The sequence below is a fragment of the Tenacibaculum xiamenense genome, from assembly GCF_964513065.1.
Classification (GTDB): domain Bacteria; phylum Bacteroidota; class Bacteroidia; order Flavobacteriales; family Flavobacteriaceae; genus Polaribacter; species Polaribacter xiamenense.
Map to the genome: position 1 here is coordinate 1 of NZ_CAZEQU010000022.1, position 57,671 is coordinate 57,671.

The 57,671-nt window shown below is 31.6% G+C and carries 57 protein-coding genes and 1 riboswitch (1 of these 58 running past the window's edge); of the genes, 19 read left to right on the forward strand and 38 right to left on the reverse strand.

The features are described from left to right. Window positions 1–127: 127 nt before the first annotated feature. Genes ACKTTV_RS09195 through ACKTTV_RS09215 form a run of 5 tightly spaced genes read right to left on the reverse strand, consistent with a single transcriptional unit; the run spans window position 128 to window position 4,081 of the window. Window positions 128–1,237 (reverse strand): ABC transporter substrate-binding protein, encoded by a 1,110-nt coding sequence (locus ACKTTV_RS09195; RefSeq protein ID WP_408030544.1) that lies wholly within the window; start codon window positions 1,235–1,237, stop codon window positions 128–130. 11 nt (window positions 1,238–1,248) lie between these two features. Next, on the reverse strand, window positions 1,249–1,776 hold the full coding sequence (cobC, locus tag ACKTTV_RS09200; protein ID WP_408030545.1) for an alpha-ribazole phosphatase: 528 nt from the start codon (window positions 1,774–1,776) through the stop codon (window positions 1,249–1,251). Beyond that, complete coding sequence (locus tag ACKTTV_RS09205) at window positions 1,761–2,531, reverse strand: adenosylcobinamide-GDP ribazoletransferase (RefSeq protein WP_408030546.1); 771 nt, start codon at window positions 2,529–2,531, stop codon at window positions 1,761–1,763. The genes cobC and ACKTTV_RS09205 overlap by 16 nt, the downstream gene beginning before the upstream one ends. A gap of 3 nt (window positions 2,532–2,534) precedes the next feature. Continuing rightward, window positions 2,535–3,572 (reverse strand): nicotinate-nucleotide--dimethylbenzimidazole phosphoribosyltransferase, encoded by a 1,038-nt coding sequence (gene cobT / locus ACKTTV_RS09210; protein ID WP_408030547.1) that lies wholly within the window; start codon window positions 3,570–3,572, stop codon window positions 2,535–2,537. A 5-nt stretch (window positions 3,573–3,577) separates the two neighbouring features. Continuing rightward, window positions 3,578–4,081 carry a bifunctional adenosylcobinamide kinase/adenosylcobinamide-phosphate guanylyltransferase gene (locus ACKTTV_RS09215; protein WP_408030548.1) on the reverse strand — a complete coding sequence of 168 codons (504 nt, stop codon included), beginning with the start codon at window positions 4,079–4,081 and terminating at the stop codon, window positions 3,578–3,580. Window positions 4,082–4,235: 154 nt separating this feature from the next. Further along, a riboswitch (cobalamin riboswitch) is annotated at window positions 4,236–4,430 on the forward strand. Window positions 4,431–4,511: 81 nt separating this feature from the next. Here ACKTTV_RS09215 and ACKTTV_RS09220 point away from each other — a divergent pair. The 6 genes from ACKTTV_RS09220 (at window position 4,512) to ACKTTV_RS09245 (ending at window position 11,675) form a co-directional block, all read left to right on the forward strand. Beyond that, window positions 4,512–6,410: a TonB-dependent receptor plug domain-containing protein gene (locus tag ACKTTV_RS09220; RefSeq protein WP_408030549.1), complete on the forward strand. Its 1,899-nt coding sequence runs from the start codon at window positions 4,512–4,514 to the stop codon at window positions 6,408–6,410. Window positions 6,411–6,675: 265 nt separating this feature from the next. Beyond that, a complete protein-coding gene (locus ACKTTV_RS09225) occupies window positions 6,676–7,383 on the forward strand; it encodes an ABC transporter ATP-binding protein (RefSeq protein WP_408030550.1) in 708 nt (235 codons plus the stop codon). Further along, entirely contained in the window at window positions 7,376–8,605 is a 1,230-nt protein-coding gene (locus tag ACKTTV_RS09230) for an ABC transporter permease (protein ID WP_408030551.1), read from the forward strand. Before ACKTTV_RS09225 ends, ACKTTV_RS09230 begins: the two co-directional genes overlap by 8 nt. A gap of 2 nt (window positions 8,606–8,607) precedes the next feature. Beyond that, window positions 8,608–9,852: an ABC transporter permease gene (locus tag ACKTTV_RS09235; protein ID WP_408030552.1), complete on the forward strand. Its 1,245-nt coding sequence runs from the start codon at window positions 8,608–8,610 to the stop codon at window positions 9,850–9,852. Between the two features lie 15 nt (window positions 9,853–9,867). Next, on the forward strand, window positions 9,868–10,995 hold the full coding sequence (locus tag ACKTTV_RS09240) for an efflux RND transporter periplasmic adaptor subunit (RefSeq protein ID WP_408030553.1): 1,128 nt from the start codon (window positions 9,868–9,870) through the stop codon (window positions 10,993–10,995). A gap of 206 nt (window positions 10,996–11,201) precedes the next feature. Then, the gene (locus tag ACKTTV_RS09245; protein ID WP_408030554.1) at window positions 11,202–11,675 is read left to right on the forward strand and encodes a hypothetical protein; all 474 of its coding nucleotides are present in this window, start codon (window positions 11,202–11,204) and stop codon (window positions 11,673–11,675) included. Window positions 11,676–11,777: 102 nt separating this feature from the next. Here the strand turns inward: ACKTTV_RS09245 and ACKTTV_RS09250 are convergent, their stop codons facing one another. Continuing rightward, the gene (locus ACKTTV_RS09250; RefSeq protein ID WP_408030555.1) at window positions 11,778–12,188 is read right to left on the reverse strand and encodes a DUF1573 domain-containing protein; all 411 of its coding nucleotides are present in this window, start codon (window positions 12,186–12,188) and stop codon (window positions 11,778–11,780) included. A gap of 175 nt (window positions 12,189–12,363) precedes the next feature. On the opposite strand from ACKTTV_RS09250, the gene ACKTTV_RS09255 reads away from it, so the two are divergent. The 6 genes from ACKTTV_RS09255 (at window position 12,364) to ACKTTV_RS09280 (ending at window position 19,754) form a co-directional block, all read left to right on the forward strand. Continuing rightward, complete coding sequence (locus tag ACKTTV_RS09255) at window positions 12,364–15,003, forward strand: valine--tRNA ligase (RefSeq protein WP_408030556.1); 2,640 nt, start codon at window positions 12,364–12,366, stop codon at window positions 15,001–15,003. Window positions 15,004–15,156: 153 nt separating this feature from the next. Next, a complete protein-coding gene (locus ACKTTV_RS09260) occupies window positions 15,157–15,591 on the forward strand; it encodes a hypothetical protein (RefSeq protein WP_408030557.1) in 435 nt (144 codons plus the stop codon). Between the two features lie 84 nt (window positions 15,592–15,675). After that, complete coding sequence (locus tag ACKTTV_RS09265; protein ID WP_408030558.1) at window positions 15,676–16,098, forward strand: cupin domain-containing protein; 423 nt, start codon at window positions 15,676–15,678, stop codon at window positions 16,096–16,098. A gap of 126 nt (window positions 16,099–16,224) precedes the next feature. Continuing rightward, window positions 16,225–16,995, forward strand: coding sequence for an alpha/beta fold hydrolase (locus tag ACKTTV_RS09270; protein WP_408030699.1), 771 nt, complete (start codon window positions 16,225–16,227; stop codon window positions 16,993–16,995). A gap of 161 nt (window positions 16,996–17,156) precedes the next feature. After that, on the forward strand, window positions 17,157–17,624 hold the full coding sequence (locus tag ACKTTV_RS09275; RefSeq protein WP_408030559.1) for a hypothetical protein: 468 nt from the start codon (window positions 17,157–17,159) through the stop codon (window positions 17,622–17,624). Between the two features lie 3 nt (window positions 17,625–17,627). After that, window positions 17,628–19,754, forward strand: a complete 2,127-nt coding sequence (locus ACKTTV_RS09280) for a hypothetical protein (protein WP_408030560.1) — start codon at window positions 17,628–17,630, stop codon at window positions 19,752–19,754. A 59-nt stretch (window positions 19,755–19,813) separates the two neighbouring features. On the opposite strand, the gene folD is transcribed toward ACKTTV_RS09280, so the two are convergent. Then, on the reverse strand, window positions 19,814–20,692 hold the full coding sequence (gene folD / locus ACKTTV_RS09285; RefSeq protein WP_408030561.1) for a bifunctional methylenetetrahydrofolate dehydrogenase/methenyltetrahydrofolate cyclohydrolase FolD: 879 nt from the start codon (window positions 20,690–20,692) through the stop codon (window positions 19,814–19,816). 88 nt (window positions 20,693–20,780) lie between these two features. Beyond that, complete coding sequence (gene ffh / locus ACKTTV_RS09290) at window positions 20,781–22,109, reverse strand: signal recognition particle protein (RefSeq protein WP_408030562.1); 1,329 nt, start codon at window positions 22,107–22,109, stop codon at window positions 20,781–20,783. A 307-nt stretch (window positions 22,110–22,416) separates the two neighbouring features. Here ffh and ACKTTV_RS09295 point away from each other — a divergent pair, with 307 nt between their 5' ends. Beyond that, window positions 22,417–22,998 (forward strand): DUF3575 domain-containing protein, encoded by a 582-nt coding sequence (locus ACKTTV_RS09295; protein ID WP_408030563.1) that lies wholly within the window; start codon window positions 22,417–22,419, stop codon window positions 22,996–22,998. 25 nt (window positions 22,999–23,023) lie between these two features. Here ACKTTV_RS09295 and ACKTTV_RS09300 read toward each other — a convergent pair whose 3' ends face one another. From ACKTTV_RS09300 to ACKTTV_RS09310, 3 genes are read right to left on the reverse strand one after another with little or no spacing between them, the layout of a single operon-like run. Next, window positions 23,024–23,578: a DUF1572 family protein gene (locus ACKTTV_RS09300; protein WP_408030564.1), complete on the reverse strand. Its 555-nt coding sequence runs from the start codon at window positions 23,576–23,578 to the stop codon at window positions 23,024–23,026. Window positions 23,579–23,622: 44 nt separating this feature from the next. Beyond that, the gene (msrB, locus tag ACKTTV_RS09305) at window positions 23,623–24,087 is read right to left on the reverse strand and encodes a peptide-methionine (R)-S-oxide reductase MsrB (protein WP_408030565.1); all 465 of its coding nucleotides are present in this window, start codon (window positions 24,085–24,087) and stop codon (window positions 23,623–23,625) included. A gap of 29 nt (window positions 24,088–24,116) precedes the next feature. Continuing rightward, a complete protein-coding gene (locus tag ACKTTV_RS09310) occupies window positions 24,117–24,983 on the reverse strand; it encodes an alpha/beta hydrolase family protein (RefSeq protein ID WP_408030566.1) in 867 nt (288 codons plus the stop codon). 127 nt (window positions 24,984–25,110) lie between these two features. On the opposite strand from ACKTTV_RS09310, the gene ACKTTV_RS09315 reads away from it, so the two are divergent. After that, window positions 25,111–25,920: a M48 family metallopeptidase gene (locus ACKTTV_RS09315; protein WP_408030567.1), complete on the forward strand. Its 810-nt coding sequence runs from the start codon at window positions 25,111–25,113 to the stop codon at window positions 25,918–25,920. Between the two features lie 70 nt (window positions 25,921–25,990). Further along, window positions 25,991–27,283, forward strand: coding sequence for an MFS transporter (locus ACKTTV_RS09320; protein ID WP_408030568.1), 1,293 nt, complete (start codon window positions 25,991–25,993; stop codon window positions 27,281–27,283). 8 nt (window positions 27,284–27,291) lie between these two features. Here ACKTTV_RS09320 and ACKTTV_RS09325 read toward each other — a convergent pair whose 3' ends face one another. The 19 genes from ACKTTV_RS09325 to ACKTTV_RS09415 all read right to left on the reverse strand — a co-directional run bounded on the left by ACKTTV_RS09325 (window position 27,292) and on the right by ACKTTV_RS09415 (window position 45,970). Then, the gene (locus ACKTTV_RS09325) at window positions 27,292–28,149 is read right to left on the reverse strand and encodes an AraC family transcriptional regulator (RefSeq protein WP_408030569.1); all 858 of its coding nucleotides are present in this window, start codon (window positions 28,147–28,149) and stop codon (window positions 27,292–27,294) included. 210 nt (window positions 28,150–28,359) lie between these two features. Then, window positions 28,360–29,325 carry a terpene synthase family protein gene (locus ACKTTV_RS09330; RefSeq protein WP_408030570.1) on the reverse strand — a complete coding sequence of 322 codons (966 nt, stop codon included), beginning with the start codon at window positions 29,323–29,325 and terminating at the stop codon, window positions 28,360–28,362. A gap of 619 nt (window positions 29,326–29,944) precedes the next feature. Continuing rightward, window positions 29,945–30,814 carry a nuclear transport factor 2 family protein gene (locus tag ACKTTV_RS09335; protein WP_408030571.1) on the reverse strand — a complete coding sequence of 290 codons (870 nt, stop codon included), beginning with the start codon at window positions 30,812–30,814 and terminating at the stop codon, window positions 29,945–29,947. Between the two features lie 107 nt (window positions 30,815–30,921). Beyond that, window positions 30,922–31,497, reverse strand: coding sequence for a Crp/Fnr family transcriptional regulator (locus ACKTTV_RS09340; RefSeq protein WP_408030572.1), 576 nt, complete (start codon window positions 31,495–31,497; stop codon window positions 30,922–30,924). Between the two features lie 3 nt (window positions 31,498–31,500). Beyond that, the gene (locus ACKTTV_RS09345; RefSeq protein WP_408030573.1) at window positions 31,501–32,133 is read right to left on the reverse strand and encodes a CatA-like O-acetyltransferase; all 633 of its coding nucleotides are present in this window, start codon (window positions 32,131–32,133) and stop codon (window positions 31,501–31,503) included. Window positions 32,134–32,239: 106 nt separating this feature from the next. Further along, window positions 32,240–32,605 carry a hypothetical protein gene (locus ACKTTV_RS09350; RefSeq protein ID WP_408030574.1) on the reverse strand — a complete coding sequence of 122 codons (366 nt, stop codon included), beginning with the start codon at window positions 32,603–32,605 and terminating at the stop codon, window positions 32,240–32,242. A 209-nt stretch (window positions 32,606–32,814) separates the two neighbouring features. Further along, window positions 32,815–33,270, reverse strand: a complete 456-nt coding sequence (locus ACKTTV_RS09355) for an SRPBCC family protein (RefSeq protein ID WP_408030575.1) — start codon at window positions 33,268–33,270, stop codon at window positions 32,815–32,817. 79 nt (window positions 33,271–33,349) lie between these two features. Then, complete coding sequence (locus ACKTTV_RS09360; RefSeq protein ID WP_408030576.1) at window positions 33,350–33,946, reverse strand: Crp/Fnr family transcriptional regulator; 597 nt, start codon at window positions 33,944–33,946, stop codon at window positions 33,350–33,352. Next, window positions 33,947–34,609, reverse strand: coding sequence for a 3,4-dihydroxy-2-butanone-4-phosphate synthase (gene ribB, locus ACKTTV_RS09365; RefSeq protein WP_408030577.1), 663 nt, complete (start codon window positions 34,607–34,609; stop codon window positions 33,947–33,949). It lies immediately after the preceding gene. Between the two features lie 364 nt (window positions 34,610–34,973). Next, on the reverse strand, window positions 34,974–35,549 hold the full coding sequence (locus ACKTTV_RS09370; protein WP_408030578.1) for a TlpA family protein disulfide reductase: 576 nt from the start codon (window positions 35,547–35,549) through the stop codon (window positions 34,974–34,976). A gap of 39 nt (window positions 35,550–35,588) precedes the next feature. After that, the gene (locus ACKTTV_RS09375) at window positions 35,589–36,257 is read right to left on the reverse strand and encodes an HAD family hydrolase (RefSeq protein WP_408030579.1); all 669 of its coding nucleotides are present in this window, start codon (window positions 36,255–36,257) and stop codon (window positions 35,589–35,591) included. 110 nt (window positions 36,258–36,367) lie between these two features. Next, window positions 36,368–37,273 (reverse strand): hypothetical protein, encoded by a 906-nt coding sequence (locus ACKTTV_RS09380; RefSeq protein WP_408030580.1) that lies wholly within the window; start codon window positions 37,271–37,273, stop codon window positions 36,368–36,370. A gap of 387 nt (window positions 37,274–37,660) precedes the next feature. Further along, window positions 37,661–38,164: a cysteine peptidase family C39 domain-containing protein gene (locus ACKTTV_RS09385; RefSeq protein ID WP_408030581.1), complete on the reverse strand. Its 504-nt coding sequence runs from the start codon at window positions 38,162–38,164 to the stop codon at window positions 37,661–37,663. A 52-nt stretch (window positions 38,165–38,216) separates the two neighbouring features. Further along, window positions 38,217–38,675 (reverse strand): hypothetical protein, encoded by a 459-nt coding sequence (locus ACKTTV_RS09390; protein ID WP_408030582.1) that lies wholly within the window; start codon window positions 38,673–38,675, stop codon window positions 38,217–38,219. Window positions 38,676–38,756: 81 nt separating this feature from the next. After that, on the reverse strand, window positions 38,757–38,909 hold the full coding sequence (locus ACKTTV_RS09395; protein WP_408030583.1) for a hypothetical protein: 153 nt from the start codon (window positions 38,907–38,909) through the stop codon (window positions 38,757–38,759). Between the two features lie 277 nt (window positions 38,910–39,186). Continuing rightward, window positions 39,187–39,645: a hypothetical protein gene (locus tag ACKTTV_RS09400; RefSeq protein WP_408030584.1), complete on the reverse strand. Its 459-nt coding sequence runs from the start codon at window positions 39,643–39,645 to the stop codon at window positions 39,187–39,189. Window positions 39,646–39,797: 152 nt separating this feature from the next. Beyond that, window positions 39,798–43,052, reverse strand: coding sequence for a T9SS type A sorting domain-containing protein (locus tag ACKTTV_RS09405; RefSeq protein ID WP_408030585.1), 3,255 nt, complete (start codon window positions 43,050–43,052; stop codon window positions 39,798–39,800). A gap of 167 nt (window positions 43,053–43,219) precedes the next feature. Continuing rightward, on the reverse strand, window positions 43,220–43,552 hold the full coding sequence (locus tag ACKTTV_RS09410) for a hypothetical protein (protein ID WP_408030586.1): 333 nt from the start codon (window positions 43,550–43,552) through the stop codon (window positions 43,220–43,222). 213 nt (window positions 43,553–43,765) lie between these two features. Next, window positions 43,766–45,970 carry an endonuclease MutS2 gene (locus ACKTTV_RS09415; RefSeq protein WP_408030587.1) on the reverse strand — a complete coding sequence of 735 codons (2,205 nt, stop codon included), beginning with the start codon at window positions 45,968–45,970 and terminating at the stop codon, window positions 43,766–43,768. Between the two features lie 152 nt (window positions 45,971–46,122). On the opposite strand from ACKTTV_RS09415, the gene ung reads away from it, so the two are divergent. Next, entirely contained in the window at window positions 46,123–46,788 is a 666-nt protein-coding gene (gene ung, locus ACKTTV_RS09420; protein WP_408030588.1) for a uracil-DNA glycosylase, read from the forward strand. On the opposite strand, the gene ACKTTV_RS09425 is transcribed toward ung, so the two are convergent. The 6 genes from ACKTTV_RS09425 to ACKTTV_RS09450 form a co-directional block, all read right to left on the reverse strand. Further along, window positions 46,775–47,785 (reverse strand): glycosyltransferase family protein, encoded by a 1,011-nt coding sequence (locus ACKTTV_RS09425; RefSeq protein ID WP_408030589.1) that lies wholly within the window; start codon window positions 47,783–47,785, stop codon window positions 46,775–46,777. The two genes, ung and ACKTTV_RS09425, sit on opposite strands and share 14 nt — an antisense overlap. Window positions 47,786–47,793: 8 nt before the next feature. Further along, complete coding sequence (locus ACKTTV_RS09430) at window positions 47,794–48,669, reverse strand: UDP-2,3-diacylglucosamine diphosphatase (protein WP_408030590.1); 876 nt, start codon at window positions 48,667–48,669, stop codon at window positions 47,794–47,796. Between the two features lie 193 nt (window positions 48,670–48,862). Next, window positions 48,863–52,216 (reverse strand): preprotein translocase subunit SecA, encoded by a 3,354-nt coding sequence (gene secA, locus ACKTTV_RS09435; protein WP_408030591.1) that lies wholly within the window; start codon window positions 52,214–52,216, stop codon window positions 48,863–48,865. Between the two features lie 126 nt (window positions 52,217–52,342). After that, on the reverse strand, window positions 52,343–52,564 hold the full coding sequence (locus ACKTTV_RS09440) for a DUF2795 domain-containing protein (RefSeq protein WP_093668347.1): 222 nt from the start codon (window positions 52,562–52,564) through the stop codon (window positions 52,343–52,345). Between the two features lie 98 nt (window positions 52,565–52,662). Then, window positions 52,663–53,235: a cob(I)yrinic acid a,c-diamide adenosyltransferase gene (locus ACKTTV_RS09445; protein ID WP_408030592.1), complete on the reverse strand. Its 573-nt coding sequence runs from the start codon at window positions 53,233–53,235 to the stop codon at window positions 52,663–52,665. Window positions 53,236–53,326: 91 nt separating this feature from the next. Then, entirely contained in the window at window positions 53,327–53,740 is a 414-nt protein-coding gene (locus tag ACKTTV_RS09450) for an acyl-CoA thioesterase (RefSeq protein WP_408030593.1), read from the reverse strand. Window positions 53,741–53,918: 178 nt separating this feature from the next. Between ACKTTV_RS09450 and dnaA the strand changes: the two genes are divergently transcribed. From dnaA to ACKTTV_RS09465, 3 genes are all read left to right on the forward strand, one after another. Then, window positions 53,919–55,343 carry a chromosomal replication initiator protein DnaA gene (gene dnaA / locus ACKTTV_RS09455; RefSeq protein ID WP_408030594.1) on the forward strand — a complete coding sequence of 475 codons (1,425 nt, stop codon included), beginning with the start codon at window positions 53,919–53,921 and terminating at the stop codon, window positions 55,341–55,343. Between the two features lie 78 nt (window positions 55,344–55,421). Continuing rightward, on the forward strand, window positions 55,422–55,868 hold the full coding sequence (locus ACKTTV_RS09460) for a low molecular weight protein-tyrosine-phosphatase (protein ID WP_408030595.1): 447 nt from the start codon (window positions 55,422–55,424) through the stop codon (window positions 55,866–55,868). Between the two features lie 91 nt (window positions 55,869–55,959). Next, window positions 55,960–56,664 carry an SAM-dependent methyltransferase gene (locus ACKTTV_RS09465; protein ID WP_408030596.1) on the forward strand — a complete coding sequence of 235 codons (705 nt, stop codon included), beginning with the start codon at window positions 55,960–55,962 and terminating at the stop codon, window positions 56,662–56,664. A gap of 33 nt (window positions 56,665–56,697) precedes the next feature. On the opposite strand, the gene ACKTTV_RS09470 is transcribed toward ACKTTV_RS09465, so the two are convergent. Both ACKTTV_RS09470 and mltG read right to left on the reverse strand, forming a co-directional pair. Beyond that, entirely contained in the window at window positions 56,698–57,330 is a 633-nt protein-coding gene (locus ACKTTV_RS09470) for a peptidoglycan-binding protein LysM (protein ID WP_408030597.1), read from the reverse strand. Window positions 57,331–57,502: 172 nt separating this feature from the next. Beyond that, window positions 57,503–57,671 carry the end of an endolytic transglycosylase MltG gene (gene mltG / locus ACKTTV_RS09475; RefSeq protein WP_408030598.1) on the reverse strand. It continues 860 nt past the right edge of the window, so only the last 169 of its 1,029 coding nucleotides appear in the window; its start codon lies off the right edge, out of view; its stop codon occupies window positions 57,503–57,505.

Genomic DNA, 57,671 nt, shown 5'->3' on the forward strand with positions numbered 1-57,671 from the left:
TCAAGGGAGCTGATAATATAAAATCGAGTAATCAATAATACTCGTATTTAGTCTTATCTTAATTCATAAAACCATGTTAGTTATAACATGGTTTTTCATTTTTAATATAATGAATGTATAAAAAGTATTATTTTAATTTACCAAAAAAAGTAAGGCTATAATTAGGTAGGAGTGTAGGGTTAGTAATTTTAATAAAATCCTTCAAAACTAAATCAGGTCTCATGGGAGATAGTTCAAAATACATTAAACCACCTGTTTCACCTTTCTTGTGAGCAATTGTATAAACATTATCGTTGCTAAAAGATAGAAATTCTTTAAAATGAGGATTTGACGAACTTAGTTGTTCCTTTGTTTCGTATAAACCACAGTTTAACCAGTAATTAGCACTTTTTCCTTTTTCAAGAACATTTTCAAAATTTAATTGTAAGCTACCCGTACCTTTACTTTCTTTCCAAGCATAATTTAAATTTGCATCCTTCAAGAAATTTGCAAAATAACTTTCACCAGCGGGAACATTCCATATGTCTTTAAACATACTTCCAGAGATCACGGTAGAAATGTTTTTGTTACTTTTAGCAAGAGCCTTTACTCTTAAATATTCATTTTCTATTCTTGAAAAGATACTATCAGCTTCTTCTTCTTTGTTATATAAAATACCAAAAAACTTAATCCATTCGGCTCTGCCTAAAGGAGTTTCTTCTAACCAATCACCGTTAAAAATCACAGGAATCCCTGTCTTTTTAATGTTATTGTATAATTTACTATTTGGATGTAATGAAAAACCAATAACAAGTTGTGGCTCTAAATCAAGGAGTTTTTCGGTATTCATGTCTTGTTCTAACCCTAGCTCGACGACTTTTCCATTTTTTATCCTATTTCTAGTTTTTTGAGACGAAATATATTTTGTGTGAGGAAATCCAACCAATGATGTTTCAACATTTAAAGATTCAAGCATTGGAATGTGAGTTGTGCTTGTTACAACTACAGATTCAACAGGCACTTTAATCTTATTTTGTTTTATATCAGACTCATCAGATAGAGTATAGGTGAATTGCTGATCGGAATTCTGAAAAACCTTTTTTATAATTAGTTTCCTCTCCCCATTTTCATGAAGAATATCAAACCCTTTTGCATATTTTATTGTAGAATTTGAAGAGGTTTGCGTATTGTTTTTAGTTTTCTGTTTGCACTGAAAAAAAGAACATGAAAGTATAAATAGAAGTAAATAATGTTTCATGGTTTAGTTTATTAAACGTTTAGAGTTATAATTGCTCCATAAGGTACTTTCAAATTGAATGAATCTTTTAATGGAATATCATTAACAAATGCATGCATGCTTCGAATAACTCCAGCATGCGTAATTATAAATGCTTTTTTGATTCCTTTTTCTTTTAATTCCTCTAGGAATTCAGAGGTACGACCAAACATCTTGATATAAGATTCACCATTTGTAGGCGCAATATTCACAAAGTCATTCATCCAAATATCTAATGTCTTCTTATCTATATCATCCCATTTTTTCAATTCCCAATCTCCAAAATTGAGTTCTTTCAAGCGATCATCAAAACTGATATTATTAGATAACTTTTTTGCTAGAATTGCACATCTTTTTAACGGACTACTGTAGAAGGCTATTGTATCGTCAATATTTTTAAGTTGCTTTTGAATTGTTAAAAATTCTTCTTCAAAACTATCTTCAATCTCTATGTCTGATTGACCATAACAAATACCCTTTTCAATTTTAGGTGTAGTATGCCTAATTAAAATAACTTCCATACAATTAATAAGCTTAGATAAAAAACAACTTCCGCTACTTGCTGTAATGCCCCTGCACAATCTCCAGTTTGACCTCCTATCCATTTTTTAAAAAAACGAGCTAAATATAGGTAAGTAAACAATAACGGAATCAATACGAGAAATACATAATAATTTTTAAAAAAGAATAAAGGAATAATACCAAAAATAATTGAAATTGTTAGAGATTTGGCACTCATTTGTTTTGTGGTGGGCTTCACTTTAGAACTCTCATTATCCCGAACATATTCATGTGTAAAAAGCAAAACTGTGGCTATAGCTCTACTAATACTATGTCCAGAAATAATAGTAATAATTATATTTACAGAATTACTATTCAATTCATTGAGAGATAAATACTTCAGCCCTAAAATAGAAATAAGACCAATAACACCGAAAGTACCCAATCGGGAATCTTTCATAATTGTTAAAATTCTTTCTTTAGTCCATCCACCACCAAAACCATCACAAACATCGGCAAAGCCATCTTCATGAAAAGCACCTGTAACCCATATTGAACTAATCATACTTAATAGAATAGCTATGTTTTCTGGAAAAATGAAAGAGGTTCCGTAAAAAATGAGCGCAGCGATTGCACCAACCACAATTCCCACTAATGAAAAATAGCGACTACTTTTATTTAGAATGTCAGCAGAATGATCTACCCATTTTGGGCATGGGATTCGAGTAAAAAAAAGAACTGCAGTTAATAAATAATGGATTTGCCTTTTAATCATAATTTAAGCCTCACTTACGTTGGCGCTTTTAAAGGTAGCCATATTATTTAAAAAATTAACACTAGCTTCAATTAGAGGAAAGGCAAGAGCACAACCAGTACCTTCACCTAAACGCATACCAATATTTAAAAGAGGTTTAGCGTTTAAAAATTGTAACATTTTTTTATGACCTTGCTCTCCTGAAGTATGGCAAAAAATGCAATAATCAAGAATGTTAGGAGCTATAGAATTAGCTGCTAATAGTGCGGAAGTAACTATAAAACCATCGATAAGTAATGTCATTTTTAATGATGCTGCTTCTAGCATAGCTCCACACATCATAACAATTTCAAAACCACCAAAAGCGATTAAAGCATCTATTGGAGTTTTAATATCATTAGTATGAAAATTATAAACTTCTTTTAATGTTTTTATTTTAGTATTTAAACCTTCATCATTCAACCCTGTTCCTCTACCAACACAGTTCTCTATTGGTGTTTTTGTAAAATAGCTCATTAATAAAGAGGCAGCGGAAGTATTTCCGATACCCATTTCTCCAAAACCGATAACATTACAACCACCATTAAAAATTTCTCGTGCTAATTGTCTCCCTTTTCCCAAAGCCAATTCACATTGTTCTTTCGTCATAGCTTTGCTTAGGCTATAGTCCTGTGTTCCTTTTGAAATTTTCACCTTACTTAGTAAGGGGTGGTCTTCAAAATCTGCATTTACACCTGCATCAATAACCTTTAAATCAATGTTGTTTTGTTTACAGAAAACATTAATAGCTGCACCACCATTTAAAAAGTTAAGTACCATTTGTTGGGTAACTTCTTGCGGGTAAGGACTTACTTTATTGGTTTTAGCAATACCATGATCGCCAGCAAAAACTAAAATAGTTGGCTGTTTTATTTGAGGGGTCAAAGTATTTTGAATTAATCCAATTTGCAAAGCGATATTTTCAAGAGAACCTAAAGCCCCAATAGGTTTTGTTTTAAAGTTAATTTCCTCCTGAATTTGAGATTCTAATTCTTTCGAAACTGAAGTTATGTTAGTTTGCATGAGTTCTATTTTAATTTTAAGGGTAAACCAGAAACCATAAAGTAAGCTTTGTGAGCATGTCTTGCGATAAATTGATTTGTCCAGCCTTGTAGCTCGGTAAACTTCCTTCCTGATTCTGTTGTGGCATGTAGTCCCATACCTATTTCATTTGAGATAATTATAATATTAGCATTGATAGTTAAAAGCTTTTTAAATTCACTTTTCGCGAGTTCTAAAGACTTTTTAACATCATATTCGGTATCCATAAAAAAGTTTGTAAGCCATAAGGTAACACAATCAATTACCACCGTTTGGTTATCTGAAATTACGGTGCTAATCCATTTTTCTTCTTCTACTGTTGTCCATCGATCATCACGATCAGATATATGGCGATCTACTCTTTTTTGAAAATCTTCATCCCAAATACGTGAAGTAGCTAAATAAATGGGTGATTCAGATAAAGATTCAGCTAAATTTTGAGCATAACTACTTTTACCTGAGCGCTCACCACCTGAAACATAATATATCATTCTTTAAGCTTTAGAACTGCAAAGATTATAAAGTTTTTACAGAATGTAGGTGTTCTCGTATATTTTTCTCAAAATAGACCTGGAATTTGAATTATTTAATGCGAAATTTTCAAATAATCAGTTGATTATAATAGATATTATAAAAGAATGGAATATCTTTGCCCCGATTTTTGGTTTTTCTTTAAAATCATTTAAAGTGAATTAAAAGGGAATTCGGTTAAAATCCGAAGCTGTTCCCGCAACTGTAAGCTATAAAGCTTGTAATAAATCTTTAGCCACTGTTTTTATTAAACGGGAAGGCAAATTGCAAGACGCGAGCCAGGAGACCTGCCAAATATCAAGATAAAACAAACTTTCGGGATAAAGGTTTGATATGGCATTGCTGTATATATACTTTTCCTGATAACAAAATTCTAAATAATAATTAACAATGAAAAAAAAGGTACTTTGTTTAAGTGTTTTAACATCAATGTTTGCTTTGAGTAACTATGCTCAAGATAAAGTGAAAAGCATAGAGTTAGATGAAGTGGTAATCTCAGATTCAAAATTTAAATTAAAGAAAGAAAATTCAGGAAAAGTAATCCATAAAATTACTCCAGAGATTATTGAAAATAACAGTGGTAGAAGTGTTGTAGATGTTATTAATAATATTGCAGGAATTGAAATTAATGGAAATACAAGTTCACCAGGAAAAAATATTGATTTATTTATAAGAGGAGGAAGATCTAAAGAGGTAGTTATTCTTATTGACGGAGTGCAGGTTTCTGACCCAGGAAGTTTTTCAGGAGCATTTGACCTGAGATATCTTGATTTAAATAATATTGAATCAATTGAAGTGGTAAAAGGAGCTGCAAGTACTTTATATGGTACTGGAGCGGCAACAGCAGTAATCAATATAAAATTAAAAGAAGCAAAGTCTGGAAAAGCGAATGTGGCGTTATCTCTTTTCGGTGGAACGAATAATGATCAAGTATCTAGTAATGGTACTTCAATCCAGAGCTCAGCAAATGTAAATGGTAAGATTGAAAATTTTGATTACTTAGTAAATTTTTCATCTTTTGACGCTCGTGGAACTTCATCGGCTAGATCCGAAAATGGTACGACTTTCACAGATGATCCTTTCCAAAGAGTAGCAACAAATGTTAAGTTAGGATATAAATTTAATGAAAAGTTTTCAGTAAAGACTTTTGGAAGTTATTCTGAATTTAATAATAGTTATGATAATGAGTCATTTGAAGATGGTGTTAATAACACTTTAGATAAGAGTTATAGATTGAGTGTGAGTCCTGAATATGTTTACGGAAAAGGAAGTATTCAAGTAAATGCGGCATACAGCAGGTATAATGCTAACAGGGAAAACACTCGTTTTCCAGCTACAATGGAGTCTGAAAATTATATAGTAGATGCTTTCGTTAAACATCAATTTGACAAGTTTTACGTAGTAGGTGGGGTTAATTTTCAATATAATGAAATTATCGAGGCATTTAATCTTCCTTATGGAGCACCAGATTTAACAAGAGTAAACTACTCTGAATCTCCTATTACAAGATTAATTGATCCATATTTGAATGCTGTTTATGTTTCTGGGTTTGGATTAAATGTAAATGCAGGAGTTCGTTTAAATAACCATAATAAATATGGAAATCACTTCGTTTATAATGTAAACCCTTCTTATAGAATTAAATTACCAGGAGGATATGTTAAGTTTTTAGGTTCTTATAGTACGGCATTTTTGTCTCCAACAATTCAAAACTTATACGATGTACAATATGGTAATTTAGATTTAGAGCCTCAAGAAAGTACTACAATTGAAGGAGGAGTGGAGTATAAATATAGTAGCTTAGTTTTAAATACGGTTTATTTCAATAGAAACGTTGAAAATATTATTGGATTTGATAGTAACACTTTCCAATCAATAAATCAAGGAACAGCAAAAATTCAAGGTATTGAGTTTAATGCAGATTATAGTATACTAAAGAACCTAACAGTAAATGCTAATTATACTTATACGGATAACGAAGAGTTAGCTATAAGAATTCCAAAACATAAAATAAATGCAGGATTGAATTATGGAATTAAAAACACAAACTTTGGATTAACTTACCAATATATTAGTGATAGAGATGATACTGATTTTAGAAACTATCCTTCTGTGAATGTTCCATTAGAAGCTTATTCTTTATTGAACTTCTCAGCAAATCATGAGTTAAACAAAAATGTTAAGTTGTTTTTAGCGGTTACAAATATTTTTAATGATGATTATCAAGAGGTATTTGGTTTTACAACTTTAGGAAGAAATTACAATCTAGGAGTTCGCTTGAATTTTTAATTCCCCCCCAGAGTAACTAAGTTACTTAAATTAAGACTCACCATTGGTGGGTCTTTTTTGTTTTAAGGTGTTGGTTTTTAGTTGTTTGTTTTTGGTTTGGTTTCTCTGTAGTGGCTGTTTGTTAAAAAACTTGTAAAATATTTTATACTTTATGTAACATAATTATGAAATAAGCGTCTTGTAAGAAAATAACCATCAAACTAACATAAAATTAGTGATCAATTGGTTTTGTGATTGTTATTTTGGTAAGAAAATTAACTAACAAATGATAAAAATAGAAAATCTCCACAAGTCCTATCCAATAGGAAAAGATTCTCTTCATGTTCTTAAGGGCTTAGACTTACACATAAAGGAAGGAGAGTTTGTTTCAATTATGGGATCATCAGGATCTGGTAAATCAACTCTTTTAAATATTGTTGGGTTGTTAGATGTTCATGACGAAGGAAACTACTATTTGAATGGTCAATTAATTGAAAATTTAAATGAGAAGAAAGCGGCAATTCTAAGAAATAAATTTCTAGGGTTTGTTTTCCAATCTTTTAATTTAATATCTTATAAAACTGCACTTGAAAATGTTGCTTTACCTCTTTATTACAAAGGGATAAATAGAAAAGAAAGGTTAAAAGTTGCTCTAGAATATCTTGACAAAGTAGGTTTAAAGCAATGGGCAAACCATTTACCCAATGAACTTTCTGGAGGGCAAAAACAGCGTGTTGCTATAGCCAGGGCCTTGGTAACCAAACCTAAAGTTGTTTTAGCGGATGAGCCCACAGGAGCACTTGATTCTACAACCACGGATTCTGTAATGGATTTATTAAAAGAAATTAATGATGAAGGAATGACAGTTTTCGTGATCACTCATGAGGAAGACGTTGCAGAACAAACAAACAGAGTCGTGAGATTGAAAGATGGAGTTATTATTAGCGATGAATTAACTGAAGCAGGTAAAGCTAAAGCTGGTAATTATGTTTGATTTAGATCGTTGGAGAGAAATTTTCCAGAGTATAAGTAAAAATAAACTTCGTTCAGTATTATCGGGCTTTACGGTTGCTTTCGCTATTTTGTTATTTACTTTACTTTTTGGAATAGTTACAGGGCTTCAAAATCAGTTTAAAACGGCTTTTGTTGACGATGCTCAGAACGCCATGTTTGTAAGGGTATGGAAAACTTCAAAACCATATAAAGGATTACAAACAGGAAGAAGAATACAACTGAAAAATAAAGACTTTGATTATGTTAAGGATGAATACAAAGATAAAATTCAACACTTAACTGCTAGAATTTATAAAGGAGTAAATATAACCTACAAGAAAAACCAGAATAATTATCAACTTAGAGCTGTTCACCCTGACCATCAGTTTTTAGAAAAAACAATTATTGATGAAGGAAGGTATATTAATGAATTGGATCTTAAAAGAAAATCAAAGGTTATCGTTATAGGTAGATTGGTCAAAAAGGATCTTTTTGGAGAAAAGCCAGCATTAGGAAAACGTGTTAGTGTTGATGGAATTTCTTACAAAGTAGTCGGTATATTTTCTGATGAAGGTGGCGATAACGAAGAAAGATTAACTTATATGCCCGTTACTACAGCTCAAAGGTTATATGGAAATAATGATTATATAAGTCAGATAAATATTGGATATGATCCTAAATTGAGTTTAAATGCCGCCATTGCCTTTGGAAATCAAATGGAAAAAGATCTTAGAAAAAAGTTAGATATTCATCCTGATGATCAAAGTGCCTTGTCTATTAATAATATGGCTGAAGCAAATAAAGGTATTAATCAATTTATGCTGGCTTTGTACTTTATTGTGATTTTTGTTGGTTCAGGTACTTTAATTGCTGGAATTATAGGAATTAGTAACATTATGATATTTGTTATTAAGGAAAGAACCAAAGAATTTGGTATTAGAAAAGCGTTAGGAGCCAAACCTTCGTCTATAATCGGAATGGTAATACAAGAGTCGATATTAATCACAGCTTTGGCAGGTTATATCGGTTTGTCCATAGGAACTTATATTTTAAGTGCCATTGGAGATGATTTAGAAGAATATTTCATTAAAGATCCAAGTGTGAGCCCTGGAATAGTAATCGGAGCTACAGTTATTCTTATTCTTTCAGGGTTGATAGCAGGGTATCTTCCTGCTAAGAAAGCAGCAGAAATAAAACCTATTGTAGCACTAAGAGCAGATTAATTATGAGATTTTTATTTGATTCAGACACTTGGCAAGAAATTTACGGAAGTATCCGTAAGAATAAAGTTAGAACAGTAATTACGATTATTGGTGTTCTTTGGGGAATTTTCATATTAGTTGTTTTACTTGGAGCAGCTCGAGGAATGGAAAATAACTTTAAAAAGATATTTGGAGATTTTGCCACGAACAGTGTTTTCATTTGGACACAGGCAACGGATAAGCCATTTAAAGGGTTTCAGAAGGGGAGAAGATTGATTTTAACCTTTAAGGATATTGATATTTTAAGAAGAGAGTATAAAGATGAGATAAAACTTTTGGCCCCAAGAAATCAAACAGAGGGACTTCTTGTTAGAAACTTTAAAACTGGAGACTTTCAAGTAAGTGGTGATTATCCTATCCTTGATAAAATCCAAAAGAAAGACTTGATGTATGGTAGGTTCATTAACCAGAATGATATTGAAAACAATACTAAAGTTTGTGTTATATCAGAAGATATGTACAAGCAGTTGTTTGAAAAGAATGAATACCCTATTGGTGAATACATCAAGATAAGTGAGGTAAATTATCAGTTAGTCGGAGTTTATAAATCGACTGATGGGATTGACATAGATGATGATACAGCATACATACCTTTTACAACTTTTCAAAAAGTTTACAATACGGGTAATAATATAGACTGGATGATGGTTACGGCCAATAAAGGTATCGATATAGAACAAATGGAGGAGAACATTATTCTAAGTTTGAAAAATTTACACAAGGTGCATCCAGAAGACGAAAGAGCGTTTGGTTCTTTTAATTTAGGAACACGAATTGATAAATTAAATGGATTCTTAAAAGGAATGCAGTTTTTAACTTGGTTCGTCGGAATAGCTACTTTAATTGCAGGAGTATTTGCCATCGGTAATATTCTTTTGATTACAGTAAAAGAACGAACAAAAGAAATAGGTATTCGAAGAGCTTTAGGTGCAACACCATCCAGTATTAGAAGACAAATTATATTAGAATCTGTTTTCTTAACAACAATTGCAGGGATGATCGGAATTATTGCAGGAGGAGCTATACTTTACCTATTGGATGTTACTGTAGCATCTGGAGAAGATCCAACATTAATTAATCCAACAGTAAATATACCAATAGTTATGGTAGCATTTTCTATCCTAGTAGTATTAGGAACATTAATAGGATTAATTCCTGCCCATATGGCAACATTAGTAAAACCAATCGAAGCATTAAGAGAAGAATAAAACAATCAACAAATCATGAGTAAAAGAGCAAAAATCATTTTAGGAATTATAGCAGTTTTGTTTGTAGCTGTTCTAATTTGGTTAGGTAAGAAAAATCAAAAGAGTATTATTACCTATGAAACAGAAAAACCATTTAAAACTTCAATAGAAAGAAAAGCTGTAGCAACGGGTAAAGTTATTCCTTTAGAGGAAGTAGATATCAAGCCTCAAATTTCTGGTATTATTGATAAAATATACTTAGAAGAAGGAGCAATTGTTAAAGCAGGAGATTTAATTGCAACAGTAAGAGTTGTACCAAACATTCAGTCGCTAAATTCTGCGAATGGTCTTGTTAAAAACGCTAGGTTAACATACGATAATGCCAAAATTCAATATGACAGAAATAAGAAGTTGTTTGATAAAGGTGTAATTTCTCGTCAAGATTATGAAACATCTTTACTAAACTTTAATAACTCTAAGCAAAGTTTATATAACGCTAAGTCTGATTTAGATATTATAAAAAGAGGTACAACCGCAGGTTTAGGAAGAACTGCCAACACAAATATAAGAGCTACGGCATCTGGTATGATCGTTGAGATTCCTGTGAAAAAAGGATACCAAGTTATTCAAAGTAATAACTTTAATGAAGGTACCACGATTGCTACTATTGCTGATATGACAAAAATGATTTTTGAAGGAAAAGTAGATGAGTCAGAAGTAGGTAAGTTAGTGAAAGGATCTGATATTGAAGTTGCTTTAGGAGCGATTGACGGTAAGAAATTTCCAGCTAAATTGAACTTTATTGCACCTAAAGGAACTGAGGAAAGTGGAGCGGTACAGTTTAAGATTAAAGCTGATGTTTCTTTAGATGATAAATATTTTGTAAGAGCAGGATACAGTGCTAACGCTAATATTGTTCTTGAAAAGAAAGATAGTGTATTGTCAATAAAAGAGTCTCTTTTAAGATTCGATAAAGAATCAGAAGAACCATATGTTGAAGTAAAGTTGAACGATAATGGGAAATTTGAAAAGAAAACAGTGAAGTTAGGAGTATCTGATGGTGTAAATGTAGAAGTTTTAGAAGGGGTTACTGCTAATGACGAAATTAAAATATGGAATAAAGCTTCTAAAGATAAAGATAAAGACAAGGAAGAAGATAGTTAAATATAAAACTTAATTCTATCTCTTTAACTTATGAAGGTGCTCATTGTAATAATGAGTACCTTTTTTTGTTTAGTATTTAGTATAATATAAATAGCGGTAATTTATATATGAGGTATTTTATTTATTACTTGTTTAGTAGTTTACTATTATTCGTTTCATGTAAGGAGAATCAGTCTATTAATGAGGATTACATTACTCTAAATTTAGTGAAATCAATTTTAGAAAATGAAAACTTTATGAATATAAACTCAATTGCAGAAATTGATCCTTCGAGGAATCAGTTGGATGAAGAATATAAAACTTTTGTCAGTCGGTATTTGAAAATTAAAGATTTAATTCATTTGGAAAAAGAATTTGAACTTTATAAAAACTTCAAAATAACTCCTGAGATGGTAAATTTTAAGAAACTCATAGCAGAGGAAAAAATAAACGATTTTACGAAACTTGCGGGTTTTACAAGAGACAATGATTATAAATACATTGATTGGTTAATAAGTAATGGATGTAAATATGGTTTTGGAGTCATTTCAAGACCTATTTTCAATGAAGAGTATAATATGGCAATAATTAGGTTAGAAACAGTTTGTGGTCCCTTATGTGGAGGTGGATTAATAGCAATTTATAAACTTCACAATGAAGAGTGGGCTGTGGAGAAGATATTAGATAGATGGGTAAATTAACATTAGAATTAGAAAAGAATCATCTTCTAGTTAATATGGCAAAAAAATAACCCTGCAGATTTCTCTACAGGGCGTTTTATATTTTGTAAAATTCAAAGATTTTTACTCTGTACCACTTGATACCATGCTTTTCGCTTTAGCAGGAGCAGCATTTTTGTCAATAAAACCTTTAATTTTTAAAACTTTTCTTTCAGATTTCGCATTCGACATAATAGTGATTGCTTTAGAAAAACCACCTGGTCTTTTCGTGTCATAAGAAACTTCTATCTGCCCTTTTTCACCTGGCATAACTGGTTTTTCAGGTTTTTTAGGAACAGTACATCCACATGTAGATCTAACATCTTTGATGATTAAAGGAGCATCTCCAACATTAGTAAATTCAAAAACACGTTTTCCTTCAGATCCAAGAGCTACCTTTCCATAGTCAATTACTTCAGATTCAAATTTGAATTCCTGAGCATTCACTGTTAAAGCGATAAAGAAGATAGCTACAAATGATAAAATTGTCTTCATAAATGTTATTTTTTAAAAGGGGTTATACAACCGTTGCACAAATTTATAATTATTTTTTAGGTATTAAAAAAATGACAACTATTTTTCTATAGCTCAGAGATAGTTGTATTTTTGCTAACTTAGATTTCAAAAATAATGCCAAAAAAAAATATTTGGTTAAATATAGTAAAAACATATGAATATTCCATCAAAATACAACGCTAAAGAAGTAGAAGGAAAATGGTACGATTACTGGATGAAGCATAATTACTTTCATTCAGAAGTAGATGACAGAGAGCCATATACAATTGTTATACCTCCACCAAACGTCACGGGAGTACTTCATATGGGACATATGTTAAACAACACTATTCAGGATGTATTAATTCGTAGAGCTCGCTTACAAGGTAAAAATGCTTGCTGGGTTCCTGGTACTGATCATGCTTCTATTGCAACTGAAGCAAAAGTAGTAGCTAAGTTAAAGGAGCAAGGAATTAATAAAAATGATCTTTCAAGAGAGGAGTTTTTAAAACATGCTTGGGAGTGGAAAAATGAATATGGTGGAATTATTTTAGAGCAACTTAAAAAATTAGGTGCTTCTTGTGATTGGGAAAGAACTGCTTTTACCATGGATCCTGCCTTATCGGAATCTGTAATAAAAGTTTTTGTTGATTTATATAATAAAGGATATATCTACAGAGGATTCCGCATGGTTAATTGGGATCCAGAAGCTAAAACAACTTTATCTGATGAAGAGGTAATTTATGAGGAGCGTCAAGGAAATCTATATTATTTACAGTATGATGTTGTAGATTCAGATGAAAAGGTAACAATTGCAACTACACGTCCTGAAACTATTTTAGGAGATACGGCAATCTGTATTAATCCTGAGGATGAACGTTACGCTCATTTGAGAGGAAAAAAAGTTATTGTTCCTTTATGTAATAGAGAGATTCCTATTATTGAAGATAGTTATGTTGATGTAGAGTTCGGAACAGGATGTTTGAAGGTAACTCCTGCACATGACGAGAATGATAAGGTTTTAGGAGATAAACACAACCTTGAAGTAATTGATATTTTTAATGAAGATGCAAGTTTAAATTCTTTCGGTTTACACTACGAAGGAAAAGATCGATTTGTTGTTAGAAAAGAAATAGCAAAAGAACTTGAAGAAAAAGGTTATTTAGTAAAAATAGAGCAACACACCAATAAAGTAGGTACTTCTGAAAGAACCAAGGCAGTTATTGAACCAAGATTATCAGACCAATGGTTCTTGAAAATGGAAGATTTAGCAAAGCCTGCATTAGATGCCGTTTTAGGAGAAAATAGAGATGTAAAGTTATTCCCGAGAAAATTTGAAAATACTTATCGTCACTGGATGGAAAACATCCGTGATTGGAATATTTCTCGTCAATTATGGTGGGGACAGCAAATTCCTGCTTACTATTATGGAGAAGGAAAGGAAGACTTTGTAGTTGCTGAAAATGTACAGAAAGCTTTAGAATTAGCTAAAGTGAAAACAAATAATTCAGAGCTTACTGAAAATGATCTGCGCCAAGATGAAGATGCTTTAGATACTTGGTTCTCTTCTTGGTTATGGCCAATGAGTGTATTTGACGGAATAAGAAATCCAGAGAATGAAGAAATTAAATATTATTATCCAACAAATGATTTAGTAACAGGTCCAGATATTTTATTCTTCTGGGTAGCGCGTATGATTGTTGCTGGATATGAATATAAAGATCAACGTCCTTTTGAAAACGTTTATTTAACTGGTTTAGTACGAGATAAGCAACGTCGTAAAATGTCTAAGTCCTTAGGAAATTCTCCGGATGCTTTGAAGTTAATCGAAGATTATGGGGCAGACGGTGTTCGCGTTGGTTTATTATTAAGTTCTGCAGCTGGTAACGATCTTTTATTTGATGAAGCACTTTGTCAACAAGGAAAAGGTTTAGGAAATAAAGTATGGAGTGCTTTTTATTTGACAACTCTTTGGGAAGTTTCTGAATCATTGGAGCAGCCTCAGTCTAGTAGAATAGCATTAGATTGGTACAAAGCAAAATTCCAAAAAACCTTATCTGAAATTGAAGATCATTATAGCAAATATCGTCTGAGCGATGTAATCATGTCAATATACAAATTAATCTATGATGATTTCTGTGGATGGTTATTGGAAATCGTAAAACCGGGATATCAACAACCAATAGATGCGAAAACATATAATGAAGTAATCGCATTATTTGAGGATAATTTAAAGATTTTACATCCGTTTATGCCTTTTATTTCGGAGGAAATTTGGCAGGCCATTGCAACCAGAACTCCAGAAGAGGCATTAATCATAGCTAAGTATCCAACTTCTCAAGAATCAGAAGAAAGCTTAATCGCCGAGTTTGATTTTGCTTCGGAGGTGGTTTCTGGAATTAGAACAATTAGAAAAGAAAAGAACATTGCTTTTAAGGAAACTATAGATTTAATCATCACAAACAATGAAAAGGTTTCTGCTAATTTTGATAATGTAATTAAGAAGTTAGGAAATATAGAAACACTATCTTATTCTGATGAAAAAATAGAAGGAGCTTTGAGCTTCCGTGTAAAGTCAAATGAGTATTTCGTTCCAATCTCGGCGGATAATATTAATGTTGAAGAAGAGGTTCAAAAGTTAACAGAAGAGCTTAATTATACAGAAGGGTTTTTAAAATCTGTTCAAAAGAAATTGGCTAATGAGCGTTTTGTGAGCAATGCACCTGAGCAAGTTGTAGCAAACGAAAAGAAGAAGGAAGCTGACGCTTTGGCAAAAATTGAAACTATAAAAAATAGCTTAGCAAGCTTACAGTAAAATGTATTTTTAGAGAGAATAAAGGTCTATCATTAAGATAGACCTTTTTTTATGAATTAAAATAAAAGAAGATAAGGTTTTGGATAAAATGACTAACTTTATCATAGTCAATCTTTAAGGGATTGTATTGTGTAACTAACTAAATCAAAAATTATGGAAAACAATAATAAAGTACCAAATTGGTATTGGGTTCTGGCTATCTTTTTTTTGCTGTGGAATATGATGGGTGTTTTCTCTTTCTATATACATACTTTTATTTCTGAAGAAACTCTGGCTCAACTACCAGATAACCAACAAGCTTTGTATACTGAATATCCTATGTGGGTTACAATTATATTCGGAATAGCTGTGTTCTTTGGCCTTGCAGGGTCAATAGGTTTAATCTTTAAGAAGAAATGGGCAAAAATGGCTTTTATTATTTCTATTTTGGCCATTGTTCCTCAAATGACTCATAATGTGTTTTTCACGAAGTCAATTGATATTTATGGATTACTTCATACAATAACGATGCCTATTTTAGTAGTTGGTTTTGGAATATTTTTAGTGTGGTTTTCGGGCTTTGCAATTAAGAAGAATTGGTTAACATAGGTCAATATTTTTTATAGTGGATATGTTATGTTGATTAAGGCTAAAGTTATACATTGGGGGTGTAATTAATATTAATCCCTTCGTATGAAAAACTTGTTAATCAGAGTTTGTTTTGTTTGTCTATTATGCAATTCATGCAAATCAAATGAAACGTCAGATATAAAAGTTGTTAAACTAACTGAAACTACCAAAAGTTGGAATGGAGATATTCTTCCAGAGTATCCAAAAGGTCAACCGAAAGTTTCTATACTTCGTATTACTATTCCTCCAAAAAAGAAACTAGAAATTCATAAGCACCCTGAAATCAATGCTGGAGTTCTTTTAAAAGGAGCTTTAACTGTGATAAGTGAGAAAAATGATACTTTATACTTAAAGAAAGGAGATCCTATTGTTGAATTGGTGAATACTTGGCATTATGGGAAAAATGAAGGAGCTGTTCCAGCTGAAATTATCGTTTTTTATGCAGGAATCCAAGGAACACCAATAACTGTATTAAAGCATGAATAAAGACAGGGAATTTTTAATCTAATCAATAATATTAATCTGAAGGAAAAACGATACCATATTTCAACATCAGATGGAGTTTCTATTGCATTATGGAAGCTATATTCTGAAGATACCTCGGGAAGAAACATTCTACTAACCCATGGAACTTTTTCGAATAAAAAGATTTGTGAAGGAATAGCTAGTTTTTTAACTGAAAGAGGTTTTATATGCTGGATTATGGAATGGAGAAATCATGGAAATAGTGATAAAGTTGATTCAGACTTTAATTTTGAAACCATTGCTAAATATGATTTAAAATCTGTATTTGATTTTTTGTTTGTGAATATGTCTATCCGAAGTATTGATTGCCTAGCTCATAGTGGAGGAGGAATAGCTTTAATAATGTTGTTAATAAATAAGCCCAACTATCAAACAAAAATAAAAAGTATAACGCTATTTGGTACTCAGGCTTTTGGTGCTGGAACTCGTTTTTCAAATAAGATAAAAATATTTTTTGGTAAATACATTACAATGTTGCTGGGTAAGGTTCCAGCAAATAAAGTAGGGTCAACAGAGCATGATGAAAGTTATTATACAATGAAGCAATGGTTTGATTGGAATTTGAAGGGGAATTTTATTGGAAACAATGGTTTCAATTATATGGAAAAAATGCCAATGATAAATGTACCAATCTTATCAATATGTGCCAAAGGAGATACGTTTATTGCCCCAAAAATTGGATGCGAAAAGTTTATAAATGCTTTTAGAAACGAATCTAATCAACTATGGTATTTATCAAAGGAAAAAGGAAATTTAGAGAATTATGACCATAGCAGAATTTTAAAATCTCAAAACGCAAAAAAAGAGGTCTGGCCAAAGGTTGTAAAATGGATTGATTCTAGGACAATTACGTTTTGATCATCAAAATAAATAGCATCACCTTATTAATTCATAAGGTTTAACCTTACATATTTATATAGATGTTCTATTTACTTTTTTATTAAGGATTCTTAAGTGGTTGATTTTTTGATACTACGAATAACTTTGTTATATTTGATTACCCCCCTTAAATAATCGTGATGAAAAAAATAACTTTTTTATTATTGGTATCTTCTAATGTGATGTTTTCTCAGATAGATGCTAATTCTTTGTTTGGTCTACCAAAAGCTTCAACAACGGAAATGAATTCTATTTCATTACCTAATGAGGGATCCATTCTTTATAATACTACAATTAAAGGAGTGTATTTTAGAGATGATACCTCGTGGCAAATGTTGACTCCTATTAAGAATATTACTTCAACAGACCCTTTTTTAACAATTAATAATAATAGTTCGGTTTTTGAAATAACTACGACATTTAAAGATGTTACTTCAGAATTAATGTTTGAAGATGATGATTATTGTTATGTTTCTATGATCGAAAATGGAACAGAGTATCTCGTGATAAGGTATGATAAAACGGATATAAATGCTGAGATGAGATCAACAGGTACTGGAGCTCAACCAAGTACACTCGCTGAAGTACAAGCTTTAACTTATAATTAAAATATGAAGAAAAGTATTGGTTTCTTTGTCATTTGCCTTGTCTTATTTGTAAATACTGCATTGGCAAATTTTACTTTGTCTGGAGGTGTTATTACACAAACAGGAACGGATAATAACTTATCAGGCTTGGCGGCCATAGCTGGTGTAACCACAACCACTAATGGAGCAGGAGCCAATCAATATATCACATACAACTTAAATAATTTACGATTGGTAATTCAGGGAACTCTCAATCATAATCCTGAACAAGAACAGCTTTTGTTTAATAATCCAGGAAACCCAATTATCGATATTCAAAATGGAGCGGAATATAACTTAGGAAGCGATGTGACTGTAAATGGAATCACAAGACAAACGTTAGGACTTGGAATATTTGTGTCTTCAACTGATGCGGGGTGTTGTGGTTCAGGTCAAGCGGTACTTTATGTTAGAGGAGGGGCTACTTGGAACTGGAGGGGAGCTACAATTGATGTAGGGCAACTACCGTGGTTTGCAGAACCAACATCATCGGTAAACATTACCAATGGTGTATTATTAGTAAGGAGAAGTGCGACTTCAGATGTGGTTCAAGTAAGACAAAGCTCTGATAATTTTGTTGTTGATGGTCTCACTTTTATTGGAAACGGTGAAGGAGATATAACTTTTTTGAGAAGACCACAACAAATGAATAATTATAGACCCGAAACAACAGGAGGGGCTATTGCATTCTCTTCTTCTACACCAAATTATGATGTTACTTTTAGAGGGTATTCAGGAGGAGATAGAGGAAATACTCAAGATATAAAGTTTTGGTCTGGATGTCGCCCAATATTAATTAATTCAAAAACAGGTTCTCAATTAATTGCTGGAAATCATCAAAGTGGCCATGGAAATGGATATGGAGTGGTATTAGTTTATCAAGAGTTGGATCTGAATGTACAAGATATAAGTAATAACCCTGTGCAAGGTGCTACGATGTATATTGTTGATACTAATAATGGTAATAGAGGAACTTACAATAGGGAAGGGCATGTGGTGAATAACATGGCCGATAATGAGTATTTGGTTCAAACGGATGTAAATGGAGATATTCCGCAACAACAAATTTTATTGGCTGCAAATGTGGCTAATTCAGGTGCTGCAAATGGTTTAAATACTGGTACTTATGCATGGGATTATAGAGGTAAAAATAATGATGATAGCGATTTGTTTGATGTTCATATTTGGTCATATAATCATTTGTATCAAATAATTCCCGATGCAGAGTTAAAAGGAGTAAATGGAACTTCATTAACCACAAAAATTTTCGAAGATACTAGCGTTTCGGAAACAAATAAAGCTATTGTCGATGCTTACACTGCAATTGATGATTTAGATAAGCTGTACGACAGAGCTAAAAGTTTTAAAGTTGATAATGTAACTTCTTTGGGAATTGAAAACTCTTTTTTTTCCACTGTTGGAGATCAGCTAGTGTTGAGAACTGGCTGGGATATAGTAATTGATCAAACAGCGACAGGAGTATTCACAGTTGATGAAACGGAACAAATTATAACTTTAAATACAAGTGCTTTAAGGTTTGGAGCAAAATTCAAAAGTATTCAAGCAACAGGAACTATTTCTACTGCTAATGGATCTGCCATTGAATTTGGATATATTGATAGTACAGGAACATATAAGTACATTGAATTAATAAACTTAACAAGTACCGATGTTACTGTTACCGATTTTGTTCCCTCACCAGAAAATGTTTTGCAAGAAAACCTAAACTTTACAGGCACATTAAAAACCTTGTTTCAGGCACCAGCAGATGCTTCGAATACGAAAGTAAAATTATCACGATATGGTTACTCAGAATGGATTGAAACTGTTCTTGAGAATGATTTGTCGTTTATTAGGGAAGTGGAGTTAATACCTTTGCCTGAATGGTCAGGGAATCAAGATGAACTTATCTATTATACCCAAAAAATATTACAGAAATCAGAGGCAATTAAAAATGCATTTAATAATCCTGTACAACCAACGTTGAATGTCAGTAATACGGTTACTACAAATGGTACACCAGCCTCGGAGGAAAACCAACAGGCTTTACTTAATTTATTGAAAAGAGTTCTTTCGAAAGTAACGAATATAAGAGAACGAATGAATCACTAAAATTAAAAAGACCGCAAGTTGATTTGCAGTCTTTCTCTTTTATTTTTATAATATTGAACTTAGTCTTCTTGTCTATAGTAAGCCAGTAGAGTGTTTTTTAAGAGCATAGCAATTGTCATTGGACCAACACCACCAGGAACAGGAGTAATGTGAGAAACTTTGTCTTTTACACCTGCAAAATCTACATCACCAACTAATCTGAATCCACTCTTTTTAGAAGGATCAGCAACTCTGGTAATTCCTACATCGATAATTACTGCACCATCTTTTACCATTTCACCTTTCAAAAACTCAGGAATACCTAAAGCGGCAACAATTATATCAGCTTCCTTGGTAATTTCTTCCAAATTCTTAGTTCTACTATGAGTTAAGGTTACTGTAGCGTTCCCTACTTTTCTTTTTTGAGCAAGAAGTATACTCATAGGACTTCCAACAATATGGCTTCGACCTATAACTACTACATTTTTACCCGAAGTTTCAACATTGTATCTTTCTAATAATTCTAAAATACCGAATGGAGTAGCCGAAATAAAGGTTGGTAGATTTAATGCTAATTTACCAACATTCATAGGGTGAAAACCATCAACATCCTTTTCAGGGGCAACAGCCATTAGTACTTTTTGTTCATCAATGTGAGCAGGTAAAGGCAATTGAACTATAAATCCGTTGATATCGTTATCAACATTTAATACTGCGATTTCATTCAATAATTCCTCCTCTGTAGTTTCTTCCGAAAGTCTAATAAGAGTAGATTCGAAACCAACTCTTTCACAGGCTTTTACTTTAGCATTTACATAAGTTAAACTAGCACCATCATTTCCTACAATAATAGCTGCTAAATGAGGAGCTTTTTTATCTTTTGCCTTAAGATCGGCAACCTCTAAAGCGATTTCTTCTTTAATATCAGCAGAAGTTTTTTTTCCGTCGAGTAATATCATGATATGTTGTGTTGTTGTTTATGTATAAAGGTAGAAAGTAAAAAGAGAAGCCGATACTTCTCTTTTTACTTTCTATATTATTAAAATTTTATCTCATTCCTCGCATCATTTGCATCATTTTTCTTCCACCACCACCTTGCATCATCTTCATCATTTTGCTCATTTGGTCAAACTGTTTCATTAGTTGGTTGACCTCTTGAACGGATGTTCCTGATCCTTTAGCGATTCTTTTCTTTCTACTTGCGTTAATAAGACTTGGAGTACTTCTTTCTGAAGGAGTCATAGAGTGAATAATAGCCTCTATTCCTTTAAAAGCATTATCATCAATATCAATATCTTTTAAAGCTTTTCCTGCCCCAGGAATCATTCCAACTAAATCTTTCATGCTACCCATCTTTTTGATTTGTTGAATTTGACTTAAAAAGTCATCAAAACCAAATTGATTTTTGGCAATCTTTTTCTGAAGTTTTCTAGCTTCTTGTTCGTCGTATTGTTCCTGAGCACGCTCAACTAACGAGATAACGTCTCCCATTCCTAAAATACGATCAGCCATACGATCTGGATGGAACACATCAATAGCATCCATTTTTTCACCAGTACCTATAAACTTAATAGGTTTATCAACAACAGATTTTATTGAAAGAGCGGCACCACCACGTGTATCACCATCTAATTTTGTAAGAACTACACCGTCAAAATTCAATAGATCATTAAAGGCTTTGGCTGTATTTACAGCATCTTGCCCTGTCATAGAATCTACAACAAATAAGGTCTCTTGAGGTTTAACAGCTTTATGGATGTTAGATATTTCCGTCATCATTTCCTCATCTACAGCCAAACGACCAGCCGTATCGATTATAACAACATTCTTACTGTTTGCTTTTGCATGTTTAATAGCGTTCTGAGAAATTTCAACAGGATTTTGATTACCTTCTTCGGCATAAACTTCAACTCCTATTTGCTCTCCCACAACACGAAGCTGATTGATAGCCGCAGGACGGTAAACATCACATCCTACAAGTAATACTTGCTTAGATTTTTTTGTTTTTAAATAATTTGCAAGTTTACCAGAAAAAGTTGTTTTACCAGAACCTTGAAGCCCCGACATTAAAATAACTGTAGGCGAACCTCCTAAATTTATTCCAACGGTATCACCACCCATTAAAGCTGTTAATTCGTCTTTAACGAGTTTCACCATTAATTGGCCTGGGTTTAATGTAGTTAATACGTTTTGACCAATGGCTTTTTCTTTAACCGTTTTGGTGAAATTTTTAGCTATTTTAAAGTTAACATCGGCATCAAGTAGAGCTCTACGAACTTCTTTTAAGGTTTCGGCAACATTAACTTCGGTGATTTTTCCGTGTCCTTTTAGCGTGTGTAACGCCTTATCTAACTTTTCGCTTAAATTATTAAACATGTATCGGCTTCATTTTTAGAGGCACAAATATAGCGATTTTAGTTCTAGTAACGTAGCTTTTACTATGGTAAATTGAAGTGATTGTAGTTAATTTTTAGTTGACCTTAGGATAATGAAGAGATAATAGGACTTGTATGAATCAAATCAAATTTAATTCAGAATTTCGTAGATGTTTAGTACTCAGTTTTTAACTGTTAAAATAACTGTTAAAATCAGCCTCAACTCCTAAAAATAATTAAGAATTATTGACTGAATAATAGGTGAAATAACTAATTTTGGCTGCTTTTAAAACTTAAAACGTTTAGAAATGAAAAAGATATGGTCCCCTATAATTTTCTTTGTTTTTATAATTTCATCAACAATACAAGCACAAACAGAGGTAAAGTTTAATGCTTTAACAACGGCTTTTTTAATTCCTAATGTTGGTGTAGAAATTCAAATGACTGACAAGAGTAGTGTTCAATTAGATGTGTTGGGTTCTTTTTGGGATTCAATTGGTGGTAGTCCATTACAAATAACTCAAATTTTTCCTGAATATAGAAGATACTTTAAACCAAATATGCGTGGCTTTTTCGTTGGAGGACACGTTGGTTTTGGAATGTTTACCTTAAGAAAGTATGGAAAGATTAAATACTCATACCAATCAGGAAGAAATACATACTTCGGTTTAACAGTTGGATATAAAACGGACATAGGTAAAAACTGGGCATTGGAATTTTTTGTTGGAGGAGGAAGCCAACAGGCCCATTATCGTGGATATAATGAAGACGGTGAGCGTGTAGATAATATAGACGAATCTTTAACCAGACCTTTTAATTTGAGTGGAGAGTTTATCCCATATCGTGGAGGAATAATGTTAGTTTATCGTATACCTCCGAGAAAGAGGTAAGGCAATTTAGCGTACCACTTTATGGTTAGAGATCGTCGGTGAAATGTTTTCTTGATTTTTTTTGATTAAACTTTTCTTTATTGTAGGTTTCAGATTGATTTTTAGGAATGGAAAGAGATTTCCAGTTTTCTTTTAAAATGAGTTTTCCTAAAAAGACAATCTGTCCAATATGATAGGGGTAATGACAAAGTTGCCTATTTATTGCTTCAGTAACCGTGTGACCTTGATTTCTGATATGGATGATTTTTTCAAGATCATTTGAGCTTAAAGAATTTAGGGCTGCAAGAAAACAATTCCATCCTTTTTCCCAGTATAAGACAACTTCTTTCTTAGATGCAAAAGAATTAACGAATTCCGAATCTCGATTTCTCCAATCTTTTTCTCCATCTTCGGTTAAAAAGTTAGTCCAGCGTGAGAGCATATTTCCAGCGATATGTTTCACTATGATAGCTATTGAATTGCTTAAACTATCAGGTGTATAAAATAGTTGTTCCTCTGTTAACCTGTTTAAAGTTTCATCTCCAAGTTTTTTATAATAGTTTGCTTGTTTAACAACACTCGATAAATAAGAATTTTCCATAGATAAAAAAAGAGCTAGTTTCTACTAGCTCTAATGTACAAATATTATTTTTTTGGAATGAACTCCAAGGCAACTCCATTGATACAATGTCGAATACCTGTAGTTTCTCTTGGACCATCTCTAAATGAATGCCCTAAATGCCCGCCACATGTATTACACTTCAATTCTGTTCTGGCATAACCAATTTTGTAATCTACATCAGTTTCTACATTTTTTTTAATTGCTCTATCAAAAGATGGCCATCCTGAACCAGAATCATATTTGTGTTCAGATTTATACAAGGGAGTTTTACAAGCGGCACAAGCGTAAATTCCCTTTTTATAATTTTTGTTTAACGGACTTGTAAATGGTCTTTCTGTACCTGCTTGTCTAAGTACATAGTATTGCTTTGGTGTAAGGAGTTTTTGCCATTCGCTATTTGGTTTAGAAACTTTATATTTCTTTTTCTGTGCAGTTGATACCGTTGAAAATAAAATTCCAATGAAAACGAATAAAACGTATTTCTTCATACATCTAAAATTTAACGATTCTACAAAAGTCAACTTTTAATAAAGTTGATTATTTTCGAAGTAACTTCTTTATCTCGAAGTATTTTGGTATGCCCCAAACCTTGAGTAATAAAAAGTACACCCTCCTTTAAACTTTGACGAATCTTTATAGCAGAACTTACAGGAACATCTCCATCCATGCTATCATGAATTACCAATGTTGGAATTTGTATTTTTTTAGCAACAACACTTGAAGAATGATTATCAATATCTCTTTGCCATTGCTTATCGAATATATTTTTCATTTTCTCAGCAATAATAGGTTTTAATTGCAAACTATTTGTGAAACCTCTTATCACACCAGATATGTTATCGGCAGCGCCAATTGTTATTAGTTTATTTACAGAGAAACCTTCGGCTATAGAGTTATATAAACACATACCACCAAAAGAATGACCAATGGCGATTTCAAAAGGGCCAAACTGTTTGTCAATTTCCCTTATGGTTTCTACAAATTCGAGCATGGAAGTAGTTTTTCCTGACGATTTACCATGGGCAGGACCGTTAAAAGAAATGTACATATACCCATTTTCAAGTAATTTGTCAGCAGCTAAAAATAGTTGGGTACTTCTACCTGCCCATCCATGAACAAATAGAACTTTTCGTTTGGAATAACCGTATTGTAAAACTTCAACATTCTTGTTTATACTCGGAATTTGAATTACTTTTTTTTGAGCACTTTTGTACAGCATTTTCTCTCTCTTAGGAGGAGGGAATTTTACTGGTGTTACAAAGAGTTTTGTACCGAACTTGGCAGCATAATTTGATGATATAAATTGTAGTGATTTAGCAAGTAATATTATTTTTTTTGGTATTTGAATACTTTTTTGATGTACACGTACGTTGGTAAAATTCATCAATTGGTGTTTTTACTATAAATATAGAATTTGTAAATTAGAAGACATAATTAATGAGATGTTTTGTGACATGAAATTTATTTTTGTGTCATACTACTGTATAATAACCTGAACAAAATATTAGAGTATGAAGAAAATGATAGCCTTAGCATTTGTGGCTACTATGTTGGTGCAGTGTAGTACAGTGCCCATTACTGGAAGAAAAAGATTAAATATGGTAAGTGATGCACAAGTATTACCAGCCAGTTTTGCCCAGTACGAAGGATTTCTAAAAGAAAATAAGTTGTCGAAAGATGCTTCTAAATCAAATCAAGTAAAAAGAGTTGGAAAGAAAATTTCCGTTGCAGTTGATAGATTTATGAGAGCAAATGGAATGCAAGCTGAAGCGGATGCCTATAAATGGGAATTCAATTTGGTCGAAGATAAAACAGTAAATGCTTGGTGTTTACCTGGTGGTAAAGTTGTGTTCTATACGGGTATAATGCCTATTTGTGCAAACGAAGACGGGGTTGCTGCAGTAATGGGACATGAGGTAGCGCATGCATTTGCTAAACATGGACAAGAAAGAATGTCAACAGGACAGTTGCAACAACTTGGTGGAGTAGCAGTAGCTTTAGGTACAAGAAATAGTAAAAATGCCGCTTTATGGAATACAGCTTATGGTATTGGTAGTCAGGTTGGTGTAATGCTTCCTTTTAGTAGAACACATGAAACAGAAGCAGATAAATTAGGTTTAGTGTTTATGCTAATGGCTGGTTATAATGGAGAAGAAGCTGCTGAAGTATGGGTACGAATGAGTCAGCGTGCAGGGAAAAAAGCACCACCAGAATTTTTAAGTACACACCCTTCGAATCAAAGCAGAATTCAAACTTTGAGAGCGTATTTACCTGAAGCACGTCAATTAGCTGCAAAGTATAACGTACCTGCTAAAAAATAAACAAGTACTTATAATTTATATTATATTGCAAACCGTTCTAATTTTAGAACGGTTTTTTATTTAGTTAATTATGTATAAAATTGGTAGTAAAAAAGTGATTAACGGTTGGGCCTTTTACGATTGGGCTAACTCTGTTTATTCACTTGTAATAAGTACAGCGGTTTTTCCTTTGTACTACGGAGCAATTACAGAAAACAAAGTAGTTCAATTCTTGGGGATTGAGTGGGAACATCCTGAAGCACTTTATAACTATGCCTTATCGTTTTCGTTTTTAGTAGTTGCCTTTATTTCTCCTATTTTATCTGGAATAGCTGATTATACAGGGAGTAAGAAAAAGTTCATGCGATTCTTTTGTTGGATGGGATCTCTAGCTGTAATGAGTTTGTATTTTTTTAAAGGAGTAGATACAGTTTGGATTGGAATATGGTTCACCATATTAGCAAGTATCGGTTTTTGGGCGAGTATTGTATTTTACAACGCTTACTTACCTGAAGTTGCATTACCTGAACAACAGGATAGAGCGAGCGCAAAAGGTTTTATATACGGATATGTTGGTTCCGTATTGTTACTATTGGTTTGCCTCGGTATGATATTGTCACAAGAAAGTGGTGAAGACAAGCTTACAATGATGAGATATTCTTTTGTTATTGTTGGAATTTGGTGGGTTGGTTTTGCACACTTAACATTTAAGAGACTTCCGAATAATATTTACAACAAAAAACCAGAGGATGATTATATCTGGAAAGGTTTTAGAGAGTTAAAGATTGTTTTATCAGAACTGAAAAACTATCCTTATCTAAGAAAGTTTCTAGCTTCATTTTTCTTATTAAGTATTGGAGTGCAGACAATTATTTTAACAGCGACAATTTTTGGGTCGAAGGAGCTAGGATTGGATTCTACAAGTATGATTATTACGGTACTTCTAGTTCAAGTAGTAGCAATATTAGGGGCGTTTCTATTTTCAAGATTATCCGAAAGATATGGAAATATATTAGCCTTAAAAATCACTCTAGGAATATGGACGCTGGTATGTTTTTGTGCGTTTTCATTGGACAAAAGCTTAGAGAATGTAGATTTGTACTTCTACGGTTTAGGTGGTTTATTAGGTTTTGTATTAGGAGCGATTCAGTCCTTAACTCGTTCAACATATTCTAAGTTATTGCCAGAAACTCAAGATCATACAATCTACTTCAGTTTTTACGATGTTACTGAGAAAATAGCTATCGTTTTAGGAACTTTCGTTTATGGATTGCTGTATGCTATGACAAACTCAATGCAGTGGAGTGTTCTTTGTTTGGCAATATTTTTCTTAATCTCATTTATTATACTAAGTACATTGAAGAAAACTAAATATGTTAAGTAAGACAGAGGTTATTTTTTCAATGATTTCATAAATGATCTAGGAGATTCACCAACATGTTTTTTAAATACTGTGGCAAAGTATTGAGAGGAATTATAACCCAATTCAAATGCAATTTTGGTTACCTGACAATTGGTTTTCATTAATTCTTTTGCCCGTTGTATTTTGATACGACTAATATAGGTGTTTGGAGGAATACCGAAGTTTTGTTTAAACCAAACTTTAAAGTAAGCAGTGGACAAAGAAAATAAATCGGCAAGTTCATCTACATAAATTTGTCGATGTATATTTTTTTCAATGAATTCATCGATGTCCTTTAATTTATGTGTTTGATCTTTGTTAGTTGTTCTATTACTTTCATTAAGAGTTTCTAACAAAAGTTGAACAATTAAATTATTAATACTTATCGTGTTTATTGTGTTTTCTATACACTCTAAATGCCTAATTATTTTTTCTAAAATAGGCTTCAAGTTAAAAGTACCCTTATGAACTTTTCTTTCTTTTGTTCTAAGTTGATTTATTAAGTATTTAGATTCCTTTTTAGATAAGTAGCATAGTGTTCCATTTTCGCATAACTCAAGTTGTAACCAAAATAATTCACCAATATCTTCAGGATATGCACCACTTCCGTGCGGAACATTCGGAGGAACTATAAGAAATTCATTTCCTCGAAGTTTAAATAACTCATTATCTATTTCATAAAATTGCTCGCCTTTCAAATAATAACAAATTTCAATAGAATCTTTGTGCCTGTGGATTTCTAAGTTAGGCTCCGCTATATGATAGTTATAATAACCAAAATCTAAACAACCTTTGAAACCAAGTTTATTGAGATTAAATACCTTTCTCTTATTATTAGGGTTATGCATTTAATGAATTTAGGGGATTAAGTATCATTGTAATACAACAAAAATATACGATTAATTTATTAAAATATTCAATATTTAGTAATAAATAGCCTTTAAGAACTTTGGTTATACTTATAATAAGTCCTGAAATACCAATAAGATACTCTTTTTTTTCAGAAGATTTAAGTTTTTTTGAGCATCAATGATGAAAAATACAGGTTAAATTGAAAACTACGAATAGCTTATTTCCAGCTTCATATCTTCCAAAATATGTTTTTCATGCATATATCTTTTCGTGCTTTTTTGCCAATGATAAGAAGCCGAAACAACAACGTCAAGAGCATTCAAATATTCAGTTAATGATTGTTTAATACCTTCTGTAAAACCTGTTAATTTCCTCTGAATAGTCTTATGTGTATTCTGATAATTTTGGTGAATAAGGTTAACCTCTTCTATTGATTGTTTGGTAGCTTCAAAGAGAGATAGATTGTTGTTATATTTTATGATAACATTGATTAAGTTATAATCGCTATGTTTTTCTTTAGGATACGAGAATATGTCATTAGACAAACCGCCTATAAGCGCACATTCATATCTAATTTTAGAAAGTTCTGGAATTTGCTGAATTAACTCTTCGGTTAGGTAAATATCATACATATATTCGATAAGATCGATAACAGGAAGCATTCCACCCGTGTGCAATCTAATTTCGAAATATTCCTTTATTGATTTGAATAAATATGGACTCAAAGAATACTGTAAATGATTAGAGATTGATTTCGTTAATTTGTTAAAGTGAAATTTAGAGGAGTTATTTCTAAATTCAGAGCTAATAAGTCCTAATCCTTTATAAAGGTTTGATAACCTTTCATCACTCGAATGATAGTAATTATCATTTCCTGCCCAAATATTTAGAACTTTATTAATATCAGGAAGTATTCCTTTTTGTGTATCTTCTCCGAAAAAATCATCCATAAAGTATAATACATCATAGAAAACAACTGCAGTTATCATTTTATGGACAGGGGCATTATTGTAAACATAATTAGTCATTGTAGTATGATGATTATATAATTCAGAATCAGCAATACCTAATTTTTCGGAAATTTCTCTAGCTTTCTTTAATATGATCTTTGAATGACAATGAACCTTTGAAGGAGTTTGCGAAATAGTTAGTAAGTGAGAATAGAATTTCATACAATTTCAGTTTGAAAAATGACCAAAAGTAGTTTCAAAAGATAAAAACAATGCATTTTATTTCTGAATTGTTTGTTTTTTCTTCTGAATGGTAATTATAATAAGAATACTAGAGTCATTTCAAATTTATTTCATGATTCAATGACAAATATTTATAACAGAAACTGAAATAATTTGTACTCAATAGCTTTTGAATCAAAGAAATTTATTTAAAAAAGTATAATATAGTTCTGTATAACAATATTAAAAGATTCTAAAAAAGAAATACCGTTATTTTGAAGTATATTTTATTTAAAGAATAAGGTAAACATTGTTTTGGTTTTATAGGTGTGTAGGTTGCACCTATGGGCTAGTTTAGAACAAGAGGGGGGACATCTTGTTTTAACGGGTAAATTCATGAAGAATGCAATAGAGATAATTTATGGTTGTATTTTCTAGAGTTTACCCTTTTAAATTTGTAATAAATTGGTTTAAAGTAATATTTCTTATTCTAACTTCAGAGCTTTTAGAAACACAGCCCTCGAAAAACTCAATTGACATATTTAAAAAGAAAAGTGAAACCCACCCAAATTTCTTCGGGCAGGTTTGTTAGAAGGGAGATCTAATTTGAGTATTCGAACTAATTTGGATATTCGAATGGATCATTATTGTTTAATGATTGCCCAGTCATGGTTTCAATAACATCCCAGTGCTCTATAATCATTCCATTATTATCAAATCTGAATATATCAATAACCCCAGAAATAGCATTTTCTATTGCGTTTAAATCCTCAACTTTTGAATGAATAACTACCATATCGCCTTGGGCAATTACCTTTGCAATGGTTGTATTTGATTTGTAATTGATGCTTTTTAAAAAAGCCATTAAATCCAATAACCCTGTCTTTTTATCAGCTGCAGTTGGATTATGTTGAATGTACTCATCAGCAACATAATTTTCAACGGCGGATAGATCATCTAAATTGTCAAAAGTTTTCAAAACAGCGATAGCTCTTTCTTTATTTTGTGCTAAGTTTTGTTCAGTATGAATATTGGTATCAGGACCAGCATGCATGGTATTGTCATTGGCTGCTTCACTCGGAGGTGACTGATATTGGTCCCAATGCTCTACTAGCTTGCCATTTTCAACACGCCATATATCAACGTAAATATACTGTTCTGAACCGACGGTCCATAAGGAATGTAAGGCTGCGTAGTCATTTTCTCCAACTACTCTTAATATTTCTATTTTGTTATTGCTATTAGCGTTTGATTGTAATTCTTCTCTCAAAGGCTCAACACCATCCGCATAAGCTGGAGCATGTTGTTTATAGGAATTTCCAATATATTTATTGAATTTAGTCATGTCTTTTTCAACAATAACTTCTTGGTAAAAACCTCTGGCAATTTCAGCAGATGTTAATTCGTTTGTGATGTCGTCATTATCATCGCAACTTATGAATATAAACAGGGCTGCAACAATAAATAAAGGGTTTAATAAATACTTCATTCTTATATTTTTTCAAATTACAAGGCAAAAATGAAGTACTTAGTATCAAAAAACATTGAACTAGTACAATAAATTGAATGAGTGTTTAAGTTTTTAGGAAAATAGATTTATTCTCTCACTATCTTTCTACGAATTTTACTAAGAAATTCATGAGAAATACCTAAATAAGAAGCTATTTGAATGTTGGTAAGACGCTCAGCAATTTGAGGATACTTCGATATAAATTCAATATAACGCTGATCCGCAGTGGTACTTATATTTCGGATCATTCGTTGTTCTAATGCCACGTGAGATTTCTGGGTCATAACCCTAAACATTTTTTCGATAGCGGGAATTTGCTCAAAGGATTTGTTTTTATTTTTTCTATTGATTAACAACACCTCGCTATCTTCAAGAGCTTGGATAGTAAAAGTAGCTGGAGTTTTGTTTAGAAAGCTATTTAAGTCGGTTACCCACCAATTTTTGATACCAAAGTATAGTGTGTGCTCATTTCCTTTTTCATCAATGGTAAATAGTCTAAAACAACCTTTTATAATAAACCCCTCAAAATTGCAAATATCTCCTTGCTTTAACAAGAACTCTTTCTTCTTTATAGAAACCATATCAAAATAGTTGACAAACTGATGTAAGTGTTCATCTGAAATATCTACCAGTTTTTTTACATATTCAGCTAATAACTCCATATTTTATAAAGAGGTATTATTTAAAAGTTCTTGAAAAAGATTTATATATTCACCAATATGTGATCCATCTATAAGAGCATGATGGGCATGAATTGACATAGGCATTTCCTTTTTATTACCGTTGTCCGTCATTTTACCAAAACTAATCTTTGGACAGCTATCTTCAAACTCGAAATGTCTAGCATGTGATAAAGCGCTAAATTTAATCCATGGGATAGATGAATAATGAATAACATTTTCACTTGAAGTTGCAGGAATAAGGGTAGTAGTTGCTTGAACTCTTTCAATTTCTAATTTAGCCTCTCTTTCAAATTTAGAAAACTCGTTATAAAAAGCCATGTAAGAAAAACCAAAAGTTCCATTGGGCCTATTTATGGTTGGTGAAGCATTTACTTTGTCATAAACATAAACCTCTCCAGCAATAATTCGATACTTAAAATTTTCAATTTTATTAACGGCTATTAAAGATCTATGAAGGTAAAAAAGAAAAAAGGAAATGTTGTTTTTTTTACAAAAGTCATAGGCAATGGTACAATCGATATCTACCGTTAAACCATAAAAAGGTTCACTAAATCCTTTAAAAAAATCAAAAATTTCTTTTCTGTTCCAATTGTTAATATCAAGTTTAGTTTTCATAGTACTGCCCAAATATCTTGCAATTTAAGTAATTCTAAAAAATGGTGTTTGCTTGTGGTCAAAAAAAAAGGCACATTTCAAATGTGCCTTTTTTAAATTATAAATTTTACTGTTCACTATCGAGTTTTATACTAAAATTGATAGGAAGCTTTAAACTTAATGTTTTTCCTTCCTCTATAGTTATACCAAAATCTAACTTTGGAAGGTTCTCAATGATTTTTATACTTTCATTTATGAAAATTTCATGAGGGCCTTCAGCTGTAACATCGACAGTTTTTCCTTCATGATTAACTTTGAATCTAACCAGTGTTTCAACTTGTTCACCTCCTTTGTAGCCAATGGATTTCGCCAAACTGTCAATCTTGGTGCTGTCGTAGTTGAGAATAGCGTTAGAGATTACTTCTTCATAATTTCCTTGTCCTACTGCTAAATGAGTAACCAGAAAAAAGAATAAAATGAATACCTTTTTCATGAGATTGATTTAATATTTTATGGGATGGTAAATATAACGCAACTTAGTCAAAAAACAAGAAAGAATTTTTGTTAAAACTGCGACTGTTTTTTTAACATTTGTAAGTAGCTCAATTATTTTTTTATTAGAGTAAAGATTTAAGATAGAATAACTTGTTATGTTTTGAAATAAATGACAAGACAATTTTATCCTTTTATGGTGTTATGAAATCAATTTTGAATTTGCATTTGATTTTCAACAAAGTGTTTAAACTGACGAACCCATTTTTCAATTTGTTTTCTATAAATGGACGGAAAAAGTAAAGCCATTAACTTTGGCAAAAACCAATTTATTCTAGTGTATTCTACTTCGTAACTATATTTTGTTGTCGAAGAGTCTAACTCTTGGAAATAACACTTCATAGTATTATCCATAAACTTATGATGGTAATGGGCATCAAATGATTCTGGAAAATCGTTATTAATGATAGTTTCGACTAATGTCATTTTTCTTTTTCCTGTTTGATAAAGCATTTTCGAAACAGCTCCGTTTTGTCCAAAACTTCCGGAAATTAACTCTTTACTAACAAAACCATCTTGATACTCTTTCAGATATTCTGGATTTGAAAAGTATTCTATTACTTTATTCCTTGGGGCGTTTATTTCAATACTTCCTTGAATTTTCATTATGTTATAATTTCATAAGTTGTTTTACTTTCAACTCATTTAAAATAAGAAATAATTTGAAAAATAAATAGTTTACCTTCTAACTTATTTTATTTTTTATCAGGAACTTAGATTTAATTCTACTTAATGTTTCCTGCGATATATTAATGTAAGATGCTACAATCTTATTGGGTAATCGTTTTACAATATCAGGATTAACTTTAAATAGTTGTTTGTATCGTTCTGATGCATTTAACGTAGTAAATGAAATTAGTCTTTTGGAATTATTTACATATGCCTTTTCTAAATAGATATTATAAAAGTCTTTCCATTGAGGAATAATTTTCATGAGATATCGGAAGTCATCATGAGTGATATATAAAAGATCACTATTTTCAATGACTTGAATAGATTCTTGAGCAGGTTGATTTGTTATAAAACTAACTAATTCTGTTGCAAATTGATTTTCGAAAGCAATATAACGGGTAATATCTTTCCCTTCCTCATCTATATAAAACAGTCTTAAACAACCTTTAATAACAAAATAACTAACCTGGCTGTTTTTTCCGCTTGGAAGTAAAATCTGATTTTTACTTTTTTTAATTGTTTTAAAATATGACAGTACAGTTTTTAAATCTTCATCGTCAATGTCAACATTCCTTTTTATGAACGTTATAAGTTCCCGGTGATTTTTCATTTAGCTATAGTCTCTTACAAATTTACGATATTGAATAATATCTTGAATCGAAACCACAACCATATTATGTTCTGTAGCAAACTTTACTATTGAGTCATTTTTAGCCATTGTTCCGTCATCATTCATTAATTCACACAAAACAGCTTCGGGTTTTAAACCAGCTAATTTCATTAAATCGATGCTTCCTTCGGTATGTCCTTTCCTTGATAGTACTCCTTTGTCATTAGCTCTTAAAGGAAATACATGACCAGGTTTAGCCAAATCAGTACTTTTAGCACTTTCATTGCAGGCAACCTGAATGGTTTTTAATCTATCTTTAGCGGAAACTCCTGTTGTAACACCTTCTTTTGCTTCTATTGAAATAGTGAAAGGTGTTTGAAAATTACTGGTATTGTTCTTTATCATGTATGGTAAATCAAGTAAGTCAGCTTTTTCATTAGTGATGCATAAACAAACAATACCACTACATTTTCTGATCATCAATGCCATCTGATCGACGGTCATGTTATTGGCTGAGAATATTAAATCGCCTTCATTTTCCCTGTCCTCATCGTCAATTAAGATAACTCCATTTCCATTTTTAAGATTGTTTAATGCTTTTTCCAATCGTACTTTACTGCTACTGTCAAATATTTTTAGTATGTCTAACTCCGCAATTGTCATTTTGAATGTTTTATGTTTTTGTGAGACTACAAATCTACTGTTGTTTCAAGCCAAACTATTTGACCTAGGTCAATAAATAAACCTATTTGACGGTAGTTATTGTTGGGTTTTTAGCTACAAGAGGCAATTTATTATTTGCATTTATGAAGTTGAGGTATGTATGTTGTAATTTAAATAAGGTGGAGTTTAGCATAATCTAGCTTTTCCAAGATTATGTGTTGTTATGCTTAGTTTTTATTCGTTAATAGTTGCTGTACTAAGTTTCTAATTTTAGAATTTTGCTTTTTATCCTTTTCAATTTTCTTTTGCTGTCTATTAACCTCTGATTTAGCTTTTTTCTTTAAAGTTGGAAATAAAATAACCTTTAAAGCTTTATCAACTCTATTAACAAATTAGATAATTGAGATTTAAACTTGGATTTATTTTTCTTTTCGTTTTCAATATCATTTGGAATCTTATTCTTTATTTCAATAATTTTTAGGTTTTTATCTAGAATAAGCGTTTTGGGATATCCAATTGAACCAAATGTTTTAATATATTCTCTTGACTCTATTAAGTGTATAAAATTGAAATTATTCGTTTTTAAGAATTCCTGGACTTCATTACGAGTTTGAAAAGTAAGAGAAATGAAGTTGACTTTATTTTTAAATTCTGATTTGATTTCGTTTAAAAGAGGAATTTCATCTCTGCATGGTTGACAACTACTAAACCAAAAGTTGATAACAGTGGGTTTTCCTTTTAGAGATTGAGAATTGAGTTTTTTTCCATTTAACTGTGTTAATTCGAAAGGAGGTAACTCTTTTCCTTTATATTCATGAATACTTTCTTTGAACCTTTCATTCATAAGGTTTTTTAAAAATACTCGTTTTAACGAATCATTTTTTTGAGCTAAAAGTATATTTGACAACAATACTACAATTAAAAATAACTTTTGTTTCATGGTTTTATTTTCTCAACTAATATATAAATAGTGAGCGGATTAAATAAATTCTTTTAAATCCTTGAATTCACGAATAACTTTATTAGCATTTTCTAAAGTTTGATCGCTTGACATTGGATTTGAATAACCAAAAACGAAAATTCCAGCTTTATTTGCGGCTTCTATTCCATTGTCTGAATCTTCAATAATTACGCATTCCTCTTTCGATATATTGGCCATGATAGAAGCTTTTTCGAAAATCTCAGGATGTGGTTTCGATTCTTTTAAATCAGCGCCACTAATTTTCCCAGTGAAATATTGGTTTAACTCAAATCGATCAAAAACACGATTAATATTAGGCATTGATGATGAAGAGGCAAGAATTAGAGTCATTCCCTTGTCAAAAAAATATTTGATTATTTCATGAACTCCATCTACAAGTTTTAAAGATGGATCGCTTTCAAAGTAGTTGATATAATAGTTTCGCTTTTTTAAAACCAGTTCACTTGGATCGAGGTTTAATTTAAAGCGAGTAACTAATTTTTGAAAAGCATTGAGTGTTGAAGACCCAGTAATCGTTTTATACAATTCTTCAGATACTTCTATACCTAATGAGGTGAATGTTTCGTAATAGGCTTTTTTGTGAATGAATTCGGAATCAATAATTACTCCATCCATATCAAATATTACACATTTTGTATTCTTTAATGCCTCGGTTTTGAATTGCATACCTGTATTTTATAAGTGTTTTGATTTTGCACAACGGTTAGAATAGCAGCAGTAATATAGCAAAGATAGCTATGATTTGTTATACATTTTTAGTGTATTCATGTTTTAGGTTATTCTATTATTCCAAAAGGATACAGTGGATAATTTTCATCCATTTTAGAATAGTACTTATTTAGTAAGTGGTTATCACCCAATTCATGGCTAATTGAGACCATATATCCAAATACCAAATATTTATGAATTGAATTTATTGAATTAGCTTCTATTTCTTTATCAATTTCTCGTATAGTCTTTCTTGCTTTTTGTTTTATATTTTCTTCTCCATCATCGAATAAATTCTCATCTGAGATAAATGAGTCTACAGTCAATTTTAGGGTAATGATTTGTTGAATCAATTTATTTTTACTCATATTTTTAAGAAACTCATTCAAATCTTTTTGAGAGCCACCCCATTTAGGTTGAATAGATTCAGATTGATGTATATATGCCCAGACATTATTTGGATCTAATTGAATACATTTTTGAAAATTTAATGAAGCTTTTTCATATTCGTCAAGACTCATGTAAACACGTATTAACCTAGCTTTAGCTTCGGCTACCAATGATTTATTCTTTGTTATTTTATTCAATAATTCTTTGGATTTTTCTTGGTAATCGATAAACCCCATAGCATCATCTTTATCAACATCATTAGAATATGCATAGCCTCTTATCTTCCAGCCTTTATGACTATGATAAACCCCTATCGCTAAAGTAGAAGACTCAGAATTATTAGATTGATTATACCATTTTTTTAGTATTTCTCCTTCAATATTTAAAGCTAAACAATCCATCGTTTGGGATAAATTATCTGAAGAAAGAGTTTTTATCATCTCATCTGCCTTCGCATAATTTCCAGCAAGGACTTCGTTCTTAATAGTTTTTGCTTCCTTCAAACCAAATGAATAATCACTTTTTGAAAGTCCCTTATTAATAGTTTGCCCACAGGCGGAAAAGACAATAGTTTGTATCAGCATTACTATTTTTACAAAATTTATTCTTTTATTGATTACTAAAAACATTTTGTCAGTGATTGGTTACAATTTTTCGCCAAAAGTAATTAAAATTTATTGATTGCTGGGTTACAGCGAATACTTTCAAAATTCCGCTGAAATTAGTACTTATGATAAGTTTTTTAACCTTTTAATTATATCTAATATCATTAATTTGTAATTGAGTGAAGTCTAACACAAAATATAAGAACTGGAGTAAGCGAAGCGTATTTGAGCTAATCGATCTATATGAGTATTTTTATTTCTTAGACAGTGTGTAGAAATTACCCATTAACGCAAAAAGGAAATAACCTTTTAGTCTAGCTTTAAATTATTCTGAATTCATGTATAATTTTGTCTATCATTTTTATTTTAAAAATCTTCTGTTTTTTCTAATAGTAATGCCACACCTTCTTTTGAAGTAGCTATTTCACTTTTTAACCAACTTTCGCAAAATTCTTTTTTAGAATATTTTATTTTCCCATGGGCGGGATCAGAAACCCAAATAGAATCAGTTTTTGCTTCAAACACAACTACAAAATGATTATTATTCCAATGAACGATAGCAGGCAATGGTGCTTCATTAACTAATTGTTCAAATGAAATTTTCACACCTAAGTTTTTTAATCCTATACTTTCAGCAGCTTCGCTTAAACCAAGTAATGATGTTCCATTACGTTCCATTCCTGATAACTTTTCTAGTACTTTTATGTCAACATCTTTGCCATAATACTGGCAAATCATTTTTAAACATATCGGACCACATTGGACAGGTTTTTCTTGAAGTATTATTGGGAAATATTTATTTTTTATGGAATTGTTACAACTTGAGTGAATTGTAATTGTTAAAAGTAAGAGTAGAAATTTAATTTTCATTTTTTGTTATAATGGTATAAAACGTTTTGGCTAAGTTGGATTTTAATACAGTTTAGGTGGTGTCATACTTATTTCTCTTAAATTCTTTAATTTTTGAATCGATTTCCTTTCTATATTGGTCAAGGTCGAATATAAGAATAGGCATTACTTTATCGCCGAAGTCCCAAGTTATTTTATTATCATATATAACAAAATCTACCATTAAACCACTACAGTAAATATCTCCACATTTACACGTATATATCGGAATTTCAGATCCAAAACCATAGTTTAATAATTGGGGATCATCTGTTGATAAAGGATTATTAATTTTTTCTCCTTTAAGAATTAGTGAAGAAAATTCCAAATTTTTCAAATCCAGTCCGTCATTAATCCACCCAAGGAATTTATTCTCTTCAATAAATGAATTATAACCATACTTTTTATCAATAATATCCTTTAAATTCACTCCATCAATCATGTATTCAAAATGAGAACGATCCCGAAAATTTTTCGAATTTAGTTTCTTCAATGTCAGTTTGAATTCGCTTATCATAGATCAATTAAGTGTAACATTTTGTATAAACCCTGTTTTAATGGAGTTTAGGTATTGTTATGTACTTCGTTTTATTACTAATCGTATCTTTGAAACAGTGTCATGCCCACCTTGTTGTTGTCCAAATAAATACGATAATGCATCAAATGGGTTTAATCTTAATAGTGTTCGATACGATAATTTTCTGAAATTTGGTTTTAGATTGTGCATATCTACAACTTGTGTTTTTAGTAATCATTTTACCTGGAGTTTGGTTTAAAAAATATTCAAAACTGAAATAATAAAGTATATAAACACAATAGTATAGAGTTGTTAGGGCAATAGAATAAAACAGAGGTCTTATGAAACCTGAAATCAAGGTTATTAAGAGGATGTCACAAACAAAATTTATTATTCTTGTTCCTTTATTTATTTCGTTCATTTCTTTTGTAGTGGTTCACAGTGATCTATTGTAGATAGCATTTTGACTAAGCTGTGTTTTAATGTGCTATTGGTTTTGTTGTGTGGCGTTTTTTATTATTTCTTTTATTTCATAAGTTCCAAATGAAGCCATTATATCTTTTGACAACAGCTTGGTATCCGCACCTTTATCAAGTAAATATTTTAAAGTTGTAGGGTCTTTTGTATTGTATACTGTAATTATTGCGGTATTCAGTAATTGACCATTATTAATATTTATATCAACTCCTTTTTGGATTGCGAATTTTAATCCTTCAATTTCATTGTTGTGAACTGCATAATATGTTCCTTGATAATCATAATTTGAAAGATCCGCACCATTAGAAATAAGGTATTCGGCTGTTTCAATTTGAGAATAGGCAATAGCGTTTTCAAGAGCAACATCTATTTCAAGTTGCGTATGACCTGGCTCTAAGAGACTTTTTAGTTCTGTTAGATTTCCATCTCCAGCTAGGGCTTCAATTTTTATTTTTCTAGAATCTTCCATTTTATAATGACATACAACGGTCTCGGCTATGAGTAGTTGCGTGGTTTAGCACTTAACTTTGCAAGTACACACCAAACTTAAAATCTGCAAGGATTTTCAGAAGTAGGCGAGAACAAGCAATTAAATATAGCCATTGTTGGACAATCGCGCTCTTATTTCAAAATTAATTTCGATGATATTATTTTGGCGTTTTCAAACCTAATTTTAACAAAGTATATTCCTTTTCTGAAACTTGATAAATCAATTTTTATTTCAATTTTATTGTCAGTATCTTCATAATAAACACTTTGACCTAAAGTATTATATAATTCAATGGATTTAATTTTCTGAGAAACATTGGATTTAATATTTATAAAATCAGTTGTTGGATTTGGGAATATTGATATAGTGTTTTTTAAATCAAATTCTGTTAAACTAAGTGTACCTGTTGTAAATTGATAAGTGTCGGAATAGATTACACTACCACTATTAGTGGCAGCTAATCGGTAATAATAAGTTGTATTAGCTAGTGGATTATTAATCGAACCATTTATTAAATTAGTATTATAACCGTAAGCGTAATTTGGTGTACCAATCACTGATGAACCAAAACTGTCTGTAAGTCCGTATTCAAAATGAACATCTGTTAAAAAAGCACCATAAGGATTAATTAAGCCTTTAATTTCTAGAGAATTGTTTTGAGTTTCTTCTATAGTTCCACTAACAATAATAATATTTCCTGAAAAATTAAAAACACCCTCGTCGCTATAAATAGTATCTCCATTATGAATGGCTTTTAATCTATAATAGTAATTTAAGCTCGTATCTAGACCAGTTATGATAGTGCTAACAAATGACGAACTATTAGCATTAACTATTGAAGGTGTAGTTACACTATTGTTTTCGAAATCAATACTTCCATATTCAAACACAATTTCAGTTATATCTTCATGATAAGAAGTTAAATATGCTGATAACGTAACATCAGTGCCATTGATACTTGGACTGTAAAGATTTATATTGTATTCAGGGTGTGTAGTAAAAGATTTTATGTTACCATAAATATCTTCCCCTTGATGTGTTGCCTTAATTCTGTAAAAATATTGTATTTCAGGTTGTAGATTACCTAAGCCTGCCGCAATATTTTCAGTCGTGTTGCCATTAACCGTTACTGGTGTACCTATTATATTATTATTTAAATTATCCGCACTTAGTCCGTATTCAAATTCGACATTTATAATATCATGTTGATTGGACACAATATTACCTGATATCTCCGCTGTAGTTGCTGTATAGTTGTATGTAAAATTTGTAGCTATTTCATAATCAGGAAGTGTTGTAAAACTCAGAATTTCACTATAAGTTATATCCGAACTCTGTATTCCAGATAATCTAAAATAGTATGTAGTGTTTGACTCTAAACCAGCTAAGTCAACAGAAACATTTAAAGAATCATCTGAATTAATTGTATTTGGTGTTGTTGAAATGCTGTTACTGAAAGAGTAATCTGGACTGTATTCAAATTGAATGTTTGAAATAGATTCACCATTTGATGTGACATTACCACTTAAATTAGCAATAGAATTAGATACATTCTCAGCAGAGTTAAGATGTAGAGTTATGGTTTCATATTCTACATCGCTTCTATAGATTTTACCATTAGTTCCTGCTGTATAAATTTTGTCATCAATAAGTTCTATAGAATTGATTTTATATTGTTGTGTAAGATATTCCCAACTTACTCCTCCATTTTCTGTTTTATATAGCTTACCATCTTCATCAGTTATATAGCCAACATTTTTAGAGTAAAATTTAACTTGAGTATACCATCCATAAGGAATTTCTAATTCTTCCCAATTAGTTCCACCATCATTAGTCTTATAAATCAAGCCTTGATCACCGACAAAATACCCATTGTTTTCATCAACAAAATGAAAAGCATTAATATCTTCGTCTACCTCAATATTAAGACTCCATGTGTTACCACCATCTACAGTTTTATACATAGCGTCATAATAGTTGCCAAAGCCAACCAAATCATTAACAAATTGGATTTGTTCAAATCTCACTTGACTTAAAACTTGTGTCCAAGTATTACCCCCATTAATAGTTTTCATCACTTTTCTATTATAAATATTAGAGCCTCCACCACCTGATGTAAACCCAATATTTCCATCTAAAAAATAAATTGAGCTTGCTCCATAATTGAATAACCCATTTCCATTATTTAAAGCAGTCCATGTAACACCACCATCTATAGTTTTGAATACATATCCGTAGGATCCATAAGCCATTGCGTAGCCTAAATTTTCATTGACAAAAGTAAAATCACTAGCAAAAACAGAAGTACCTAAATTTAAAGAACCAACCCAAAACCATATATCTCCGCCATCTGTCGTCTTATAGAAATTCTCTCCAGACTGAGCATAGCCTATGTTATTATCAAGGAATTGTATTTGCCTAAAATTATTATAGTTTTCCGAATGTGATATCCAAGTATTACCACCATCCATTGTTTTAATAATACGACCACGAGCACCTGTGGCATAACCAATATTACTGTCTTGAAAATAAATGCCATACATAGAGGTATTTGAATATCTACCATTTTGAAAGCCTGCCCAAGTCCAAGTAGTTCCACTATCTATAGTTTTAAAAATCACTCCATGATCTCCTGTTGCATAACCATTGTTTTCGTCCAAAAAATAGATTGAATATATAGCATCATTAATTCCTGCTACCTCTACCCATGTTTCTCCTCCGTCTATGGTTTTAAACATATAACTATGTTCTTGTGTTGAAAATCCAATATTTTCATTAACAAAGTAAACCGTAAAATAATCTGAAGGAGTAATATTACTGTTATCTCTTGTTATATACCAATTTTGACCTCCATTTATGGTTTTTAGTATGATTCCATTATTACAAACTGCATGACCAACTAAAGAACTGGTAAAAGATGTTTTATTTACTGCAGAGTTTGGAACACTCAAACTTTCCCATGTAGTTCCTCCATCATCAGTCTTTACAATACTATTTGAAGTTGACAATATAATATTGTTGTCATCAATAATATTAACAGTATTAAAACTGCTATTAAATCCTGTAGATATTTGACTCCATGATACTCCGTTATCTATAGATTTCAAAACATATCCATAGTTTCCAACAATATAACCGGTTGAATTATAGAAACTCATGTCATTACCACTAGAGATATTCTGTTTCTTTAACCAATTATTTCCTGCATCTATTGTTTCCAATAATTCATTAGATGTTATTATATATCCAATATTAGTTGTAACAAATTCAACATCTTTTCCTGTATTAGCAGTTGGCTTTGGGTTTAGTAATTCCCAATTTGTTTGAGAGTGAATTTTATTTATGCATATTATAATACAGAATAGGATAAGTAGATTTTTTTTCATTTCAATTTATTAATTTAATTATTCAAATCGTTCAACATGTTGTCCGACTAGTTATATCCATACAAATACAACTGTTATCTGTTGTATATTTCCGGATAACCGTACCTTTTGGATTTTGTTATCCATTTGATTTAATATTCAAAAAGTAACACCTAAAAGCTAAGTTTCTAAGAATTAGAAACTCCTTTTATGAATTGGATTCCTCCGAACAGAATAGCCCCCCAAAATATATACCCTATATCGGCAACCGTAGCAATAATTCCACCGATACACCAAAGGGCGCCATAGAGCATATCCTTATTAGCTGCCTCTTTTTTTGCTTCGATTATTTGTTGTTCAAGATTATTAACAATAGAAGTAGAACTCTGTTCATCGAGTCCTTTTTCTATAAGAATCTTTTTTGTTTGAAAAGCACTCTTTTCTTGATTAATCATTAAATCAGCAGCATATTGGTATAAATTATTTGCTGCCTCTGAAGGTTGGTTGATTTGATTTTCCATAACGTTTTTTATATTTAGAATTATATCTATTAGTACGGTTTAAAAAAATGATACTATAAATTAAAGTGTTGATACAATTTTTGGTATTTATTCTAGCGCATTTTTGGCAAAGATAATATTCTTAATGAATATTACGAATATTATTTCAAATTGAGATTAATCACAGTTGTTAAGTGTTATGCCATATGCAGGTAAATGGCATAACACTAACTATTATTTAGCCCTTTGTACCAACTCAAGCTGTTCAATTTTAGCTTCAGTGGTGAAGAATCCGTAGTTTACAAAGGCTTTCTTCTTTTCAATCTTATCAATAGTTCCAACCGCATTTCCATCTACCAAACGAACCTTATCTCCAACTTTAAAAATATATTCAGCTTTTGCTTTTGCAATTTTAGCCGCTTCAACTTTCTTTTCCTCTCTAACCTTCACTACTTTTTTAAGTACTTCTTGCTCTACTTTTTTAATCGCTTCTTTTTGTTTTTTCTCAGCGATTTGATCCTGCTTCTTCTCAGTTTTAGTCTTCTTTTTTGGAGGGTTCTTTTTAGTAAACTTTGTTTTTTCAGAAGCCACCCATTTAAAGAAATTTGCAGAAAGCTCTTTTTTATTATTGGTTTGGAAATACTTGTTCAATAATTCGTTAATAGAACGACCTAATGAAAGCATACGCTGATTGTTATCATACAATTCTTGAAAACCTTCTAGTTTTTCACGTATTTTCAACTCTTTGTTTTGCAGGTTTTCTAAATGTTCTTGCTCTTTGCTTTTTTGCTTTTCCAGTGTATCAGAGGTCTTTTGGAGTCTATTTCTTTCTTTTTGTAGTTTTGAAATAGTCTTGTCTAAACGAATCTTTTCGTTTTCAACACGTTTTTTAGCGCGATTAATTAAGCTAAATGGAATACCGTTCTTTTGAGCAACTTCAAAAGTAAATGAACTACCCGCTTGTCCAACAAGTAGCTTATAGGTTGGTTCTAACGTACGCTCGTTAAACTGCATATTTGCATTGGTAACATTATCCAACTCATTTGCCAATACTTTTAAATTAGCATAATGGGTGGTAATAATACCAAAGGCTTTTTTATCGTAGAACTCTTCCAAGAAGATCTCGGCTAAAGAACCTCCCAATTCAGGGTCAGAACCTGTTCCAAATTCATCAATTAAAAACAAGGTGTTATCATTACACTTACGAAGGAAGTATCGCATGTTTTTCAAGCGATAGCTATAGGTACTCAATTGATTTTCTATAGATTGATTGTCTCCAATATCCGTAAGAATTGTATTGAATAAAGTGGTTTCACTTCGCTCATGAACAGGAATTAACAATCCGCTTTGGAGCATCAATTGTAATAAACCAATAGTTTTTAGGGTAATACTTTTTCCTCCCGCATTTGGCCCTGAAATGACAATGATTTGTTGTTTGTCACTTAACTCAATGGTTTGAGGAATGGTATTTATGTTATTGTCTTTATTTTTTCTCCATAAAATAGGGTGGAAGGCATCTCTTAAATATAGCCTTCGCTTTTTATGAATTTTTGGTAAAATAGCATTAATTTCATGAGCGTATTTTGCCTTTGCTCCAATAACATCTAAATGTATAAGAAACTCTAAATATTGCTCTAATAAAGGAACATAAGGACGAATTTCTTCTGCCAGAGCTCTAAGAATTCTTACGATTTCCTGCTTTTCTTCATACATTAAATTCTGCAACTCTCTGCTATACGTTAATGTTGCTTGAGGAGCAATATAAACGATATTACCAGATTTTGAAGAACCTAATAAGCTACCTGCAACTTTACGACGATGCATTGCCAAAACTGCCAATACTCTCTGATTATCGATAATGGTTTCTTTAATATCATCTAAATAACCACTAGCAATGTTTTTACTTAATGCTCTTGAGAAACTTTCTGAAATTTTACCACGTATACCTCCAATTTCTCTACGGATTCTCTTTAAATCGGGTGATGCGTTATCAGCTACTTCACCATAAGAAGTGATTTTTTTAGCGATAGCATCAGAAACATGTGTCGTGTATTCAATATTATCACTTAACTCCGTAAGTTTAGGATAGTAATCTTGAAACTTTGTAAAGAACTTTTTCAGTTCATTAACGGTAGTGGCTGTGGTAGCCACTTTTAAAAAAGCTTCAGTTTCTAAGAAACTGTTTTCAATAGCAAGTCTTTGTATGTGTTCTGTTATATTGTCATAGTTATGATTGGGTATTCTGTTTTCATTTTCAAAAGAGCTTAAATATTCATTAACCATATTTAGTTCAAAAAACAACGTGCGTGTTTTTGAAATAGGTTTAATGTTAAGTACAGCATTTTTACCGAGTGTTGAAATACAAAACTCTGTTACTTGTTCTAATACCGTGTTGAACTCTAAATCTTGTAGCGTTTTTTTTATAACTTGTTGACTCAAAAAAGTGAATTTTTATTTGGACAACAAATCTATTAATTCTTTTTGGGAGCTTTCAAAAAAGTAGCAAGCTTTTTTAGGTTAAAGTTTTAAAAAGTAGTAAGAAGGTTTAAAAATTAATTTATCTGTTATATTTGAATTTTATAATTGAGATTATGGATATAAAGATTGAAGATAGTTGGAAGAATATACTTCAGGAAGAATTTAATAAAACCTATTTCGAAGAATTGATTTCGTTTGTTAAGAATGAATACAGGACGACAACATGTTATCCGAAAGGAAAGGATATTTTTGCTGCTTTTGATCATTGTCCGTTTGAAGATACGAAAGTTGTGATTCTCGGACAAGATCCATATCATGGAGTAGGGCAGGCGAATGGTTTATGCTTTTCGGTTCATGATGGTATTTCGCACCCGCCATCTTTAATCAATATTTTTAAAGAAATAGAAACAGATTTAGGAATTACCTATCCAAGCTCAGGCGATTTGTCTCGCTGGGCAAAGCAAGGAGTGTTGTTATTAAACGCTACGTTGACTGTTAGAGCTGGAATGGCAGGAAGTCATCAGAAAAAAGGATGGGAGCAATTTACAGACGCCGTAATTTCTAAAGTATCAGAACATAAGGAAAATGTAGTTTTCTTATTATGGGGAGGCTACGCTAAAAAGAAAGGAGCTAAAATTGATAAGAAAAAACATCATGTGTTAGCTTCTGGACATCCATCACCGTTAAGTGCCAACAGAGGATATTGGTTCGGGAATAAACATTTTTCTAAAACAAATGAATTTTTACAATCAAAAGAACTGCCTACTATACAATGGTAGGCAATATTTCTTGGTTGTAATAAGGTAAGGTAATAGCATCTAAAATATCTTCTGTACAGTCTGGATAAATTACTTCAATCGTATTTTTCGACTTTAACCATTTAGCAATCTCATTATATTGGTGCTTATTAAATTTTTTAAGAACGGTAACGCCCATTTCTTTTAAACTTAATGCATTGCATTGTTGTTCGTACTGATTTTTCATTGGGATTACTAACAGTTTCTTTTTTAAATACAGAGCTTCAGCCGGAGTTTCAAAGCCTGCACCACATAATACGCCATTAGAGGATGTTAAACTTTTAATGAATGCTTCACCATTAATTGGTCGAATAATAATGTTATTATGGTATTTATGTTCTTTGGTGTGTTTTGAAAATACTTCCCATTTCGCATTTTTGAATTCAGACAACACTTTAATTATTTTTTTATCACTATAAGCAGGAAGATAGACTGTATAATGACCTTTATTGGTAACAGTACGATATCTAATTTCTTTTCTTATGATCGGAGTGAATATTGACGAGGCATATGTTTTAAAGTGAAATCCGAACTTTATTTTGGTAGGAGCATAATACTTCAAAATTAAGCGTTCAAACTTATAAAGCCCGTATTTTGGTGCATTTTCATTTAAAACGGCATTTTGATGACTCAATGATATAATTGGAATATTTCGAAGTTTTGCAGCCCAAGCGGTAACTGGTTCGAAGTCATTAATTACTAAATCGTATTCGTGTATAGGTACAGATTGAATTTCTTTCATCAAGTTTTTAAGTCTCAGTTTTTTCAATGTTTTTGAAAAATCGATACCGCCTTTTTTTCCAAAAATAAAACTTAGTCCATAGAGTTTATATTTTATTTCAAATGGAAATTTTAACTCACATTGGTACCCACTTATTAAAACATCTACTTCTGCTTTTCTTTGTAAAAAAGGAATTATTTCAATTGCTCTGCTTGCGTGTCCATTTCCTGTGCCTTGAATGGCGTATAAAATTTTCATAGTTAGTGTTATTTTGAAGATTTGCTAATATTGAACTCTACCAAGAGCTCTTCAAATAGTTGGGCATTATTACCATCGGCACCAACGAATTCATTATCAATTTTAGAATCTGAGTTTAAACTCTTAGCGAAATTGTCTTTCTCATATTCGTATAAACTCCAAGCTTGGTTATTGTATTCTAATGCAGTAAGGTTCTCTATCCAATCACCAGAGTTTAGATAGGTAGTCACACCATTTTCATTTTTTATTTGCCTTATTTCTGGTTGGTGTATATGTCCGCAGACCACATAATGATAGCCTTTAGAAATTGCAATGTCTGAAGCTGTTGTTTCAAAATCATTGATAAATTTAACAGCACTTTTTACACTATTCTTGATTTTCTTAGAGAAAGATAAACGACCATAACCCAATTTCTCACTAATCCAATTAAAGGCTGTGTTAATCATAATTAAGGTATCATATCCAATACCTCCTAATTTGGCAAGCCATTTTGAATGTTGCATGGTAACATCAAATACATCACCATGGAAAAACCATCCTTTTTTACCATCAAGATCAAGTACAACTTTGTTGACAATTTCAAAACTACCTAAAGTAAAACCTCTGAATCTTCTTAAAGCTTCATCATGGTTACCGGTTATATAATATACTTTTGTACCCGAAGTTATAAAAGACATAATTTGCTTTACAACTTTTAAGTGAGCTTTTGGAAAATAACGTTTGTTGAATTGCCAAATGTCAATAATATCACCGTTTAAAATTAACGTATTCGGATTTATGGTTTTTAGATAGTTGTTAAGCTCGACTGCTCTACAGCCAAAGGTACCTAAATGAACATCCGATATTACTGAGATATCAATTTTACGTTTTTTGCTTTTTTTCATATAAAGTAACTAAACAGTTGTTAAGCAAATTTCCATTTGAAATAAGTGCATTAACAACAAACAAAGTTACTTTAGATGTGTTTTGTTAGTGAAAGTAAATTGTAAAGTATTGGTAATTATAAGATTATTATAAAGTAAGAAGATTGTTATTAAAAAGTAAAAAGCTCGGTGTAAAACCGAGCTTTTCAATATATTATTTGTTGTAAAGAACCCAAGTTCCTTGTTCAAGTAAAGGAATGGCTTGTTTGAATTTTACAACTTTTTCTTCACCACTCATTACATTTTTAATGGTTACTCGTTCATTTCTACCAATTTTTGGTTGTTCTCTAACAACAGTCTCTACTACTTGTTGTTCTTGAGTTTGTTGTTGTCTAGCATTACTGATAGCTTGTTGAGAAGAGTTTTGAACTTCATCTTTACGAAGATCTAGTTTTTCTCTTACTTGCTCTTTCGCTTCAGATATTTGAGACTCATCTTGAGTAGGAAGCTTTCCTTTAAATAAGAAAGAAAGTACTTCTTTGTTAATTTTATCTAAAGTTTGTTCAAATACTTTAAAAGCTTCGAATTTGTAAATTAATAAAGGATCTTTTTGTTCAATATGAGCTGTACTTTGAATAGAATGCTTAAGTTCATCTAATCTTCTTAGGTGATCTTTCCAATTTTCATCAATAATCGCAAGAGTAATGTTCTTTTCAAAATCATTTACCAAAGATTTACCTTCCGATTCGTAAGCCTCTTTTAAGTTGGTTACAACTTGTAATGTTTTGGTTCCATCAGTAAAAGGAACAACAATACGTTCGTAACGATCACCTTCGTTTTCAAAAACATTTTTAATAACAGGAAAAGCCTGAGTTGCATTTCTACCAGCATCTTCTTTATAATGTTCTGAAACTACCTTATATAATTTAGCAACTAAATCTTCTTCAGGAGTTGAGTTGAATTCATCCTCAGTAAATGGAGAAGTCATCGAAGAGAACCTGATTAACTCGAACTCAAAGTTTTGATAATCCTTTGATAATTTATTGTTCTTTACAATTGAATCACAAGTATCATAAATCATATTTGCAATATCAATTTGTAAACGTTTTCCATCTAAAGCATGACGACGACGTTTGTAAATAAATTCACGTTGTGAATTCATTACATCATCATATTCTAATAATCGCTTACGAATTCCGAAGTTGTTTTCCTCCACCTTCTTTTGCGCTCTTTCGATAGATTTTGAAATCATAGAATGTTGAATAACTTCTCCTTCTTTTAATCCCATTCTATCCATCATTTTTGCAATTCTTTCTGAACCGAATAAACGCATTAAATTGTCATCCAATGCAACATAGAATTGAGAAGAACCAACATCTCCTTGACGACCAGCACGACCTCTTAACTGACGGTCAACTCGACGTGAGTCATGTCGTTCTGTACCAATAATAGCTAAACCACCCGCAGCTTTTACTTCATCAGATAATTTAATATCGGTACCACGACCAGCCATATTGGTTGCTATAGTAACTTGACCTGGCTTTCCTGCTTCAGCAACAACATCTGCTTCTTTTTTGTGAAGCTTTGCATTTAAGATATTGTGAGGAATTTTACGAATCTTAAGAGTTCTACCTAATAATTCAGAAATTTCTACAGAAGTAGTTCCAACAAGTACAGGCCTTCCTTCACCAACTAACTTAACAATATCTTCAATAACTGCATTATACTTTTCACGAGTAGTTTTGTAAACTAAATCTTGTTTATCATTTCTAGCGATAGGTCTGTTTGTTGGTATTTCAACAACATCTAATTTGTATATTTCCCAGAATTCACCTGCTTCAGTAATTGCCGTACCTGTCATTCCAGATAATTTACGATACATTCTGAAATAATTTTGAAGTGTTACAGTAGCAAAAGTTTGTGTAGCATCTTCAATCTTTACATTTTCTTTAGCTTCAATAGCTTGATGTAATCCATCAGAGTAACGACGACCATCCATAATACGACCCGTTTGCTCATCAACGATCATTACTTTGTTATCCATAACAACGTACTCTACATCTTTTTCAAAAACAGTATATGCTTTTAAAAGTTGGTTCATTGTATGAATTCGCTCACTCTTAATGCTAAAGTCTCTATAAAGTTCTTCTTTTAAGGTTGCTTTTTCTTCAGGAGTAGAATCGGCTTTATCAATTTCCCCAATTTTTACACTAATGTCTGGTAAAATAAAGAAGTTTTCTTCTTTTGTAATATCAGAAAGATAAGCAACACCTTTATCTGTTAAATCAATTCCATTATTCTTTTCTTCAATGGTAAAGTAAAGTTCCGCATCAACTTCAGGCATCAATTTGTTATTGTCCTGCATGTAGAAGTTCTCTGTCTTTTGAAGAATTTGTTTCACTCCTTCTTGCGATAAGAACTTTATCAAAGCTTTATTTTTCGGTAAACCTCTATAAACTCTTAATAATTGGAATCCTCCTTCTTTTGTATCGCCTTCTTTAATTAATTTTTTAGCTTCAGCTAAAACACCAATTAAATATTTATTTTGTAATGATACTAAATCAGCAACTAATGGTTTTAATTCATTGAATTCATGACGATCACCTTGAGGAACTGCTCCTGATATAATTAAAGGTGTACGAGCATCATCAATTAAAACTGAATCTACCTCGTCAATAATGGCATAGTTAGGAGCACGTTGAACCAAGTCTTTCTTTGAGCTTGCCATATTATCACGTAAATAATCAAAACCAAATTCATTGTTAGTTCCGTAAGTAATATCGGCATTGTATGCTTTTCTACGATCTTCAGAGTTTGGTTGATGATAATCGATACAGTCTGTACTCAAACCATGGAATTCGAAAACTGGAGCCATCCAAGCACGGTCACGCTTTGCTAAGTAATCATTTACTGTTACTACATGAACTCCATTTCCTGTTAATGCGTTTAGGTATATTGGCAGGGTAGAAACTAATGTTTTACCTTCTCCCGTCATCATTTCCGCAATTTTACCGGTATGTAATACAGAACCACCAATTAACTGAACATCGTAATGGATCATATCCCAAGTAACAGGTTTTCCTGCTGCATCCCAAGAATTTTGCCAAAAAGCTTTGTCATCTTCTAAAACTACATGTTCTCTGGTTGCTGACAACTCTCTATCAAAAGGAGTAGCGGTAACTTCTAATTCTGTATTTTGAGTAAAACGCTTTGCTGTTTCTTTAACAACGGCAAAAGCTTCAGCCATAATATCTTTTAAAACTTCTTCAGACGCTTCATAAGCTTCATCTTTAAGTTTATCAATTTCGGTATAAATATCTTCTTGTCTGTCGATATCGGCTGTTAAAACTTCTTCTTCTAAAACAATAATTTTATCGTTAAAAGGTTTGGTAACCTCTGCAATTTTTGCTTTAAATTCAACAGTTTTAGCTCTAAGTTCATCATTTGAAATAGTACTTAATGCATTTTCGAAAGATTTTACCTTATCTACTATAGGCTGTAAAACTTTCAAGTCCTTTTGTTGTTTGTCTCCAACAAATATTTTTATAATCGAATCTAAAATACTCATTTTATAAACTGTTGTTTTCTAGTTAATTAGTCTTTGGTAATTAACGTAATTAAAGTGGTTATAATATATATGCTAAAAATAAGCAAAAAAAAAGCCTCTGTAATGAGACTTTTCTATGTTGTTTTTTTAATATTCATCTTCGTTCCAAAGATAATCTTCTTCGGAAGGGTAATCTGGCCATATTTCTACAATAGAATCATAAGCTTCACCTTCATCTTCAATATCTTGTAAGTTTTCTACAACTTCCAAAGGCGCTCCTGTACGAATTGCATAATCAATTAATTCGTCTTTTGTCGCCGGCCAAGGCGCATCTGCTAAATACGATGCTAATTCAAGTGTCCAATACATTTCTTTATCGGTTTTTTTGATTTCCGCAAAAATAATTTTTTTTTCTAAAAAGTCAAGTTTTTTTTGAAAAATCTGTGGTTATAAATAAAAGAACTTCACTACAGCTTCTCAGGAACCCATTTAATTTCCTCAGCTTGTAGATCTTTAGTCAACTTTCGTGCCAACACAAAAAGGTAGTCAGAAAGTCGGTTTAAATACATTAATATGGTGTCATGAATGACTTCTTCTTCACTTAAAGCTACCGTTAAACGTTCAGAACGTCTACAAACACAGCGTGCAATATGACAGAATGACACTGTTTGATGACCTCCAGGAAGAATGAAATGAGTCATAGGAGGGAGCTCCTCATTCATTTCATCCATTTTGTTTTCAAGAAACTCAATAGAAGATTCATTTATTTTAGGGATGTTTAATCTTTCTTTTCCGTTTTTTAATGTTTCTTTTTCAGGAGGAGTCGCAAGCATAGCTCCAAGTGTAAATAGGTCACTTTGAATTTTTACAAGATCTTCCTTAACGGTATTATTCATTTGTTGGTCTTTAATAAGACCTATATACGAATTTAATTCATCAACAGTACCATAACTTTCTATACGAAGGTGATGTTTTGGAACGCGAGTTCCTCCAAATAGAGCTGTAGTACCTTTGTCTCCAGTTTTTGTATAAATTTTCATTGTTAGTTTGATAATCTATTTTAAATAAAAATAACATTAAGATATGAATATATGTTAATATGTTACATCTTTAATTAAGTTAATATTATTTTTATGAAGTTGTTGTATTTTTTTCTATTTTGTTTAGAATATGCTCGGGACAACGAGTAGGTCTCATTGTTGTTGCATTTACAAATGCTAAGATAGTGTTCCCTGTGCATAAAAGTTCCTTGTTTTCATTCATAATTTCATAGTCGAACTCAATCTTAACAGAAGGCGTTTTTTTCAAATAAGTATGAATGGTAATTACTTGGTCGTAATAAGCTGATTTTTTAAAATTACAGGTTAATGATATTACAGGAAGCATAACACCACTTTCTTCAAGGTGTTTATAACTTGTTCCTAAATCGCGTAACCATTCTGTTCTACCTATTTCACAAAAGTGAGCATAGTTAGCATGATGAACAACTCCCATTTGATCTGTTTCGCTGTATCTTATTCTTACTGATGTTGTATTTTTATACAAAGTGTTTTATTTTATAAATCTAAGATTAACGATACGTAAAAAAAAAATAATAATCAATAGCGATTTGGTTTTTTTTTACTGAAATTTATTCACACTTTTGTTCCTCCGAATATGTGATTTTAGAGTCCCCTATAATCTGAATAAATTTAACAAAAAATTTAATCCTTTTTTCACCAATATGACTAAAACAGCTGATTCAGTTTGGATGGAATGCTTGTCTTTTATCAAGGACAATATCAAACCACAAGCATATAAAACTTGGTTTGAACCGATTAAGCCGGTAAAGTTATCTGGGGAAGCTTTAACTATTCAAGTTCCAAGCAAATTCTTTTATGAGTGGCTGGAAGAACATTATATTAAATTGTTAAGAGTTGCCTTGGTAAGACAGTTAGGAAACGAAGCAAAGTTGGTATATGACGTTCGTATGGAGAATACTTATAGCAGTAATAATCCACAAACGGTAAAAATACCTAGTTCTAACAGAAATCCAATCAAACCTCAAAAGGTAACAGTACCTATTGAGTCAAAAAGAGAACTTAAAAACCCTTTTGTAATTCCTGGATTGCAAAAGGTAAAAATAGAATCTCAGTTAAACCCAAATTACAATTTTGTTAATTTTGTTGAAGGAGATTCAAACAGGTTGGCTAGATCTGCTGGAATGGCAGTTGCAAATAAACCTGGAGGAACATCATTTAATCCGTTATTGATATATGGTGGTGTTGGTTTAGGTAAAACCCATTTGGCTCATGCAATTGGTGTTGAAATAAAGGATAAATACCCAGATAAAACGGTTTTATATATATCTTCTGAAAAGTTTACACAACAATTTATTGATTCAGTAAAATCAAATACTAGAAATGATTTTATTCATTTCTATCAAATGATTGACGTTTTAATAATTGATGATGTTCAGTTCTTATCTGGTAAAGCTGGAACTCAGGATGTGTTTTTCCATATATTTAATCATTTACATCAAAATGGTAAACAAGTAATTTTAACTTCTGATAAGGCTCCTGTAGATATGCAGGATATTGAGCAACGCTTATTATCTCGTTTCAAATGGGGATTGTCAGCAGAATTACAGTCACCTGATTATGAAACAAGAATTTCAATTCTTCAAAATAAACTTTACAGAGATGGTGTTGAAATGCCTGAGGAAATTGTAGAGTATATCGCAAAGAATATTAAATCGAATGTTAGAGAGTTAGAAGGTGTAATTATTTCAATGATAGCTCAAGCTTCATTTAATAGAAAAGAGTTTACTATTGAGCTTGCTAAACAAATCGTAGATAAATTTGTTAAAAATACCAAGAAGGAGTTATCTATAGATTATATACAGAAAGTTGTTTCTAAGTATTTTGATATGGATGTTGCCACACTTCAATCGAAGACTAGAAAAAGACATATTGTTCAGGCACGTCAGTTAGCTATGTATTTTGCCAAAAGAATGACAAAATCGTCTTTAGCCAGTATTGGAAGTCAAATTGGTCAACGTGATCATGCTACTGTATTGCATGCTTGTAAAACTGTTGATAACCTTACAGAAACAGATAAGCAGTTTAAAAAGTATGTAGAAGACTTGACGAAAAAGTTAACTTTATAATTTAATAGGCTGTCAAGAATTTGGAATGCAAGAATTTTGGTAGCCTTTAGCTTTTAAAAAACGTTTAAAAACAAACAGATGAAAATACTTATGGTTTGCTTGGGGAATATTTGTCGATCTCCATTAGCCGAAGGTATTTTAAAATCTAAAGTATCTTCTGAAAGTGTATTTGTTGATTCGGCAGGAACTGCTGGTTATCATGTTGGAGAATTACCAGATAAAAGATCTATTGCAGTTGCAAAGAAATACGGTATCGATATTACAGATCAAAGATCGAGAAAATTTTCTGTTGCAGATTTTGATAATTTTGATACTATATATGCAATGGATGAAAGTAATTATCGCAATATTGTTTCTTTAGCTCGAAATGATGAAGATGCCGAAAAAGTAAAATTAATATTACAAGAAGTATCTTCTAATGAAACATTAAACGTTCCTGATCCTTACTATGGAGGAGACCAAGGTTTTGAAAATGTTTATAGTATGCTCGATGAAGCTTGTGATATTGTTGCTTCTAAAATTTAATTCCATAAAATAAGCCATAACAAATCCATGATACCATGGAAATGATTATTGGCGGATGAGATCTTATCTATAAAACACAAAAAATAAACAGATGAAAGGCAAGTTATATTTAATACCAACAACATTAGGAGATACAGAACCTTTGGAGGTAATGCCTATATCTGTAAAAAAGGTAGTTGAACAATTGGATCACTTCATTGTTGAGAATGAAAAATCAGCAAGAAGATTTATCAAGAAAATAACACCAGCAAAATCGCAAGGCTCACTTCAATTAATGTTGCTAGATAAGTATTCCGATGAAATGGAAATACAAAATTATTTGAACGTTTGTGAGGAAGGTGTTTCTGTAGGATTACTTTCTGAAGCAGGAGTACCTGCGGTTGCTGATCCAGGTGCAACAATTGCTAAATTAGCTCATGAAAAAGGAGTTCAGGTTGTTCCATTGGTCGGACCTTCTTCTATTTTACTTGCTATTATGGCTTCAGGAATGAATGGACAAAGCTTTGCTTTTAACGGATATTTACCAATCGATAAGTCAGATAGGAAAAGAACTATTAAAGATTTGGAAAGAATTTCTAAGGATAGAGATCAATCACAGATTTTTATTGAAACTCCATATAGAAATGAGAAAATGCTAGCGGATTTATGCGCTACGCTTTCTCCTCAAACAAGGCTTTGTGTTGCTTGTGATATTACATTACCTACCGAATATATTAAGACCTTTACGGTAAAGCAATGGAAGAATGAAAAAGCCGATTTGCATAAACGCCCTGCAATTTTTATTATTCACAGATAGCGATTAAATAAATCGACTTCTATATTTTATTTATTATACAGTTGCATGTTTGTCTGCAACAATATTTGATACATCGTATCCTTTAAACTTTTTAAGGTAATGTTGTATCGATGTTCCAAAGGCATCATTAAATGTAAACTTACCATATGAACGCAAATACTTTTTTACATTTCCTGCTCCACTCAAATGTGCTGCAGCCAAAATACCTGATTCGGTAATTTTAATACCATTTATTTTTTTTCCAACAAAACGTTTTATATCTCTACGTAAAATCCATTTGTTAACCTTACATAGTGCTGTAAACGTTTTTTCCTGCAATTCTGGATTCTTAAGGAAATTCGAAGTATTGTATATTCTAAATCTTTTTAATGTAGACTTCCCAAACTGATATTTCCCCAAATAACCAAGTTTATTTACTATGGTATACCTTCCTTGTGATTCTTTAAAAGCAAGAGCTTCTCTAAAACCAATAAAATCCTTTTGTAAAAATGGAAAGTTAAATTCCTCTTTGAAAACAACCTCTGAAATAGGTGTTATTGTAATTGTAGTACTTTCCCCTTTTTTCCCCTTTGTTGGATTTTTTGTGAAACTTGTCAGTATAAAAAATCCTAAAAAAACAATTACTAAATGTTTGATAATTAAATACTTTCTGTTTAGCGCGGGCAAAGATACAACAAAATTGCAATATATCTAATAACCAGTTGATTACGTTTTTTTAGGTGTGTATAAGATTCTCATAAAAACGTGGTTATTTTGTTTATTTTGAGGTTTTAGGATTAGTTTAGTCTCAGATATTTAATTTAATATCTGTTTTTTTGAGAATAAAATATTGTTAAAATTATCGATTTATACCTCTTTGACTGATCCATTTTTGGTATTTGGCAGCATTTCTGTTATGTTGAGCAAGAGAATTTGCAAACTCATGAAAACCAATCTTTTCTATGCTAGCGCACATATAATAATAGTTGTGTTTTTTATAATTCAGCACAGCATCAATAGCAGAAATA

What these genes read in the sequence shown, in the direction of transcription:
- ACKTTV_RS09195 (WP_408030544.1), bottom strand. Translation starts at nt 1,237, where the DNA reads ATGAAACATTATTTACTTCTATTTATACTTTCATGTTCTTTTTTTCAG.
- cobC (WP_408030545.1), bottom strand. Translation starts at nt 1,776, where the DNA reads ATGGAAGTTATTTTAATTAGGCATACTACACCTAAAATTGAAAAGGGT.
- ACKTTV_RS09205 (WP_408030546.1), bottom strand. Translation starts at nt 2,531, where the DNA reads ATGATTAAAAGGCAAATCCATTATTTATTAACTGCAGTTCTTTTTTTT.
- cobT (WP_408030547.1), bottom strand. Translation starts at nt 3,572, where the DNA reads ATGCAAACTAACATAACTTCAGTTTCGAAAGAATTAGAATCTCAAATT.
- ACKTTV_RS09215 (WP_408030548.1), bottom strand. Translation starts at nt 4,081, where the DNA reads ATGATATATTATGTTTCAGGTGGTGAGCGCTCAGGTAAAAGTAGTTAT.
- ACKTTV_RS09220 (WP_408030549.1), top strand. Translation starts at nt 4,512, where the DNA reads ATGAAAAAAAAGGTACTTTGTTTAAGTGTTTTAACATCAATGTTTGCT.
- ACKTTV_RS09225 (WP_408030550.1), top strand. Translation starts at nt 6,676, where the DNA reads ATGATAAAAATAGAAAATCTCCACAAGTCCTATCCAATAGGAAAAGAT.
- ACKTTV_RS09230 (WP_408030551.1), top strand. Translation starts at nt 7,376, where the DNA reads ATGTTTGATTTAGATCGTTGGAGAGAAATTTTCCAGAGTATAAGTAAA.
- ACKTTV_RS09235 (WP_408030552.1), top strand. Translation starts at nt 8,608, where the DNA reads ATGAGATTTTTATTTGATTCAGACACTTGGCAAGAAATTTACGGAAGT.
- ACKTTV_RS09240 (WP_408030553.1), top strand. Translation starts at nt 9,868, where the DNA reads ATGAGTAAAAGAGCAAAAATCATTTTAGGAATTATAGCAGTTTTGTTT.
- ACKTTV_RS09250 (WP_408030555.1), bottom strand. Translation starts at nt 12,188, where the DNA reads ATGAAGACAATTTTATCATTTGTAGCTATCTTCTTTATCGCTTTAACA.
- ACKTTV_RS09255 (WP_408030556.1), top strand. Translation starts at nt 12,364, where the DNA reads ATGAATATTCCATCAAAATACAACGCTAAAGAAGTAGAAGGAAAATGG.
- ACKTTV_RS09260 (WP_408030557.1), top strand. Translation starts at nt 15,157, where the DNA reads ATGGAAAACAATAATAAAGTACCAAATTGGTATTGGGTTCTGGCTATC.
- ACKTTV_RS09265 (WP_408030558.1), top strand. Translation starts at nt 15,676, where the DNA reads ATGAAAAACTTGTTAATCAGAGTTTGTTTTGTTTGTCTATTATGCAAT.
- ACKTTV_RS09275 (WP_408030559.1), top strand. Translation starts at nt 17,157, where the DNA reads ATGAAAAAAATAACTTTTTTATTATTGGTATCTTCTAATGTGATGTTT.
- ACKTTV_RS09280 (WP_408030560.1), top strand. Translation starts at nt 17,628, where the DNA reads ATGAAGAAAAGTATTGGTTTCTTTGTCATTTGCCTTGTCTTATTTGTA.
- folD (WP_408030561.1), bottom strand. Translation starts at nt 20,692, where the DNA reads ATGATATTACTCGACGGAAAAAAAACTTCTGCTGATATTAAAGAAGAA.
- ffh (WP_408030562.1), bottom strand. Translation starts at nt 22,109, where the DNA reads ATGTTTAATAATTTAAGCGAAAAGTTAGATAAGGCGTTACACACGCTA.
- ACKTTV_RS09295 (WP_408030563.1), top strand. Translation starts at nt 22,417, where the DNA reads ATGAAAAAGATATGGTCCCCTATAATTTTCTTTGTTTTTATAATTTCA.
- ACKTTV_RS09300 (WP_408030564.1), bottom strand. Translation starts at nt 23,578, where the DNA reads ATGGAAAATTCTTATTTATCGAGTGTTGTTAAACAAGCAAACTATTAT.
- msrB (WP_408030565.1), bottom strand. Translation starts at nt 24,087, where the DNA reads ATGAAGAAATACGTTTTATTCGTTTTCATTGGAATTTTATTTTCAACG.
- ACKTTV_RS09310 (WP_408030566.1), bottom strand. Translation starts at nt 24,983, where the DNA reads ATGAATTTTACCAACGTACGTGTACATCAAAAAAGTATTCAAATACCA.
- ACKTTV_RS09315 (WP_408030567.1), top strand. Translation starts at nt 25,111, where the DNA reads ATGAAGAAAATGATAGCCTTAGCATTTGTGGCTACTATGTTGGTGCAG.
- ACKTTV_RS09320 (WP_408030568.1), top strand. Translation starts at nt 25,991, where the DNA reads ATGTATAAAATTGGTAGTAAAAAAGTGATTAACGGTTGGGCCTTTTAC.
- ACKTTV_RS09325 (WP_408030569.1), bottom strand. Translation starts at nt 28,149, where the DNA reads ATGCATAACCCTAATAATAAGAGAAAGGTATTTAATCTCAATAAACTT.
- ACKTTV_RS09330 (WP_408030570.1), bottom strand. Translation starts at nt 29,325, where the DNA reads ATGAAATTCTATTCTCACTTACTAACTATTTCGCAAACTCCTTCAAAG.
- ACKTTV_RS09335 (WP_408030571.1), bottom strand. Translation starts at nt 30,814, where the DNA reads ATGAAGTATTTATTAAACCCTTTATTTATTGTTGCAGCCCTGTTTATA.
- ACKTTV_RS09340 (WP_408030572.1), bottom strand. Translation starts at nt 31,497, where the DNA reads ATGGAGTTATTAGCTGAATATGTAAAAAAACTGGTAGATATTTCAGAT.
- ACKTTV_RS09345 (WP_408030573.1), bottom strand. Translation starts at nt 32,133, where the DNA reads ATGAAAACTAAACTTGATATTAACAATTGGAACAGAAAAGAAATTTTT.
- ACKTTV_RS09350 (WP_408030574.1), bottom strand. Translation starts at nt 32,605, where the DNA reads ATGAAAAAGGTATTCATTTTATTCTTTTTTCTGGTTACTCATTTAGCA.
- ACKTTV_RS09355 (WP_408030575.1), bottom strand. Translation starts at nt 33,270, where the DNA reads ATGAAAATTCAAGGAAGTATTGAAATAAACGCCCCAAGGAATAAAGTA.
- ACKTTV_RS09360 (WP_408030576.1), bottom strand. Translation starts at nt 33,946, where the DNA reads ATGAAAAATCACCGGGAACTTATAACGTTCATAAAAAGGAATGTTGAC.
- ribB (WP_408030577.1), bottom strand. Translation starts at nt 34,609, where the DNA reads ATGACAATTGCGGAGTTAGACATACTAAAAATATTTGACAGTAGCAGT.
- ACKTTV_RS09370 (WP_408030578.1), bottom strand. Translation starts at nt 35,549, where the DNA reads ATGAAACAAAAGTTATTTTTAATTGTAGTATTGTTGTCAAATATACTT.
- ACKTTV_RS09375 (WP_408030579.1), bottom strand. Translation starts at nt 36,257, where the DNA reads ATGCAATTCAAAACCGAGGCATTAAAGAATACAAAATGTGTAATATTT.
- ACKTTV_RS09380 (WP_408030580.1), bottom strand. Translation starts at nt 37,273, where the DNA reads ATGCTGATACAAACTATTGTCTTTTCCGCCTGTGGGCAAACTATTAAT.
- ACKTTV_RS09385 (WP_408030581.1), bottom strand. Translation starts at nt 38,164, where the DNA reads ATGAAAATTAAATTTCTACTCTTACTTTTAACAATTACAATTCACTCA.
- ACKTTV_RS09395 (WP_408030583.1), bottom strand. Translation starts at nt 38,909, where the DNA reads ATGCACAATCTAAAACCAAATTTCAGAAAATTATCGTATCGAACACTA.
- ACKTTV_RS09400 (WP_408030584.1), bottom strand. Translation starts at nt 39,645, where the DNA reads ATGGAAGATTCTAGAAAAATAAAAATTGAAGCCCTAGCTGGAGATGGA.
- ACKTTV_RS09405 (WP_408030585.1), bottom strand. Translation starts at nt 43,052, where the DNA reads ATGAAAAAAAATCTACTTATCCTATTCTGTATTATAATATGCATAAAT.
- ACKTTV_RS09410 (WP_408030586.1), bottom strand. Translation starts at nt 43,552, where the DNA reads ATGGAAAATCAAATCAACCAACCTTCAGAGGCAGCAAATAATTTATAC.
- ung (WP_408030588.1), top strand. Translation starts at nt 46,123, where the DNA reads ATGGATATAAAGATTGAAGATAGTTGGAAGAATATACTTCAGGAAGAA.
- ACKTTV_RS09425 (WP_408030589.1), bottom strand. Translation starts at nt 47,785, where the DNA reads ATGAAAATTTTATACGCCATTCAAGGCACAGGAAATGGACACGCAAGC.
- ACKTTV_RS09430 (WP_408030590.1), bottom strand. Translation starts at nt 48,669, where the DNA reads ATGAAAAAAAGCAAAAAACGTAAAATTGATATCTCAGTAATATCGGAT.
- secA (WP_408030591.1), bottom strand. Translation starts at nt 52,216, where the DNA reads ATGAGTATTTTAGATTCGATTATAAAAATATTTGTTGGAGACAAACAA.
- ACKTTV_RS09440 (WP_093668347.1), bottom strand. Translation starts at nt 52,564, where the DNA reads ATGTATTGGACACTTGAATTAGCATCGTATTTAGCAGATGCGCCTTGG.
- ACKTTV_RS09445 (WP_408030592.1), bottom strand. Translation starts at nt 53,235, where the DNA reads ATGAAAATTTATACAAAAACTGGAGACAAAGGTACTACAGCTCTATTT.
- dnaA (WP_408030594.1), top strand. Translation starts at nt 53,919, where the DNA reads ATGACTAAAACAGCTGATTCAGTTTGGATGGAATGCTTGTCTTTTATC.
- ACKTTV_RS09460 (WP_408030595.1), top strand. Translation starts at nt 55,422, where the DNA reads ATGAAAATACTTATGGTTTGCTTGGGGAATATTTGTCGATCTCCATTA.
- ACKTTV_RS09465 (WP_408030596.1), top strand. Translation starts at nt 55,960, where the DNA reads ATGAAAGGCAAGTTATATTTAATACCAACAACATTAGGAGATACAGAA.